Here is a 57,671-nt window from a genome sequence, read left to right as displayed (position 1 = left end):
TGCGGCTATGATGGAACGAATGCACGGCGCTGGAAAGCCCGCTCCTGAGGGTCTTTGCGGCCCCTGCGTCAGGAAACCGGCTCGTCGGGACGATGCGGACATACCCCGCCGTCGATGCTACAAAGGCCGTTGATCGCAACGAAACAACGAATCGGCCAGCATGACGCAGAGCGGAGAAAACGGCGGCCCGGACGAGGTCCCAGGGGTCATTCTGCCCGCGCGCAAGACCGGCATCATGGCCCGGCTCCGCAACTATTTCCTGACCGGCCTCGTCGTCGCAGCGCCCATCGTCCTGACAATCTATGTCACAAGCTGGTTCGTCGAGCTCGTCGACACCTGGTTTGTGCCGCTGGTACCCGAAGCCTACCGGCCTGAGAAATATCTTCCTTTCAACGTCTATGGAACGGGCCTGCTAATCGCGCTGGTCCTGCTGACGTTTCTCGGGGCGCTCACGGCGAACATTTTCGGTAGGGCAATTCTCAACTTCGCAGAGCGTCTGGTTGAGCGCATGCCCATCGTGCGCAGCATTTACGGTGCGTTGAAGCAGATTTTCGAGACGGTTATCTCGTCATCAACGCCGTCATTCCGCGAAGTGGGACTGATCGAATATCCGCGCAAGGGATGTTACGCGGTCGTCTTCGTCGTCTCTCAAGGCGGCAGCATCGTCGGCCAACCTCTCGGGAAGGATCTCGCCGCCGTCTTCCTGCCGACATCGCCGAACACGATCACGGGCCTTCTGCTCTACGTGCCGCGCGATGAACTGACCATTCTCGACATGACAATCGAGGAGGGCGCAAAGCTCGTCGTTTCCGCCGGGCTAGTCGAGCCGCTGCCCAAGAAAATCAAACCCGTCTAGCCGGAGCGCAGATACCGGATCGCTTCGTCTCGTTCGAATAGATAAAGCAGAACGCGAAGCGCCTTGCCGCGCGAGCTTTCAAGCTCCGGATCGCGCTCCAGGATCATGCGCGCATCGTCATAGGCAGCGGCGAGAAGTTCGCCATGAACCGCAACATCGGCGATCCGGAAAGTCGGCAACCCGCTTTGCCGCGTGCCGAGCAATTCGCCAGCGCCGCGCAACCGTAAATCTTCTTCGGCAATCCGAAAACCGTCTTCGGTTTCACGCATGATCTTGATCCGCGCGGCAGCTGTCTCGCCAAGCGGCGCCTGATAGAGCAGCAAACAGCTCGATTTATCGGCGCCGCGCCCGACGCGGCCGCGAAGCTGGTGGAGCTGGGCCAGGCCAAAGCGTTCGGCATGTTCAATAACCATGACCGTCGCCGTCGGCACATTAACGCCAACCTCAATGACCGTTGTCGCAACAAGGATGCGCGTCTCGCCCGCTTCAAACCGGGCCATGGCCGCGTCTTTCTCAGCTGCCTTCATCCGCCCATGCACGAGGCCGACGACATCGCCAAATATCTCATGCAGATGCTTGTAGCGTTCTTCCGCCGCCGCAGCGTCGATTTCGTCGGATTCTTCGACAAGCGGGCAGACCCAATAGATCTGGGCACTGCGCGCCAATGCGCGACGCATCGCCTCGACAACATCGTCAAGTCGCTCGAGCGGCAGAGCGCGCGTGTCGACAGGCTTGCGCCCCGGCGGCTTCTCATTGAGCCGCGAGACATCCATATCGCCATAGGCCGTCAGTGTCAGCGTGCGCGGGATCGGCGTCGCCGTCATCACCAGAATATCTGTGCCCGCGCCACCCTTGGCCTGTAGCTGCAAACGCTGATGCACGCCGAAGCGATGCTGCTCATCGACAACGGCAAGGCCAAGCGCCTTGAACGCAACGTCATTCTGAAAGACGGCATGCGTACCGACCAGAATATCGATTGCGCCGGAAGCAAGGCCTTCCAGAACATCCGTGCGGCGCTTGCCTTTCTCGCGGCCGCTCAACAATTCGAGGCGCACGCCAGCCGCTTCGCAGAGCGGCGCAAGCGAGGCGTAATGCTGGCGTGCCAGTATTTCCGTCGGGGCCATCATCGCCGCCTGAAACCCGGCTTCGACGGCATTCAGCATGGCAAGCAACGCCACCACCGTTTTGCCGCTGCCGACGTCGCCCTGCAGCAAGCGCAACATGCGATGGTCAGACCCCATATCCGCGTCGATCTCGGCGAGAGCATTCGTCTGCGCCATGGTTAAAGCAAAGGGCAGGGCGCTCGTCACCTTCGCGCGTAAATGTCCATCGCCCTTGATGACACGGCCCGGCAAGCGACGCATGCGCAACCGCACAAGACCGAGCGCCAATTGATTGGCCAGCAATTCGTCAAAGGCAAGCCGGGCACGCGCCGCCGCATTCGGATCGAGATCGTCGATGGATTCAGGCGCATGCGCGGCATGAAGCGAGGCGAGCCAGGGCAACCACCCACGCGCCTTCAACCACGGTCCGTCCTGCCATTCCGGCAGTTCCGGCGCGCGTTCCACCGCCGCCTTCGTCGCTTTCTGAAGCGGCTTCAGCGTGACGCCTGCGGTCAGCGGATAGATGGCCTCGAGCAAAGGCAGCGACGCAATTTCTTCCGGGCTCACAATATGATCCGGATGCGTCATTTGCGGCTGGCCCTGATAGAACTCGACCTTGCCGCTCAAGATGCGCGTCGCGCCTTCCGGCATGGTCTTTGTCAGCCAGTCGGCACGTGGGTTGAAAAATACGATCTGCATTTCGCCGGTTTCGTCATGCACATGCACGCGATAGGGCAGCCGCTTCAGACGCGGCGCGATATGCAAGCCGACGACAACCTCGACAGTCACGATCTCGCCATCGCGCAGGTCCGCGATTTTCGGACGCTTGCGTCGGTCGACAAGCCCGCTCGGCAAATGCCAGCAAAGATCGACAACCTTCGGCCCGGCTAGCTTTTCGACGAGCTTTTCAAGGCGCGGCCCGATGCCGGGCAGGCTTCTGATCGGTGCGAAGAGGGGAAAGAGAACTTCAGGCCGCATGCTTGCGCTCAAGCCCGCGATTTGAGGAAGGACGTGATGGCGTCCAGCGAATTGATCACGATTGAAAAATGTCCGTCATTTTCTGTGAAGTGTGCCGCCGCGCTCGGCACATGCGCCGCGTAATATTCGCCGATGGAAATCGGCACGATCGTATCCGCCCGGCCATGCCAGATGCCCGTGGGCGTGGCAATGTCTTTCAGCGCGAAATGCCAGGGCTGGCCATAGATGCGCGCGTCAGCAGCCATGCCGAGCGAGGAACGCTTCAAGCCTTCCCGCCAATTGGCGACCATCAACTGCGCCATCGGCCCGTCACGGAAGGCGGCGTCTGCGCCAGCGCGCGGCATCCGCCGCATGCGCCAGTCGCGCAGAGCAGCCAGCGCCCGGTCGGACAGCATGATCTGGCGTCCGAGCGCCGCCAGAAAGACGCGCGAGCCTGTGAACCGCAGCGCGGTGGCAATTCTGCTATCTCCGCCGAAGGTCATGCCCGGCGCTTCAGGCGGCCCGAGGCCGCAGACAAGGGCGAGCGCATTAACGCGGCTCCCCAGCCCGTGTGCGACCGAAGCCGCATATGGCCCGCCGCCGGAGACGCCGACGACGCCGAAACGCTTCAGCCCGAGGTGATCGGCCAGCGCCGCTATGTCGCCCGGCCAGTCAGCCAGCGTCCTGTAGGGCCGGGCCGTGCTTAGCCCATAACCCGGCCTGTCGACACCGATGAGGCGGACGCCGGAGGCAGGCAGCAGGGTCGCTTCAAGCCGGGAGCCCGGAAAGCCGTGGAAATAGAAAACCGGCGCGCCCTTGGGGTCGCCTCCTTCGGCAAAACCGAGCTTTCGCCCGCCCGGCAGGGGGCAGGTCCGGTTCGCGGTTTCGGCAGCAAAGGGAGACTGGGTCATGCGGCCAGTCTATCGCCATTCGCCTTCTCGCGGGAAATATCAAGCCGGGGCTGACAGAGCGGGCTTGGCGGTCTATATCGGCTGCCAAAGGATCAGAATGCCATGGCCGACGACAATCCCCACCTCGATCACGATGCGCGCTTGCGCCGCCTCAAATTTCGCTCCTGGCACCGGGGCATCAAGGAGATGGACCTTATCCTCGGCCATTTCGCCGATGTTGTGGTGCCGACCCTGACGCCTGCCGAGATCGACAAATACGAGGAGCTGATCGAGGTCGAGGATACGAGCCTTTACAATTGGGTCACGGGGCGCGAAAAAACGCCGCCCGAGTTTGACACGCCCTTGCTCGACCGCATCCGCACTTTCAACCATCTGGAAGGGACGCTTTGGCAACGCAAAAGCTGAGCGGCACCCATTTGCGAGAACTCGATAAAATCACCTCCGCGCGCGGCCGCTTGACGCTGGGCGAGGTGCCGGAAGGCTTCGACGCGCTTGTGCTCGCCGATATGGCACGGGCGTGTGCGGATAAAAACGAGGACGCCGTCCTGCACATCGCCCGCGACGACGCGCGGCTTGCATCCATGGAAGAGGCGCTGGCCTTCTTCGCGCCCGATATCGAGATTGCGAGCTTTCCCGCCTGGGACTGTCTGCCCTATGACCGCGTCTCGCCGAACCCCGACATTGTAAGCCGCCGCATGGCGACGCTTTCGCGCCTTGCAGGGCGCAAGCGCGACGGCAAGCCCTTCGTGCTGCTGGCGACCGTCAATGCTGCGCTCCAGCGCGTGCCTCCGCGCGAGGAGGTGGCGACCTCTGCCTGGGCGGCTCATGTCGGCAATACGATCGACCTCGACCAGTTGACGACCTATCTCGTCGCCAATGGCTATGCCCGCACGGGAACGGTGCGCGAGCGCGGCGAATTCGCCCTGCGCGGCGGCATTGTCGATATTTTTCCCTCAGGCTTCGACGCGCCGATCCGCCTCGACATGTTCGGCGACACGCTTGATGCGATCCGGACATTCGATCCCGAAAGTCAGCGCACCACCGGAACGCTCGGCGCCGTGGCGCTGGTGCCAGCCAGCGAGATCTATCTCGATGCCGAGGTGATCCGCCGCTTCCGCGCCTCCTATGTGGCAAATTTCGGCGCGGCAACCGATAACGATCCGCTTTACGAAGCCGTGAGCCAGGGCCGCAAGCATCAGGGCATGGAGCACTGGCTGCCGCTTTTTCACGAAAAACTCGAAACCATCTTCGACTATTTGCCGGACGCACTCGTCACGCTCGACGGTCTGGCCGAAGAGGCAAAAGCTGCGCGGTTCGAATTGATCCGCGACTATTACGACGCGCGCGTCAGCGCCCGCCAGATGAAAGCCGTCGATGCGAGCCCCTATAAGCCGCTGAAGCCGGAGGCGCTCTATATCGGCGACGACGAATGGCAGGAGACGCTGCATAGCCGCACCGTGCGCGCTTTTTCAGGCTTCAGCGTTCCGGATGGCCTCAATCTCGGCGCGCGGCAGGGTCGCAATTTCTCGCCCGAGCGCACGCAGGAAGGCGTCAATATTTTCGAGGCGCTGGGCGGCCACATCGCAGGCCTGCGCCGCGCCAATAAACGCATCGCCATTGCAAGCTGGAGCGAAGGCGCCCGCGACCGCCTGTCAAATGTGCTTGGCGATCACGGCCTGAAGAATATCGCGCTGGCTGAAAGCTGGGCGCAGGTAAACAGCGTCAATCGCGCCACCGTATCGCTGATCGTCCTCGGCCTCGAGGCAGGTTTCGAAACCGATGACCTTGCCGTCATCGGCGAGCAGGACGTGCTGGGCGACCGACTCGTCCGCCAGCGGCGCACCAAGCGCGCGGCAAACTTCCTCACCGAAGCGTCGAGCCTTTCGCCCGGCGATCTCGTCGTCCATGTCGATCACGGCATTGGCCGTTTCGACGGGTTGCAGACCATCGACGTCATGGGCGCGCCGCATGACTGCCTGCTGCTCATCTATCAGGGTGGCGACAAGCTCTATCTGCCCGTTGAAAATATCGAGCTTCTTTCGCGCTACGGCTCGGACGAGGCAGGCGCGCAGCTCGACCGGCTCGGCGGCTCGGGCTGGCAGGCGCGCAAGGCCCGCCTGAAGAGCCGTATCCGCGAGATGGCTGGCGAGCTGATCAAGATCGCCGCCGCACGCGAGCTGAAAAAAGCGCCTGTCATGGAGCCGCAAGCGGGCCTCTATGATGAATTCTGCGCGCGCTTCCCCTTCACCGAAACGGACGATCAGGAACAGGCGATCGAAGCCGTTCTCGAAGACCTCGGACGCGGACGCCCGATGGATCGCCTCGTTTGCGGCGATGTGGGCTTTGGCAAAACGGAAGTCGCATTGCGTTCGGCTTTCGTGGCGGCAATGGCGGGCTATCAGGTCGCTGTCGTCGTTCCGACGACGCTGCTCGCGCGCCAGCACTACAAGACCTTCTTCACGCGCTTTCAGGGGTTGCCGCTGAAGGTGCGCCAGATGTCGCGCCTCGTCTCTGCCAAGGACATGGCCGAAACGAAGGAAGGCCTCGCCAAAGGCGATATCGACATTGTGATCGGCACGCATGCGCTTCTCGGCAAGGCGATAAAGTTCCACAACCTCGGCCTGATGATCGTCGATGAGGAGCAGCATTTCGGCGTCGGCCACAAGGAACGTCTGAAGCAGATGCGGGCCGAAGTGCATGTGCTGACGCTGACGGCGACGCCGATCCCGCGCACCTTGCAGCTTGCCCTGTCCGGTGTGCGCGAATTGTCGATCATCGCCACACCGCCTGTGGACCGCCTCGCCGTGCGCACCTATGTCTCGCCCTTTGACGCGGTCGTCCTGCGCGAAGCCCTTCTGCGCGAGCATTATCGCGGCGGGCAGAGCTTCTATGTCGTCCCGCGCATCTCCGATCTTGCTGAAGCGCAGGAATTCCTCGCCAATCATGTGCCCGAGGTGAAAACCGTCACCGCGCACGGGCAGATGGCTCCCGGTGAAATCGAAGACAAGATGACGGCCTTTTATGACGGCAAATATGACGTGCTCGTCTCGACGACCATTGTCGAATCCGGCCTCGATATTCCGACCGCCAATACGCTCGTCATTCACCGCGCCGACATGTTCGGCCTGTCGCAGCTTTATCAGTTGCGCGGACGAGTGGGGCGTTCCAAGGCGCGCGCCTATGCCTACTTCACCGTACCGCCAAACCGGATGATGACGCCGACCGCCGAGAAGCGCCTGCATGTGCTGCAATCGCTGGACTCGCTCGGCGCCGGCTTCACGCTGGCAAGCCACGACCTCGACATTCGCGGCGCGGGCAATCTGCTTGGCGACGAGCAATCCGGCCACATCAAGGAAGTCGGCTTCGAGCTTTATCAGGACATGCTGGAAGAGGCAGTCGCGGCCCTGCGCGGCGGCGGCGCGGGCGAAGACGAGGAAGGCCAATGGTCGCCGCAGATCAATGTCGGCACGCCCGTCCTCATTCCTGAAGAATTCGTGCCCGACCTCGACGCACGCATGGCGCTTTATCGCCGCCTGTCGGATGTCGAAACACGCACGGAAATCGACGGCTTTGCCGCAGAACTCATTGACCGCTTCGGCAAGCTGCCAGAGGAAGTCGAATTCCTGCTGCGGATCATCGAGATCAAGGGCCTCTGCCGCACGGCCAATGTCGAGAAGATCGACGCTGGCCCGAAAGGCATCGTCATCACCTTGCGCGGCAACACATTCTCAAACCCCGCAGCACTGGTCGAACTCATCAACGACGAGCGCGGCAACGCAAAGCTCAGGCCTGACCACAAGCTGTTCTTCAAGCGCGATCTGGAAACGCCCGCCGAGCGTCTCGCAGGCACCTATCGCCTGATGAAGACGCTGGCGACAATGGCCGCCCCCGCAAAGGCGGCGTAACCCCTACTGCGCGGCGCTTGCTTCTTCGGCTTCCTTCGCCAGCAACTTGTCGAACATACGGATGAGCGACGCCGTTTCCTGCGCGCCGACCATCACCCATTTCTCGTTGATGACGAAACTCGGAACGCCCTGAATGCCGAGCGAGCGCGCATGCGCATCCTCGCGCGTAATGAGTTCGCTATCGGCACCGCGCACGAGAAGGTCTTCAACGATATCCGTATCCATGCCGGCTTCCGCTGCCGCATCGAGCAGGACGGCACGCTGACCGATATCTTCAGCGTCGGTGAAGTAGCGACGGAAAAGAATATCGACCATCTCGTTCTGGCAGCCCGCCGTTCCCGCCCAGCGGATCAGGCGGTGGCTGTCGAGCGTATTGGGCGAACGTTCGATCTTGTCGAAGTTGAACTGGATGCCGAGCGCATCGCCATATTCGCGGATCGACTGAGAAACGGCTTTGGTGCGATCCGGGTCGGAGCCGAATTTCTTCTTCATATAGGCCTTGCGATCGACACCCTCTGGCGGGATCGACGCATCAAGCTGAAACGGCCGCCAGTGAAGCGTGATGCCATCCGAACCGCGCAAGGCAAGTGCCTCGTCGAGGCGTTTCTTGCCGATGTAACACCAGGGACAAACCGTGTCGGACACCACATCGAGTTGCATGGCAGGGCTCCATCTTCAAATTGCCGTTGCGTCGGATTATGCGCTTGTCGCTACTTGCCGCCAAGCGGGCGCGGCGGCTTGACCGGAGGTTCTTCGTGCCTAGGATGCGGTCCGCGCATCAGTGCTGCATGGAAGCAACAGGATAGAACATGACCGACGCCGCCGATATTTCCCTTCCGTCATTTGATCTTACCGGCAAAGTAGCGCTCGTCACCGGGGCGACCAGCGGTCTTGGCCGTCGTTTTGCGCTCCTGCTCGCAAAGGCAGGCGCGGCCGTCGCGATCACCGGACGGCGCGTCGACCGGCTGGACACTCTGAAGGCTGAAATCGAAGCCATGGGCGGCAAGGCGCTCCCGATCGCGTTGGACGTGACCGATCCTGCCAGCATCAAGGCTTGCGTCAAGGCGGCGGAGCAGGGCCTTGGCCCTGTCGGCATTCTCGTCAACAACGCCGGAATGAACGTGCAGGCGCTCCCGCATGAGGTCACGCCGGAGGGCTACGACACCATGTTCGACACCAATGTGCGCGGCGCATTCTTCATGGCGCAGGCAGTCGGCAACCGGATGATCGCGCGCGGCGAGGGCGGACGGATCATCAATATCGCCTCCATCGGCGCCTTCACGCAGCTTCCCGGCCTCACCATCTACTGCATGACGAAGGCGGCGGTCGCCATGATGACGAAATCGCTGGCCAAGGAATGGGCCCGCAAGCAGATCAACGTCAACGCCATGTGCCCCGGCTTCATCGAAACGGAACTCAATTCCGAGTGGTTTCAATCCGAAGGCGGACAAAAGCAGATCAAGACCTGGCCGCGCCGCCGCCTTGGCGTCGAATCCGATCTCGACGGCACCTTGCTGCTGCTCGCATCCGACCATTCGCGCTTTATCACGGGTTCGCTCTTCACCGCGGATGACGGTCAGTCGCTCTAGTTTCGAGGCGAATGGCCGCTTTTTCGTTCCGTTTCGACACACTGGTTAACACAATAGAAACAAGCACTTGCAACAGGCAACCGCAGAGCCCAGATTAAGCAAAGGGGGTTGGGTGCTTGTTGTGTAGGTGTGAGCTATGACCAACTTCGCTGTCGGCGCGATTTTCGGTTTTCTGGTTTGCGTATGGGCTCTCGGCGCGACACCTGGCGCTGCCTTTTCGGCGTTGTGGACGCGCCTGGAGCAAGTACAGGAAATGCAGGCCACAGCCAGCCAGGCGTATGACGCGATGCGCCCCGTGCGAAATGTCGTGCCGATTCAAGAGCCAGCCGAACCTGCCGCCTATCGCTGAGCAAGCGCGCGCCGCGTGATCTTGCCGTTTGCGGTGCGCGGCAGAGTGTCGACGAAAAAGACCTCGCGCGGCCGCTTGTAAGCAGCAAGCCGACTATCCGCGAAGTCGAGAACGGATTTTTTGTCCGCGTTCTGGCCATCCTTCAAAATGACAAAAGCCGCGATGACGCTCACATCTTCCCGAACGTGAATTTCGGTTACGGCGACCTCCGCAATCGCGGGGTGCTGCGATAGCGCTGCCTCGACCTCCTGCGGTGAGACGCGATAACCCATGGCGTTCATCACATCGTCGGCCCGGCCGTGATACCAGAGATAACCATCGGCATCGAAGGAGGCGAGGTCGCCGCCGATGAACCAGTCGCCGCGATAGACCTCCTGCTCTTCATCCGCCCTGCGCCAATAGCCGAGCATCAAGCCCGGATCGCTGCGATGAACGGCAAGCATCCCCGTCTCGCCAGCGGGCAAGGGGTCCGTCCCGCCGTCGAGCGGCAAAGCGACGACGCAGCGCCCCGGCTGCGGTTTCCCCGGACTACCGACGCGGATTTCCATGCCGGGTCCGGTCGAGATGTATGTCGAGCATTCGCTCATGCCGAGCGCTTCATAAAGCAGCTTGCCCGTCGCCTCGCGCCAATGGTCGAGCAAGGCGGCCGACAAGGCTTCCCCTGCCGTAAGCCCGTGCCGCAGCGCCGACAGGTCATGCCCGCCCAGATCGCAATATTTCAGGATCTGGCGATAGAGCGTCGGCACGGCGGCAAATAGCGTTGCCTGAGTGCGCTCCAGCAGCTTCGGCCAGACCTGCACATCCTTCTCGCCATTGTAGAGCACGGTCGTCGCGCCATTCGCCCACGGGTCGGTCAGGCCGACGCCAAGCGTATAGGTCCAGTTGAAAGCGCCTGCATGCAGCACCGTGTCGGCCGCGCTTATGCCGTACCAGCCTTGATACATGGGACGGCGCCCCCAGGCGCTGCGCTGCGCATGCAACACGCCCTTGGGGCTTCCGCTTGTGCCAGATGTGTAAACGAGAAACGCGGGATCGTTCGCGTCCGTGTCCGCATAGTCGGCGAGCGGGGCATGTGCCTTCAGCCTTGCAAGCATCGCGTCGTTAATGACGCGCGCATTCCCCGCATCAATCGCCATGCCACCGGAAACGGCGACCGCAGACGCGCCTGAATCGCTAAGCAGAAATGCGGCCTCGTTATCGGTGAGCTGAGACGATGACGGCAGCGGCACCATGCCTGCCGCAATCGCGCCAAAGAAGAGCAAGGCATAGTCGCTCGTATTGGGCATGCGGATCATCAGCCGCTCGCCGGGCTTGAAGCCCTCGCCAAGCAACCCCGCAGCGATACGACGAACGGCATCGTCCAGCGCGCCATAGGTCCAACGCTCCGCCTCGTTGAGCGGCGCATCGGCATGGGACACGACGATCAGCGCAACCTTGTCGGGCGTCGACGCGGCATATGCGGCAAGGCAATAGCGCGCCATGTTGAAGCGCGCTGGCGGCAACTCACCGCTATAGCCATGAGTGATTTTTTGGGTTGGGGACGACATTGGGTGTTTCTACGGTCCGAACCATGCGGAGACAAGGGGGCAGGCTGAGGCCGACGCTGCGTCATCGGCGGCACCGTTTACGCCCCGCGCGACAGAGGCTAAAACGAACGTCAACAACGAGCAAATCAAGGGAGTGCGACATGGGAAGCGGGCCGCTGTCAGGCGTTAAAGTTCTGGAATTCGCAGGCATCGGGCCAGGACCATTTTGCGGCATGCTGCTTGCCGATATGGGCGCCGAAGTTATCCGCATCGACCGCAAGGGATCGCGCGGCGGCTCCAAGTTCGACATTTCCAGCCGCGGCAAGAAGTCGATTGCGCTGGACCTGAAGAAGCCCGAAGCGATCGAGGCTTGTCTGAAGCTGATCGAAGGCGCCGACATCCTGCAGGAAGGTTTCCGCCCCGGCGTGATGGAACGCCTCGGCCTCGGGCCGGACGTTGCGCTGAAGCGCAACCCGAAGCTGGTCTACGGCCGCATGACCGGCTGGGGACAAACCGGCATGCTGGCGCAGGCCGCAGGCCATGACATCAACTACATCTCGCTGACCGGTGCGCTTCACGCCATTGGCCGCCCGGGTGAAAAGCCCGTTCCGCCGCTCAACCTCGTCGGCGACTTCGGCGGCGGCGCGCTTTATCTCGCAATGGGCATGCTCGCCGCGCTGGTCGAAGCGAACAAGTCCGGCAAGGGCCAGGTTGTCGACGCGGCTATGACGGATGGCGCGACGTCGCTGATGACCATGTTCTATGGCTTCACGGCGTCGGGCATGTGGAAAGAGCCGCATGGCACCAACCTGCTCGATGGCGGCACGCATTTCTACGACACCTATGAGACGAAAGACGGCAAGTGGATTTCGATCGGTTCGATCGAGCCGCAATTCTATGCGCTCCTGCGCGAGAAGGCCGGTCTGACCGAAGAAATCTGGGATCACCAGATGGACGGCTCAAAGTGGCCGGAAATGAAGAAGAAGATCGAGGGTATCTTCAAGACGAAGACCCGCGACGAATGGTGCGCGATCATGGAAGGCACGGATATCTGCTTCGCGCCGGTCCTCTCCATCACGGAAGCCAAGGATCACCAGCACAATAAGGATCGCCAGACCATCGTCGAGATCGACGGCGTGGCGCAGCCGAACGTCGCTCCGCGCTTCTCGCGCACTGAATCGAAAATTCAGGGCCCGATCCCGCAGGTCGGCGGACAGACGGACGATGTGCTGAAAGGCTTCGGCTTCAGCGGCAGCCAGATCGAGAGCTTGAAGAAGGCGGAAGCAATTTGACCGTTCTTCCAGGCACGACAGGTCGGCGGCGCATCTATTTGATGCGCCACGGCCATGTCGATTATTTCGGCAAGGAAATCCAGGCGGCGGGCGGCGACACCAAAGTGGTGCCGCTGACCCCGCTCGGTCAGGATCAGGCAAGGGCCGCCGGTCTGGCGCTCGCTCATGTGCGCTTCGACCGCGCCGTCTGCTCGGGCGTGCCGCGCACCTTCCAGACGGCGACGCATGTGCTCGATGCGCAACCGGCAGACCAGCGCCCGGTTCTGGAAATTCAGGGCGACCTCGTCGAAATCCACGGCGGTTCTTTTCACAACATCAAGAGCCGAGCTGAAATAGCGGCCCAGATGGCCTTCCATTTCGAAGTGGCAGGCGAGCCGGGCGCAACCATGCTTAAAGGCGGCGAGGTCTTTGCCGATGCGGAGCGCCGCGCCGTCGGCGTCATCACCAGACTTCTGGCCGAGCCCGACTGGCACACGATGCTCATCGCGGCCCATGAAGGCATCAACCGGGTTCTTCTCGGCTGGGCGGCACTCGGCGCCAAGGCGAGCGGGCTCCGTGCCGTGCAGGCTTTCGAACAGGACCCGGCCTGCATCAACCTCATCGACTTCGATATGGTCCCCCGCGAAGACGGCAGCCCCGGCACCGAAATTCAGCGCGCCATCATCAAGGCCGTCAACGTCACCCCGTATAATTACGTCAAACACGGAATGAACATGACGAGCCTCGAAGCGATTTTTGCCAAGACGCCGCGATAGACCGGGGTCTAGTCAAAAGCCGCAGCCGGGCGTAGCATTAAACGATAGCCATTCAGACTCTGGGAGGAGATGGAATGAGCAATCAGTTTCTCGGGACGGTTGACCACATCAACGAGACGAAGACTGCAGCGCCGAAAATTAAAGGCATGCATCACATCGCCTATCGCTGCCGGGACGCGGAAGAGACGCGTAAATTCTACGTCGATCTCCTCGGCCTGAAGCAGTCGGCGGCGCTTGCCTTCGACAAGGATCCCGGTGGCCGCGACCGGCCTTACATGCACCTCTTCTTCGAGATGGGCGACGGCAACTTCATCGCATTTTTCGATGAGCCTACAAGCGCTTCCGATGATGTCTTCAGAATGAAGGACGGAATCGAGGACTATCACTTCGCCTTCGAAGTTGAGACGAAGGATGAGCAAGACGCATTCATAAAGCGACTTGGTGAAGCGAAGGTACCGGTCTTCGGCCCGATCAACCATCACTTCTGCCACTCGATCTACTTCTTTGATCCAAATGGTCTTTCCTGCGAAATCACCCTGAAAGACGCCAGGCATGATGAAATCCTCGCGGACGAAGCGTCGCGCGCGGATGTCATCATGAAGGCCTGGAGCGAGAAAACGCGGGCGATCAAGGAAGCAAAACTGAGCGTGTTCAAGGCAGCCGATTAGGCAACCTAGAACGCCATCGCAAAACCAAGGCTGACGATATCGGCAGAAGCCGATACACGGCCTGTCAAATTCCCGCGTAACTGATTGTTCGGGTCGGCGGTCGTTTGCGCGATCGTCGTATCCGGAGCAAATACATGCGTATACGCAGCGTTGATCGTGGTCGCATCGGTGAGCTTGTAGCCGGCACCGAGAGATGCCCAATAGCGATCAGAGTCCGGAATGCGGGGACCACGCGTTGCGGCACTCGGAATAACGCCCTCGTCATAAGCAACGCCTGCTCGCAGCGTCCATTGATCGGTCGGGCGATAGGTGGCGCCAAGCGACAGGAACCAACTGTTCTTCCAGTCCTCTCGCGTCACATCGGTCTTCTGCGACGGATTGTCGAAGATGATCTGGATCTGATCGAACCGGCTCCAATGCGTCCAGTCGGCTTCCGCCCCCAGCGTCCATTGTGGCGTGAGGTCGTAATCGACACCCAGAGTGATCGTTTCCGGCAATGAGATTGGCGCGCGCGCACCCGTATCGACCAACTGTCCTGAAATGCCAGACAGAATCTGTCCCTGCGGGCTCAGCGTGAAATCGGCCGCGCCCCTGAGGTCCACATCCATCTTCGAGCGATAGCCAATGCCGATACGCGTATCGGGGCGGGGCGTCAGCAGAACGCCTAGCGTATAGCCATATGCCCAGTCATCGCCCTTGACCGAAATCAGGCTATCAGCAGCGGAGGTGCCTGGAGGAGCAAGAGCGCCGCCACTTGCCGTGCCTATATCGATAAAGCTCGAAAGCCGCGCGTCGATATACATGGCGCGAAAACCGGCGCCGAATGAAATCCAGTCCGCAGCCTTCCACGCAATCTGCGGGCTGATCTCCACGGACCTCACGCGCGAGCCGAAGCCGTGATAGCGGCCAATGAAGTCCGCATCCGCCTGCGTCTCAAAACCAAAGGGCGAATTGACGGAGAGGCCGAGGAACCAGTCAGGCGTGAATTCCCACGATCCGGAAAAGGCGGGGACATAGCCGGTCTTGATAAGGTTGCCGCCATCGCCGCCGGTGATGGGCGTGCCGAGTATCGTCGAGGCGCTTTGCGGCGAGAAATCGGCCTGCCCGAGGACGACAGAAAAATCGCCGACGACATGCATGCCGGGAAACAGCGTCAGCGTCGCGGGATTGAAGTAACTGGAGGAAATGTCTTCGCCACCTGCGGCAACTCCCGCATAGGCATTTCCTTGTGATGATGTGGATTGTTCGTGAACGGCAAAGCCGGCAGCAAAAGCCGTTTGCCCAAGCGGTAAGATTGCACTTACGCCTGCGGCAGCCATGATTTTCCAATAACGCATGGGTGAGCTCTCCCCACGCAGCACGTCTTAGGTGTTGCAAATAAATACCAGCCAGTTGGTATCTGGCTGGATAACGATCATTACACAGAAAGGTTCCGAAATTTTTCGCGCAATGTTCGTACACTTGAGGCCGAGGATCATGCTGGCGCAGTCAGCAAGGAGGCGCGAGCAATCTGAGGCGCTCGCGCCCTCATTTTTTCTTTTCTTCCATCCACCATGTGTCGCTCCGATAGCCATAGAGCGAGGTGCGATCGGGATATTTGACCTTGTCCCACAGGGCGACCCACTGATTGGGCGAGTAGAACAGCGGAATGACATAATTGCCGGAGAGCAGAACGCGGTCGAGCGCGCGAACGGCACTGACGAAATCCTCACGGGACCGCGCCGCAAGCAGAGCCGATATCATTGCATCGACCGCAGCATCCTTTATGCCCATGAAATTATACGTACCCGGCACATCCGCCGTATCCGCTCCCCAACGAAAACTCTGCTCATTGCCCGGCGAAAGCGAAGCCTGCCACTCGAAAAAGATCATGTCGTAGTCATAGGCATCGAGCCTGCCTTGATACTGGCTGGGATCGACGTTACGCACGCGCGCATCGATACCCGCTCTGCGCGCCATGTTGGAATAGACGAGAGCGAGCCGTTCATTCGACGGTGTTGCCACCAGAATTTCAAAGCCGAGCGGCACACCGCTTTGCGCGTCCACGACCTTGCCATTGCGAACCACATAGCCCGCTTCGCGCAGCAGCGAGATTGCCTTGACACGATTGGCCCGATTTTGCCCCGATGCGTCACCCTTCGGCGCTTCATAGCCACGCACCATGATCGAGGGCGTGACTGCATTCGGGAACGGCTTCAGCAAGGCACGTTCGCGAAAGTTTGCCGTGCGTCTATGCGATGAAAGCTCCGAATTGTCGAAGTAGCTTTCGGTCCGTTTGTAGAGCCCGTGATAGAGCGTGCGATTGACCCACTCGAAATCGAACAGATAGGTCAGCGCCTCGCGCACCCGGCGATCTGCAAAAACAGGGCGGCGTGTATTGAACACCAGTGCGCGCATGCCGGATGGAAGAGCGGTGTTGAAAACGGCTTTCTTGACGCGCCCGTCCTTCACCGCTGGAAAATCATATTCGGTCGTCCAGCGCCCCGGATCATCCTCCGGCCGAACATCATAGAGCCCGGCCTTGAAGGCCTCGAAGGAGGCATTCGTATCGCGATAATAATCATAGACGAGGCGGTCGAAGTTCCCCATCCCGCGATTGACGGCAAGATCGCGGCCCCAATAATTCGGATCGCGCGCGTAAACGATGCGCGCGCCGGGTTTGATCGACTCGATAATGTATCGCCCGCTGCCGACAGCCATCTCAAACCCCGACTGGTCGAAGCGCCGCGTCTCATAAACATGTTTCGGCAGGATCGGCATGAGGCCGAGGATCAGCGGCAATTCGCGATCCGGGCCGCTGCCGTCAGGCTCCGAAGCGATGATAAATTTGACGCTCCGGGCATCGGGGCGCTCGATCCGCACCACCTTGGAGAAATAGCTTTTGTAATTGGGACGCCCTTTGTCGCGCAGCGTCTCCAGCGAATAGATGACGTCGTCGACGGTAACAGGCTGCCCATCTGAAAAGCGGGCTTCAGCGCGCAAACGAAACGTGACCGAGCTTCGGTCTTCGGGCGTTTCAATCGTTTCAGCAAGCAGGCCGTAAAGGCTGAAAGGCTCGTCATAGCTTCGCGCCATCAGGCTCTCGAAGACATATTCACGCAAACCCACCGCCGCCGTTCCACGAACGATGAAGGGATTGAGGCTGTCGAATGTTCCGACCGCGCCATAGCGCACCGTGCCGCCCTTGGGCGCATCGGGGTTTACATAGGCAAAATGCTGGAAGCCCTCCCGGTAGAGCGGCTCTCCATGCATGGCAATCGCGTGGCGAGGACTTGCCTGCGTGAGCGAAGAAAAGAGAAACAGGGCCCCGAAAATAGCCCCCCAAAAAACGCTGACTTCCAGTCGCAAGACGACAGTCCTTATCCCGTAACGCCGCTATTTTGGACAAATGTGGCCTCGATGCGAGGCCACCTCCTTAATTTGGCGGCAAGCTTACTGGTATCATGTATGGATTCGGGGCTGCTTAAACGTTCGGGGATATATCTATAATCTTCCGGCCCGGTCTGGGCGCCAAGTGGCACTCAGGGCACCGGGATGTCCGCAGAAAGGATCACCACTATGTTTTTTCGTCGCGCAGCGCTAGGCGCAGCCGCGGCCATGTTCATGGCATCCACCTTTGTATTTTCCGCAAGCGCAGAAGAACCGGCCAAGCCCGCCCCGGCAGCCGACGCCGCGCATGCAGCGCCTGAGACAAAGCCCGTCATCAAGACTTTCGGCACCTGGAGCACACGTTGCGAGGAGGACGTGAAGACCAAGAAGCTCGCCGATTGCCATGCCTTCATCGATGTGCGCGCCGGCGACCAGAAGCAGCAAATTCTTTATCTGGGCATCGGCTATCTGCCCAAGAAGCCGGGTGAATTCTTCGCCTTCGCCATGACGCCTCTCGGAACGATCCTGCCGCCGGGCGTCGGCCTCAATATCGACGACAAGGTGAAGTTCGGCGGTCCCTACGCCTTCTGCATCCCGCTGGGCTGCCAGGCGGACATCAAGCTGACCGACGAACAGCTAAAGGGGTTGAAGTCCGGCAAGCAGCTTGAAGTGCTGTTTCGTCTGATGGGGCAGGGCGTTGTGAAAGTCCCGGTCAAGCTCGACGGCCTGTCTGCCGCTCTCGCATCGCTGCCGAAGCCACCCAAAACCTAATCGTTGCGCGTGGGGGAGAATACGCTGCGGAGCCAGCCTCCAATCGTGTTCTCCCTCAGGATATAGCGCATCAGATTGTCCATATCGCGCGCCATGCGTTCGGGCTCACGAAAGAGCTCGGCACGTTTGCGCAAGGGCATTGCCGGATCGAGCGCGCGCACCACACGCGCCGGGTTTCCCGCCGCGATGCAATTGGCCGGAATGTCTTTCGTCACGACCGAGCCCGCGCCGATGATGCTGTTCTCGCCGATCGTAACGCCCTTGCCGACGATGACACGAACGCCAAGCCACGCATTGTCGCCGATCACGATAGGTGCGTGCTTCTCAAGCTCGCGTGTGCGGTCATAGGTGTCGTGCCAGTCGGAATCGGAGATGTAGCAACCGCTCGCGAACATGGTGTTGCTGCCGATGCTGATGCTTTCCGACGCGACGATATGCGTGCCGGGGCTGATCAGCACATAGTCGCCGATGCTGATGCGGCCTTCGCGGCCATCTGTCGTCCAGGTGCATAGCCGGGTCATGTTGCCCCGCGCGGCATGAATATGCGCATGGCAACCGACACGAATATTCCCGCCGAAGATTTCAAGATCGCGCGGGCTGGTCACGCTCAATCCAGCGCCGACCTCATCGAAAGCCGGAACGAGGAACCGCTGCGTATAGAAGCGCACATAGGCGTCCTGAATGCGGCGAATGAAATATGGTCGCCTGTCGCGCCGCACGGATCCGTTCTCCTTCGATGGGAAAGCCGCTTCAGTGAGCGGTCTTCATACGGATTGTATAGACGCCGTCGCGCATCGGTCCAAATAATTCGCGGACCTGCGGATGGCGCAAAGGCTCGCCGCTATCATCCGCCAGCAGGTTCTGCTCGGAGACATAGGCGACATATTCCGTGTCCGCGTTTTCGGCCAGCAGGTGGTAATAGGGCTGGTCCTTGCGCGGGCGCACCTCTTCCGGGATCGACAGCCACCATTTCTCGGTGTTGTTGAACGTCGGATCGACGTCGAAAATGACGCCGCGAAAAGGGTAATACCTGTGGCGAACGATCTGTCCGATCTGAAACTTCGCCTGCCGGTTGATCTCCATAGGTCGTCCACGCTCCACAAATCTGATGCCACAGAGTAACAGGCGCGGGTGTAAAGCGGAAATCCCGACCGGCAGCGCAACGGCATTACGGGCGAGCAGGCGTCAGTGCCTGCAATTCGCGGCAGCCAATGACCTTCACGCCCTGATCCTCAAGGTGGCGGCGAAGCTCGCCCGACGCCAGAAGCTCATAATCGGAAACGCGCGAACGCCAGTCCGGGCAGATGGCGCGAAGCTCCGCCGTGTCGAGGGCAGGGTGAAACAGCGCATATCCGATCTGACCGGGACCGACCTTGTCGACCATTTCCCGCGTCCGCGCCGCACGGTCATCTTCGATCGAAAGAGAGAGCTGCAAGACGCGATCGAGCATCGGAACATTGCGCTGCTCGAGATCGCGGCCCGCCGCCACAAAGAAATCACTCGCCGCCTTGTCGTTGAGCATCCGGCTCCATTGGCCTTCATCGAGCCGCAATGCGAAAGGCAGCAAGCCCGCATCAAGAGCCGCCGTGACAAAGGCGATATAAAGACGCGGATGCATGACCGAGCCCATATGCGTATCGAGATGCGTCGCCGCGATACCCGCTTCCAGCGCCATCGCGATCTGCATGCGCAACTCGACGGACGCTGCGACCGGGTCCGCCAATGCGCCGGCATCCTCGGACGTCCGGTGAAAGGCGCGCTCGCTATCCATGAGGCCGGAAGCCGGATCGCGCGTTGAAACTGGGCCCCAGCGATAGCCGGGCCACTCGCTGGTCAATGTTGCATGCACGCCAAGATCGGCATCAGGGTTCGCGCGTGCCCAGGCAGCGGTGGCGCGGAACCAGGGGCAGGGCACCATGACCGAGCCGCAGGTGACAGCCTTGCGCGCCCACAAATCGACAAAGGCATCCAGTGAGGCGCCGCACATGCCGACATCGTCGACATGGAGAATGACAACCCTGTCGTTCGCCTCGAAACCAAGTCGCTCAATCGCCGGATTGGCCGCAATTTTCGTGTCTATATCCATTTTTATCGCACTCCCCCCATCGCCGCGATTGCGTTGCGGCCTTGCAGGCCCAATATGCCATCATTGCCATTGGCCGGGAATCTGAAGGTTCCACGGAAAAAATCTGGAGATATACATGAGTCGATCCGTAGCCCCGCTGTTCAGCCCGTTTGCGTTCAACGGGCTCGAACTGCCAAACCGCGTTGTCATGGCCCCCATGACCCGTTCGAAATCGCCGGAAGGAATTCCCGGACCCGAAGTCGCCGCTTACTATCGCCGCCGCGCGGAAAACGAAACCGGCCTCATCATCACCGAGGGAACGACCGTCAACGATCCGGTCTCGACGATGGACGCGGCTGTACCCAACTTTTACGGCGAGTCGCTGAAAGGCTGGAAGCGCGTCGTGGAAGAGGTGCATGGCGTTGGCGGCAAGATCATGCCGCAGCTCTGGCATGTGGGCATGGCGCGCAATCCCTCGCGCGCACCTTTCCCCGAGCTGCCGAGTGCCGGGCCGTCCGGCCTTGCAAAGCCCGGCAAGCGCGTATCCGAGCCGATGACGAAAGAGCATGTGCAGAAGGTCATCGACGCCTTTGGCAGCGCCGCCGCTGACGCGCGCGAAATCGGTTTCGATGGCGTCGAAGTACACGGCGCCCACGGCTATCTGATCGATCAGTTCTTCTGGGAAGGCCTCAACGAACGCGAGGACGAGTTCGGCGGCAGCATGCGCGCGCGCACCGAATTCGGCGTCAAGATCATCGAGGCGATCCGCCGCGAGACGGGCAAGGACTATCCGCTGATCTTGCGTTTCTCGCAGTGGAAGCAGCAGGACTACACGGCGAAGCTCGCGCCGACGCCGGAACTGCTCGGTGAATTCCTGAAGCCGCTTTCGGATGCAGGCGTCGATTGCTTCCACGCCTCGACGCGCCGCTTCTGGGAGCCGGAGTTTGAAGGCTCGACGCTCAACCTGGCGGGCTGGACGAAGAAGCTGACGGGCAAGCCGGTGATCACGGTCGGCAGCGTCAGCCTGTCCGGCGATTTCATCGGCGGCTTTGGCGGGGAGTCGTCGCAGGCGACTGGCATCGACGATTTGCTGGAACGGCTGGAGAAGGGCGAGTTCGATCTCGTCGCCGTCGGTCGCGCGCTGCTCGTCGATCCCGAATGGGCGCGCAAGGTGCACGAAGGCCGCTTCGATGCGCTGATGCCGTTCAAGCCGGAAGCGCTCGCGACGCTGTCGTAATGCAATCGATCGTGGCCCGGCTTCAACCGGGCCACGATCACTTCATCTGAAACTAGAACTCGTAAGCCTTGGCAAGATCGGCATCGCGCGACGAAACCTTCTTCGCCAGATCGACCATGACCTTGGCCTGCTTCCAGGTCGCATCATCCTGCATCTTGCCATCGATCATGGCGACGCCTGTGCCGTCCGGCATGGCGGCCAAAATCTTCTTTGCAAAAAGCACTTCCGCCGGATCGGGGCTGAAGACTTTCTTGGCAATCGCGATCTGCCCAGGATGCAGCGTCCATGCGCCGACGCAGCCCATCAGGAATGCGTTTCGGAACTGCTGCTCGCAGGCTTCCAGATCCTGAATATCGCCGAAGGGACCATAGAAGGGGCTGATGCCGTTGGACACGCAGGCATCGACCATCTTCGCGAAGGTGTAGTGCCAGAGGTCCTGCTGTGCATAAGCACGCTTGCCGCCATCCGCGCGCGGATCTTCGAGAACGCCATAGCCGGGATGCCCGCCACCGACGCGCGTCGTCTTCATGCGGCGCGACGCGGCAAGGTCCGCAGGCCCGAGGCTCATGCCGTGCATGCGCGATGATGCCGACGCGATGTCCTCGACATTCTTCACGCCCTGCGCCGTTTCGAGGATCGCGTGAATGAGGATCGGCTTGCGGATCGAATGCTTTGCCTCGAGTTGCGCAAGAAGCTGATCGAGATAGTGAATATCCCACGCGCCTTCGACCTTCGGCAGCATGACGACATCGACCTTGTTGCCGACAGCCGCAACGATTTCTGTAATGTCGTCGAGCATCCACGGGCTGTTCAGCGGATTGATGCGCGTCCAGAGCCGCGTCTGGCCGAACTCATGCGCCTGCGCCGTCTCGATGAAGCCCTTGCGCGCCGCATCCTTCGCATCGGCCGGGATCGCGTCCTCAAGATTGCCGAGGAGAACGTCCACTTGCGGGATCATCTCGCCGACCTTGGCGCGGACCCTTTCATTGTGCCCCGGAAAGAAATGGATCATGCGCTCAAGCGCCACGGGCAACTCGCGATAGGGTTCCGGCGCGCCAATGGCGAGGGGTTTGTAGAAATCCGAAGGCAATTTCATGGGAAATCCGCTGGTCTAAAGAGGGATGCGGCAGTCTAGAACGCGTACCGCGAAAGTGTAAGTGGTTTTGCAAGCATGACCGCGCAAGCCATTGAACCTGCGCCCAAATTTAATCTGACGGACGCCATTTGCGAGCACATTCTGGCCGGACGATCCTTTCCGTCCTGAAATTTGGATCGCGCGCCCGATGAGCTAGCATTTCCGTGCGGCGGCAAAGCCGCGTTCAAATTGGAGGCGATCATGACAGATGTCTCAAAATCCCGGCTCATCATTCCAACGTCGATTGCGTTCACCGCAGCGCTTTTCTCCATCGGCATCGCCGCGAGCGATGCCTCGGCAGCCACCCCGAAGCAACTCGTCGTCGTGGAGCGCGCAACGACAGACAGCACTCTGGACCTCGGCGCGAAGGGTGACAGCGCGGGCGACGTCCTCACTTTTGCAAACGAGATATTCGACAAGGCGAACAAGGAAAAGATCGGGGCGGATAACGGCTATTGCGTGCGCGTCGTTGCCGGCAAGGCGTGGGAATGCATCTGGACCCTGACGCTCGCCAAGGGTCAGATCACCGTCGAGGGGCCGTTCCTCGATTCAGGCGACTCCACGCTCGCAATCACCGGCGGCACCGGCGAATACGCGCATGTTCGCGGCGACATGCTGCTCCATGCGCGCAACTCTCAGGGAAGCGAATACGACTTCACCTACAATCTGCGCGAATAGCTCGCTCTCAGCGGCTGGCGGTAATCTGCGCGCGGACCGGGCCTGCTGCGCTGAAAGTGAGAATGCCGATAACGGATGCGACAGCAATCAGCAGATAGGCCGATTGGTAGCCGCCCGCGCGCTCATAAAGCAGGCCGATAAGTGCCGGGCCTGCGGCATTGGCGCAAGTCGTGATCATCTGTGCGAGCGACAGGATGCGCGCATAAGCTTTGAGCCCGAAGGCTTCCGCCATGATGAGCGGCTGCATCATCTGCATATTGCCGACCGTCGCACCGAACATGGCCGACACGATCAGCAGCGCCGTCACGCCTTCCGCAAAGGCAAACAGCGTGAACGAAACAGCCTGCAGAACGAAGACCGCTTGCAGATAGCGCTTGGACGAAACGCGCGACAAAACCGATCCGCCGACCAAACGCCCCGTGACACTCGCCGCCGCCATCACCGAAACGGCAAGCGCGGCAATGTGGTCGTCGCCCGTTCGCGTCGAGACGAGGCGGAACTGGTGCGCGAGGCAGCCGACCTGCGCCATCATCGAGAACACATAGGAGGTCGTGAACATGATGAAAAAGCGGCTGCGAACTGCATCCGCAAACGAGACGCCATCGGGCGCGAGCATCTGGCCGTCGGCGCCGAGCACCGGCGCATCGCCGTCGGGTGTCAGTCCCATGGACGCAGGGGAGGGGCGCAGGAAAATCCACGAGATCGGCACCGTGCCAAGGATAAGAACGAGAGCGAGCCAGTAGCTCGCGTCACCAAGGCCGATGCGCTGGATCAGTGTCGCCGAAATGGGCGTGAAGATGATGCCGCCCAGCGACAGGCCGGTCGATGCATAGGCGATGGCGCGCGCGCGTTGGCGATTGAACCAGCGGGCGACAAGCGTGATGCCGGGAATGACGGCGACGGCAGCATTACCGATACCGAAAAGAATGTAGAAGGCATAGAGCTGCCAAAGCTCGCGCACATGGCCTGCCGATGCGAGCGCGGTGGCCGCGCAAATGGCGCCGAATGTGATGATGATGCGCGGATCGTAGCGATCCATCAGCCAGCCGACGCCAAGCCCCGCCAGACCGCCCGCCACAAAGAATGAAGCCGTTGCGTTCGACACTGCGGAAACCGAAAAGCCGTTATGCGTAACGAAGGCTTTGAGGAAGATCGACAGGTTGTAAAAAATCAGACCGCAAGACACGGTCTGCGAAAGGAAGACCGCACCGACGATATACCAGCCATAGAAAAGACCGCCTTTGGGGCGGCCCTCATTATGGTCAGGGGAGGCGCTTCCGGCGCTCATCTCTCCGTACAACTCCAGCAAACAGCGGATAAGCGGCTTACTTACGCCTTTTACGCCACGCTACAAGTGCAAAAACCGCGCACCCTAAAAGCTAGTCGGCGGCTTCCGTCAACTTCTTGAGTTCTGCCGCCATGGCGACCTTGAAATGGTCGCGGTCAGTGATGCGGTGATCGCCTTGCGCATAGGCCTTGGCGTTCTCGAAATAGAACGCGGCATTCATGGCATTGGCGGTTCCGTTGTCGCGCGTGCGAATGACCTTGGCGGGCGAGCCTGCGACGATGGAATTTTCAGGAATGACCGTGCCTTCAGTCACGATGGAATGCCCGGCGACAATTGAGTTCGCGCCGATCTTCACGCCGTCCATCAGTGTCGCATTGATCCCGATCAGGCAATTGTCGCCAATGTCGGCGCCGTGGATCGTGCAGTGATGCGTGATCGAGCAATTTTCGCCGATGATCGTCGGCGTCGCATTGCCGACATGGATCATCACGAAATCCTGAATGTTCGTCCGCTTGCCGATGCGAACTTCATGCATCTCGCTTCGAATGACGACATAGGGCCAGAGCGACGCGCCTTCGCCGATATGGACCTTGCCATAGACAAGCGCCGTCTCGTGAATGAAGGCGGGATTGTCGAGAACCACATCCGGCCCGAAATTTCTTTTGTTCATTCTATCTACCATCAATAAGGGCGCGAACCGGACCGGCGGCCCATATGAGCGCGAAGGCAAGCGCCGAAGCGGCCGCCATCGTCAGAAATGCGGCGTGATATCCCCCGGCTTGCGCATAGAGAAGCCCCATCGCCATCGGCCCGCTGGCAACACCCGTCACCGTGCAAAGCTGATTGATCGAGAATATCCGCCCATAGGCCTTCAGACCAAATGCCTCGGCGCTCATCAGCGGTGCCATCATCAGCAGATTGCCGACCGTGCATCCGAACAATATCGAGATCGCAATGAGGGCCGTCGCCGTTTCGGCAAATGCAAAAAGTACAAGCACAATGCCTTGCGCGATCACAAGCGCGACAACAAAACCGCGTGACGAAATATAGGCAAGCGCCCAGCCGCCAATGAGCCGGCCCACAATGCTCGCGCCCGCCATGGCGGCAAGCGAAAGCGCGGCAGTGTCGTCGCTGCCCGTGCGGCTTGCAACGAGGCTGAAGAGATGAGCGATGGTGCCGACCTGCGCCATCATCGCGAAGATGAAGGTGAGCGTCATCAAAATGAAAAAGCGACTGCGGATCGCGGTTTCAAAATCGATGCCGTCAGCCATGAGGGGAACGCCATGGGCGTCGCGCGCAATGGGATCGCCATCGGGGCCCATTCCAAAGTCGAGCGGGCTCGGCCGGATCATCAACCAGGTGATCGGAATGATGCCGACGATGAAAATCAGCGCGAGCCACGGCGCAGCGCCGGAAAGGCCGAGCTGCGCAATAAGCTTCGCCGAAATCGGCGTGAACAGAATGCCGCCAAGCGACAAGCCGGTCGATGCAATGGAAAGCGCCTGCGAACGCCGCCGCGCAAACCATCGCGCCACCAGCGTCGTGCCGGGGATAAGCGCACATGCCGAGTAGCCGACGCCGAACACGGCATAAAACAAATATAGCTGCCAGAGCGCGTGAACATGCGCGGCGGCAAACATCGTCGCGCCGCTCAGAATTGCGCCGCCCGTGATAATCCAGCGAACGTCATAGCGTTCGATAAGCGCGCCGACACCAAGCCCCGCAACGCCGCTCGCCACGAAAAAGCAGGCCGTCGCCGTCGATGCGGCGGAAACCGAAAAGCCGCCCTGATCGACAAAGGCTTTCAGATAGACGGAGAGATTGTAGAAACCGAGGCCAGACCCGACGCTGAGCACAACCAGGACCGCCGCAACGACATACCAGCCATAAAAAATGCCCGTACTCGGGCTGTGTTCATTCATCTGCTTTTTCACTCTTCGCCTTTTGCGGGGGGCATAGTCGTGTCCCCGCTCATTCCGCACAAGGGCCAATGGCAGGGCGATGCCGGTCCACGTCGCTTTTCCGCCGGACTGGCGCCGCGCGGAACATTCGGATAAGGATTCTCGACCGGCCACAAGACCGGAATACAGGGAGTATCGTCCATGAAATTCTACAATTCGATCGGGCCCAATCCGCGCGTCGTGAAAATGTTCATGAAGGAAAAGGGCATCGAGATTCCTTTCGAGGAAGTCGACCTGATGAAGGGCGACAATCGCAAGGAACCCTATCTGTCCAAGAACCCAAGCGGGCAAACGCCGGCGCTGGAGCTGGACAATGGTTCAGTGCTCGCCGAAATCACGGCCATTTGCGAATATCTGGACGAAAAATATCCCGGAAAATCGCTGATCGGAACCTCGGCGGAAGAGCGCGCGGAAACGCGCATGTGGACGCGGCGTGTCGATCTGAACATCTGCGAGCCGCTGACCACCGGTTTCCGTTTTGCCGAAGGCCTGCCGCTTTTCAAGGATCGTATGGTCTGCCGTCCTGAAGCTGCCGAAGGCCTCAAGGCGATAGCGCAGGACAAGATCACCTGGATCGACAAGCTGCTGGCTGGCAAGGAATTCCTTGCAGGCAACAGAATGACGCTTGCCGACATCCTGCTCTTCGTCTTCCTCGATTTCGGCGCGAGCGTTGGGCAGCCGCTCAATTCAGCGAACGCCAATGTCGTCGCCTGGTTCGAGCGCATGAAAGCGCGCCCAAGCGCGGCGGCCAGCGCCTGAGCCGAAGCTCGGTTGATTATTGGAAAGGCCGGCTCCCCGGGATGCCGGCCTTTCTTACATCAATTTCATAATTCTCGACGTCGACGGCCTTTCCCTGAACCCGCTGACACGCTAGCCTAGTAAAGGCAGCTTACTATCTCGGGAGGATGGGTATGAGGGCCTTTGCACGGAGCCTGCTCGCAGCAGCTATCAGCCTCGCCTTCATTGGCGGGCTGGCACCGCAGCGCGTTGTCGCGGCGGATAACGTCGAAGACTACCTCAAATGCCCCATGTCATCGGAGATCAAGAACAAGGACGGCGCGATGGGTTGGTGGTATCGGCGTTCGGCCGAACAGCAACGCATCATTCTCGCACTTCCGTGTGAGGAGCGTTTTGTTCCCATCGTTTGCGTATTCCTCTACGACCCCGATCTGATCGGATGTTCCAACAAGGGAATCGCTGAATACCGCGCCAACAAAGCCTGCGAAGCCAAGGGGCTCGATCTGCTGTCGCAGGAAATGGCGGACTGCAAAGAGAAGTTCAAGAAGACGTTCAAGCAACCGTTCTCCGCAACCACGAGCTGAACGGTTATCCTGCCGTTTGGCAGGTCAGGGGTACCTAAAGGGAGGAAGTAACTAATGAAGAGTTTCGTACAGGCGTTTTTTGCATTGGCTTTCGGGTTGATCGCATGGACCGCCTTGCCGTCGTCGGCTCTTGCCGACAAAGCGCCGGATTGCATGCAGAGCGATACGCGAAAACTATCCGACGAGCGCCTTCAGGAATGGTGGGACAAGCGCACGCCCGAGCAGCAGACCTATATTCGCGACCTGCCTTGCAAGGAGCGCTATATCCCCATGGTCTGCATTTTCCTGTTCGACCGGGATCTGAAGGGCTGCACCAATAACGGCGTCGCGGAATTCCGGGCGAATGCGGCATGTCAGGCAAAAGGCTACGACCTGATGTCTGAAGAGATGGCGGACTGCAAGGAAACGTTTAAAAAGACCTTCAAGAAGCCTTTCGCCTGAGAGTAGTAACTTGAAATCATCCGACACACACACTGCAGGCGATTTCGATCTGGAATCGGAATCGCCTGCAGCGATAACACTTGGCAAAAAAGTGCTGGCTGTTGATGCGGAGCGGGGATACGTCCGCGCGTCATATGTGGCTGGCGACAATTTCGTCAATCGGGGAGGGCGCATCTATGGCGGCTTCCTCGCGGCGATGCTTGACGGCCTGTGCGGGCACGCGGTGCGGCTCACGCATCGCGTGCCCGGCACGCCGCAAGTGACGCTCGAACTCAAGACGAGCTTCATCGGTCGGGCGGATAAAGGCATTCTGATCGGCGAGGGCTTCGTGCGCCATCGCGGCAAGTCCATCGCTTTTGCTGAAGCCGAACTCCGCAACGAGCAGGGCGAACTCGTCGCCCGCGCCAGCGCGACCTTCAAGATCGGCACCTGACGCGGCACTTTTATCCGGCGGTCTTGGCCGGCCGGAGCTTTTTCGCTTTATCACATTGAACGTCGTAATCAGCTGAGCGATCCTGCTTACGCCAGAAGGAGGATCCATGCCGACCGACAAGCCGACAAATGTTGAGTTCACGCCTTTCGCCGAGAGCGGCGGCTTCATCGCCCACAATGGGCCCTACTGCTGGGCCGAAGAACCTTCTGGGGAATACGTCTACGGCTTCCAAAGCGATGCCCGCCACGGCAATCCGAACGGTGTCCTGCACGGCGCTGCCATCACGACTTTCGTTGACACGTTCCTGGGCCATGCTGTGGTCGCCCAGACGGAGCGTCTGTGTGCGACCGTGACCTTGAATGTTCAGTTCGTCGCCGGCGCGCCGGCTGGTGGCTGGGTTTCAGGCCGGGCCCGACTGCGCAAACTTACGCGCACCATGGCCTTCCTCGATGCCGAGGTCAGCGTCGGGGATAAGCTGTTGCTGATCGCGACGGCCGTATTTCGGGTATTCGAGGCACCATCGGCAGGTGCCGCCGCGCAATGACAGACCTCACGGCGCGCGCCCATTTGCACAGGACATGATCATGAAGACCAATGAAGAGATCGTGCGAGACTTTATCGCCGCGTGGTCACGCCTCAACGTCGAAGAAATCGTCACCTGCTTCACGCCTGACGGCACCTATCACAACATGATGAATGCGCCGGTCAGTGGCCACGACAATCTGCGGCGGTTCATCGGCGGGTTCATCAAGGACTGGACGCGGACGTCGTGGGATGTCCTGAACATCGTCGTCCAGGGCAACATCGTCATGGCCGAACGTCTCGACAGGATCTGGATCGGCGGCAAGAGCGTCGACCTGCCATGCTGCGGCGTATTTGTGCTCGACGATGGCAAGATTCGCATGTGGCGCGACTATTTCGATCTCGCGACTTACGCGCGCGCCATCGCTGCCAACCACTGAAAGCCCAACTGCCGATCAGCCGCTCTCGCAACGACAGGTTGGCGGAGGGGGTGGGATTCGAACCCACGGTACCCGCGAGGGCACGCCGGTTTTCAAGACCGGTGCCTTAAACCACTCGGCCACCCCTCCGTCGGGCTAATGGCTACATGCTTCCGGCGATCGACTCAAGTCACCAACTGCACAGGAAGCCTAACTCGTCGCGGCATGTTATCGTTTTTCCAGTGCCATCGGATGAAGAGCCTGGTCCATGCCGATTGACTTCAGCACCGTCTTTAATGCGCTGCCGGATGCCTATCTCTTGTTGAGCGCGGACAGCGACTTCACTGTCCTGGCCGCAAGCGATATTCAGCTTCAGGTAACCCATGGCCGTCGCGAAGACGTCATCGGAAAACGCCTTTTCGACCTGCTGCCGACAGACGAACAACACCCCCTTGCGGAAAACATTCGCAATCTGCGCGCCTCGCTCGAAAAGGTGCTGGCGACGGGCAGCCTGGATGTGTTGCCGGTCCAGCCTTATCTCGTGTCCGACCCCAATCACCCCGATATCGCAGAAGAGCGCCATGGGCGCCTTGTCAATACACCTGCGCTCGGTTCCGACGGCCAGATCCGCTACATCATCCACAGGGTCCAGGACGCCACCGAATCGATAAGACGGCAGCGCGAGAACGACACCCGCCTGCGCCTTGCGACGCGCACCGCCGATATCGGCTCATGGGAATATGAGCCGGAAAGCGATCTTTTCGAGCGCAGCGCTTTCATCGACGAACTGTTCGGATTTGCCCCCGGTGAAGCAGGCCCCTATGCGGCAGCCCTCCTCAACCGTATCCACCCGGACGATCTCGAGGCCGCGCGCACGCATTTACGCAGCATTTTCAGCCATCCCGAGCTCAACGGCGCGCGTTTCGACTTTCGCGTCATCCTGCCAGACGGCTCCATTCGCTGGATCATTTCTCGCGGTGAAATCATGCAGGACCGCCCGGGTCGCACCGCGCGCCTCATCGGCGTCGCACTGGACGCAACGATCGAGCGCGAACGCGAACAGGCGCTTGAGGCCGCGCTGGCCGAACGCGAAGTATGGTTGCGGCAGAAGGATCTTCTGTTTCGAGAGGTCAATCATCGCGTCAAGAACAGCCTTCAGCTCGTCATCAGCATTTTGAACCTGCAGGCCAACGACGCGCGAAACGAAACGGTGCGCGAGCATCTTTTATCCGCGGGGCTGCGGATCGCCGCGATCATGGGCGTGCATGAGCGGCTCTATCAAAGCGAGAACGTCACAACGGTCGAGATAGACAAATATCTGCGCCGCCTATGTTCCGACATCACCACATCGACCAATGGCGGTGCTGGAGATTGCTGGATCGATATCGAAGCCGACCCGCTCGAACTGCCGATCGAGCTTGCCGTGCCCATCGCGCTCATCGTCAATGAACTTGTCACCAATGCTGTGAAGCACGCCTATCCCGATGGCGGGGGACCTGTGCGTCTGGAACTGCGCGGCGAAAGCGACGGCTATATCCGCCTGCTCGTCGCGGACAAGGGCGTCGGCTTTGATACGGCCTCGAGCGGAAAAGGTCTGGGCTCAAGGTTGATCCCCGGCCTCGCGAGACAATTGCGCGGCCAGCTCGAAGTTGAGAATCTCAACCCCGGCTATCAGGTCACGCTCCGAATTCCCCCAGCGTCTGCGAGTTACTGAATCTCAGTCCGCAACTTGCGGCACGTCGGCAGTTTTCTTGAGCGCATCTGCCGGGCGGATGCGCCCGCTCACCGCGTCGCCCGCATCCGACGCCAGCGGAATGAAGAAAAACAGCGACAGAAAACTGATGCAGGCAATAAAGAAATAGGCCGGGCTGAAATCGCTCGCGATCAGTGTCTCTCTGCCGCTCAGGCTGAGCGTGACATGCAAGACCAGCGCGCCAATGCCGACGCCGAAACTCAACGACAATTGCTGCGCAACGCTTGAGAGCGTCGTGGCGCGGCTCATGCGCGGATTATCTATGTCCGCATAGGCGATTGTATTGAGGCTCGTGAATTGCAGCGACCGGAAGAAGCCGCCGACAAGAAGCGTCAGGATGATGAAGAGGTGCGACGTCGAGGGCGTGAAGAAGCCGTAAGACGCCATGAACGCCGCGCAAATGAACGTGTTTGCAATCAATATGTTGCGATAGCCAAAGCGCCGGATAATTGGCGCGGCTGCAATTTTCATTGTGATTGCCCCTGCGGCGCCGGCAAACGTAATCATGCCTGAAGCAAATGGCGTCAGCCCGAATCCGAGCTGCAGCATGAGAGGCGTGAGGAACGGCAATGCGCCAAGACCCATGCGGAAGATAAATCCACCGACGATGCTGGAACGAAATGTCGGAATCCGAAACAATGTCAGGTCGATGATCGGCGCCGGATTTATGCGCGTATGCCGATAATAAAGGCCGAGAAGCGCGACGCCGATCACGAGCAATGCGATCACGACCGAATTGGGCAAAATTCCGCGCCCGGCATTTTCAAAGCCGAACATGGTTGCCGCAACGCCGAGACTGACAATCACAAACCCGAACGAGTCAAAGTGCTCCCTGCGTTCCTCTTTTATGTTGTCGATATATTTATACGCCAGCGCCAATCCCAGAATGCCGATTGGAATATTGATGAGAAATATCCAGCGCCAGCTTCCATAAGTTGAAATGAAACCGCCGAGCGGCGGCCCGAGCATGGGGCCGATGAGCGCTGGCACGGTGAGCCATGCCATGGCGTTCACAAGGTCGTGCTTGGGGATCGTCCGTAAGATGACCAATCGGCCGACGGGCACCATCATGGCGCCGCCCACCCCTTGAAGGATGCGGGCGAGGACGAACTCCGGCAGGTTCGACACTGCCGAGCACGCGATGGAGCCGAGCGTGAAGACCACAATCGCCGAGCAGAAAACCTTGCGCGCGCCGAAACGGTCCGCCATCCAGCCGGACAGCGGAATGAATATGCCCAGCGCCAGCAAATAGGAGGTGATGGCCAGATTGAGGCGCAGCGGATTTTCGCCGAACGACTGTGCAATCGCAGGCAGCGAGGTCGACACGACGGTCGAATCCAGGTTCTCCATGAAAAGCGCGCAGGCGACAATCAGGGGAATGAGAAAGCGCTGGGAAACCGCCGCACCTGCCATACCTGGCCATCCTGACAAATCGGCATGCCCGGATCGGAGGGCAGCGGATATCGCAAAATCGGCCTAATCGCTTGAAATCCAAGGCCGATGTCTTGCGCGGGTGCGCTTTCTAGACCCCCGATGCCCACCCCCGCAAGCAGGACCGTGAATTTCCCGAGCCAATTAACGACAAAACTGTTTTGCCAGCGAGGCCGATGCTTGCCAGAATGGCACAAAAGAGGGTGGGGAAGCCCTAGACGACAGTAACAGGGGGGATAGTCGTGTTGCCGGATCTCACGTCAACTTGGATTCCGCTGAGCCTGCTTGCGGTGCTCTGCGCGTATATGGCCGTTTTGTTCCAGCGGGAACGTCGCATGTCGCATGAACTCGATGCGGCAGAGACGACAATTTCGGTGGCGGCTCCGGCGGTTCATGGCGGGGGCCATGCGCCTGCGCCCGCCCATCACGCCGCACCGGCAATGCATTCACCTGCTGAACCCGCGCCGGTCAGGAAAAAGCCTCGGCTGCTGTGGCGGACCGCCAGCATCTGGTTGCCCTTTACCGCCGGTTTTGCGGGGCAGGCCTACCTGAACATAATCCGTCCGCTCATCGAAAAAATGGCGGGCTGAGCGGCCTTACAGCAACGAAAGCTCGGGCAGGGCGCCATTGGCCGCGAGCCTAAGAACGCCGTCAATGATGCGCTCAGGCTCGCGGACACCGCCATGCACCAGCAGCATGCGGGCCTTGGCGACCATGTCGTCCGATGAAAGGGGAGCCTCAGGGTCGCCCTTCGCATTTGTGCGCGCTGCGGCCAGCTCCGTTCCGTCGGCGAGCATGACCCGAACCTGAGAGCCCCAGGCGCGGGGATAGGTGGACCGGTAAGGCTCTTCGGCTGCAATGCGAACGCGAAGCGCGAGGGCGGCGCAGCGCGTCCGTGCCTCGGCACCGAAGGCTGCAAAATCGACCTTCGGATAGAGAAGGGCAGCCGCCACCGCATGCTGAAGCGAAAACTTCGCCTCATAATCGCTGGTCGCGACCGGGCGGTCGCAAACATCGAGCGCGGCCTGATAGGTGCCGACTTCAATGGTCCGGATCGCATCCTCCCCGCACGCGCCGAGCCTTACCCGCAACTCTTCAGCCGCATCAATGGCCGGATGGGTATGGCGGCAGGACGGCCAGGGCTTGATGGAAGTGCGCAGAAGCTGCCAGGGCGCGTCGGGATCGGCCAGAACCGCAGACGGCACGGCATCGGGGCAGGCGGCGCGGAAGAAGCCCTTTTCCCCTTCAAGGATGCGCGGAGGGCCGCTGAAGCCGAAGGCGGCAAGCTCGGCCGCCTTGAGCCCGGCCTCGGCCGCATGGCCCGCATGGAGATGCTTCGTCATCGCGCCCGTCTCCAGAAACTGCCAGAGACCGGCGGACTGGCTGCCCGCATTGCCAAGCGCATCGACCGTCTGCTCGTCGGTGAGGCCGAGCAGGGCAGCGGCGGCCATTGCAGAGCCATAGGGGCCGCAGGTCGCCGTATTGTGCCAGATGCGGTAATGGGCGGCGCCAACCGCCATGCCCACGCGGGTTGTCGCCTCAAAGCCGTGCAAGACGGACTGAAGCAGGGCGCGGCCCGAAACATATCGCTCCTCACCAAGCGCCCAGGCCGCCGGAACGACCACGCAGCCGGGATGAACCACGGATTCCCGGTGCAGATCGTCGGTTTCGAGGATGTGACAAAGGCCGCCCATCAGGAAGGCCATGCGGTCGGCATCGGGGGCGACATTGGAAGCGCCCTTCGACCGCGCCCAGTTGAGCATCACCTTGCCCGGCTCGGAATTGCGCCCGGCGAGAATATTGGCAATGGCGTCCAGCGTGAACATGGCCGCCGCATCGAGGTCGGCCTGAGCGATGGGCTTGCCCCGGATCAGCTTTACCAGCCCCTCTGTCAGCGACGCATCGGCGACAGTTTTCGACGTGTTCCGGACCTGCTCTGCACTCTGGACGCTCATGATCTTCTCCCCGCGGCTGAGGCCAATCGTTAGCGCGGCACGAGGCTAAAGGGAAGCTTTCGGGCAGATAGTCTCGGGAGCGCGGCTTGCCGCCCAACTATCTGCTGACTATAAGGTTTTCCACGCGTTCGCGCCTATTGAGTCGCTCACCGATAATCGGGAAACTCCGATTGTGTCACCTGTGATCTGCATCGACGAGCGATCGCGCGAAACTAGGGGTATCTGAATGAGCGTTGCGAAAAGCCTGTCTGGATGGTCGTTTAGGCCGCTGCACGGCGCGCTCGCCTTGATTATGGTGCCCCTGTTTCTTGCGGGCTGCAGCACCACCAAAGAGAAGCCCTCTGTGCCGACAGGCGAGGGCGGCTATTACAAGGTCGGCAAGCCCTATCAGATCGCCGGCGTCTGGTATTACCCCAAAGAAGATGAGCGCTATGACGCCACGGGCATCGGCTCGTGGTACGGGCCGCAGTTTCACGGCAAGCGCACCGCCAATGGCGAATTCTTCGATCAGGAACAACTGACAGCCGCCCATCCGACGCTGCCCATGCCGGTTCTGGTGCGCGTGACCAATCTCGAAAACGGTCGCTCGGTCGTCGTGCGCGTCAATGATCGCGGCCCCTTCGTCAACGGACGCGAAATCGACCTGTCGCGCAAGGCAGCAGAACTTCTCGGCTATGATCGTCAGGGTACGGCACGTGTGCGCGTCCAGTTCGTCGGCCGCGCGCCGCTACCCGGCATCCCCGGCACCTCGACAACGCAGATCGCCGGTCAGGATAGTTTCACGGCTCCCAAGCCTGTCATGGACGAGAGCGAGAAGCGCTCGATCAACGTCGCCAAGACGACGTCTGTCGTGGCAACGACGCTGGCCCCGCCGCCCGGTGTGAAGACCGCGCCCGCAAATGCGGTCGCCTCGCTTCCCGCGCCCACCACTCCCTCGACGATGCGCCCCGTCGAAGATGCAGGCCTGCAGCCGCCGGAGCCCGATGGCACCGTCGAGCAGGTTCCCGTGCCGCCGCGCACCAGCATCTTTGTGCAGGCTGGATCATTCCGCAATTTCACGAATGCGGAGAGCGTGCGTCAGAAAATGCTGTCGCAAGGCGTGCAGAATGTTCAGGTATCGCCGACCATGGTCGATGGTGTGAAATATTATCGCGTGCGCGTCGGGCCGCTGTCCGATGTATCGACCGCAGACGCCTCGATGAAGACGCTGACGCAAAACGGTCATGCAGGCGCTCGTATTGTTGTCGAGTAAGACAAGCGCCGGGTAGACTACCAGACGCCCGCAAACGAATTTTCTCAATTCCCCCGACGATAAAGAAAGTGCCCGAAATGACGAGATTGAAGCCGATCGTGACCTCCATCAGGACCTTCGCGGCCGCCGCTTTCTTGTTCGTCGGATTGACGGCGCAGCCTGCCAGCGCCTTCGACACCACCGCGCAATATGCCGTGCTGATGGATGCGGCAACGGGCGCCGTGCTGTGGGAAAAGGACGGCGACGTCCAGATGCATCCCGCCAGCATGAGCAAGCTCATGACGCTCTCGATGCTCTTTGACGCGCTGAAGGCCGGCACGGTGAAGCTCACCGACGAATTTCCGATCAGCGAATATGCATGGCGCGCAGGCGGCACGACCTCCGGCTCATCGACCATGTTTGCGCAGGTCGGCACGCGCATTCCCGTCGAGGTCCTGATCCAGGGCATCATCGTGCAGTCCGGCAACGATGCTTGCATCGCGGTCGCCGAAGCGCTGAAAGGCTCCGAGGCTGAATTTGCATCGGCAATGACCGAGCGCGGCAAGGAGCTTGGCCTCACCAATTCGGTTTTCGCCAATTCGACCGGCTGGCCCGATCCGAACCAGATGATGACGGCCCACGATCTCGCGCGCCTCGCACAGCACATCATCCACGACTTCCCGGAATATTATCATTACTTCAGCGAGAAGCAGTTCACCTGGAACGGCATCACGCAACACAACCGCAACCCGGCGCTGTTTCTCGATCCGACTGTTGACGGCCTGAAGACCGGCCACACGCAGGCATCGGGCTATGGCCTCGTGGTCTCGGCAAAGCGCGGCGACCAGCGCCTGATCCTCGTCCTTAACGGCATGACGAGCGAAAAGGCGCGTGCGGAAGAAAGCGTGCGCGTTCTCGACTGGGGCTTCCGTTCGTTCAAGCAGTACAAGCTCTTTGCGGCAGGCGCCGTCATCGACAATGCGCCTGTCTGGCAGGGCGACTATTCGCAAGTGCCGCTTGTCGCTGCAAACGACGTCTCGCTCATCATGACCCCCGACCAGCGCAAGGCCATGCAGGTGTCGGTCAATTATTCCGCACCGATCTCGGCGCCCATCGCCGTAGGACAGCGCATCGGCACCCTGCGCGTCACGGCGCCGGACAAGCCCGTGCAAGAAATTCCGCTCGTAGCGAGCGCGAATGTCGAGCGGCTCGGCATCTTCGGTCGCGGCATGAGCGCGCTTCGTCACATGGCCTTCGGCAGCTGAGTTGAGCAGGCCGCGATTCATCACGCTTGAAGGCGGCGAGGGCGCGGGCAAGTCGACGCAGGCCCGCGCCCTGGCGTCCCGCCTGATCGAACTGGGCCATCGTGTGACATTGACGCGCGAACCCGGCGGCTCGCCGGGCGCGGAATCGATCCGCACGCTTCTCGTCAACGGCGAAACCTCGCGCTGGACGCCGCTGGCCGAGACTCTGCTGCATTTCGCTGCACGCGAAGATCATCTGACACACACAATCCGCCCCGCACTGGCGCGCGGAGAGTGGGTCATTTGCGACCGCTTCATTGATTCGACCTTTGCCTATCAAGGCGCGGCGCAGGGGCTGGATACCGAAATCATTACCGCATTGAGCAAAATGGTGATCAGAGGCGATATGCCCTCGCTCACACTCGTGCTCGATCTGCCTGTCGCGACAGGCCTTGCGCGCGCCGATCAGCGAGGCGGTGAAAATCGCTATGAGCGAATGGGAACCAAGTTCCACGAGACATTACGGAAATCGTTTCTGGCCATAGCGAATTCGGCCCCCGAACGCTGCGTCATCATTGACGCCACACAGACTGCGGACGAAGTTGCACGACAAATATGGCACAGTGTGACATCGCGTTTACCTACCTAGTCATTGATCTGACTGGTAAATTCCTGTTTGACCACGAACCGGCCCTTCGACTATAGAAGCTGACCAGAAGCGACCCGATCTTCGGGGGGGACGCTCCAAGATCGGAATCGGTGGGCATGAAACAGCAGCAAAAGAATAAACTCGACCTGTTGCCGCTTATCGGCGCCACGTTCTGTTTTTCCGCTGCGCTTCTGATCAATCCGTCATCCGGCCATGCAAATACGCTTGGCACACTGAGTATTCCGTCGGCCAATCTCCCGTCAGGCGGGCAGGACGATGTCAGCGCCGCGATGCTCAATTCCTCGTCCGTGCATTCCGATGTTGTCGCGAGCCGGACAGTCAAACTTCAAACGAACGATACGCTTGATCGCCTCCTGACCCGTGAAGGCGTGGCCGCCAATCAGCGCGCTGCCGCACTGAAAGCGATCGCCGATCTTTTCGACGTATCGAAACTGAAAGCCGGCGACGAAGTCGAATTTTCGATGCGCGCGAGCACGGACACCGCAAGACCGGCAATGCTCGTCGCGCTGCATCTGCGCACGGCCCGCAATCAGGATCTCACGATTGTTGCGGGCGCGGATGGCGCCTTCCATCGCCTCGGCAAGAACATCGTGCGTAACGAGAACGTCTCGATCGGCGTGACGACGCGCAACGGCAAGGTGAAGCACGGCCTGATGGCCGACCTCGTTGCAGCAAACGTGCCGACAAGCGTCGCCGAAGACGTCGTCGCGGCCTTCACCTATGATCCCGACGTTCCGTCCAAACTGTCCAACGGCACCAATTTCACGGTCGTCTACGAAACCGCGAAGTCGAAGTCGGACACATCCCACGTCATGCGCTATGCCGAGCTGTCGATCTTTGGCGAACAGCATCGCGTTTATCGCTACGAGACGAATGACGGCACGGTTGCCTTCATGGAAGAAAGCGGACGTGGCGTTGCGCCGCTCAAGCTCGGCGCACCCGTCGTTGACGCGCGCATGACGTCGCCCTGGGGCTGGCGCGTGCACCCGGTCCTCAAGGTTCGCAAATTTCACAAGGGCGTCGATTTTGCCGCGCCCAAAGGCACGCCGATCTATGCCGCCGAAGATGGCGTCATCGAGACGATCGGCTGGCGCGGAAACTACGGTCGTTTCCTGAAAATCGTTCATAATGAGCGCGTGGCCACGACCTATGGCCACATGTCCGGCTTCGCCAAGGGTCTGCATGCAGGCTCGAAAGTGAAGAAGGGCCAGGTCATCGCCTATGTGGGCCGCTCCGGCCTCTCGACCGGCAACCACCTCTATTACGAAGTGCTCGTGGACAATCAGCAGGTCGATCCGCTGCGTCCCGACATCATGCTGCAGGTGAACCTCGACGGCAGCTCGCTCGTCAAGTTCCGCACCTTTGTGGCCCAGATGAGCCAGGCCACCACCCAGCCCTGAGCCGACTTTGCGACCATGACGGCCAGGCGCCCGTCATGTAAAAGAAGTCATGAGCGAGATTCCCGAAAGCGACCGGCTTGGCGACTTCCCGCATCCGCGTGAGGCATCGACCCTTATCGGCCAGGACGAGGCCGAGCGCGCCATATTCGACGCCTTCATGGCCGGGCGCATGCATCACGCATGGTTGCTCACGGGCCCCAGAGGCATAGGCAAGGCAACGCTCGCCTATCGCGTCGCGCGCTTTGTCCTGCGCCACGGCATGCCGGACATTGCGCAGGCCGCCAGAGCGAGCGACCTGTCGGTCGATGAGCGCGACCCCGTCTTTCGCCAGGTTGCCGCGCAGAGCCATCCAAACGTACTCGTCATCAATCGCCCCTATGACGACAAGGCCAAGCGGCTGAAGACCGTCATCCCGGTCGAAGAAGTGCGGCGTACGGCAAATTTCTTCGGCATGAGCGCGGGGGCAGGAGGCTGGCGCATCGCCATCATCGATGCAGCCGACGAAATGAACGCCAATGCAGAAAACGCGCTCCTCAAAATTTTGGAGGAGCCGCCGGCGCGCGGCCTGTTTCTGCTCGTTAGCCACCAGCCGGGACGGCTGCTGCCGACGATTCGCTCGCGCTGCCGGACGCTCAAGTTGCGGCCGCTTGCGCCTGCGGGCATCGCGCAGGTGCTCGCCGCAAACGATGTCAGGGCAAGCGAGGAAGATCGCATCGCCATCGCGCGTCTCGCGGAAGGAAGCCCCGGCCGCGCGCTGTCGATTGCAGCCGGCGGCGGCCTCGATCTCTACAGGGAACTCGTCGCGCTGCTGATGGCTCTGCCCAGGCCCAATGTCAAAGGCGTGCATGCCTTTGCCGACAAGGTTGCCCGGCGCGGCGCCGACGAAGCCTATGGAACAGCCATCGAGCTTCTGAACGACTGGCTCCAGCGTCTGGTGCGGGCAGGCGCGGGTGCCGCGTCGCAGCCAGACCTCGTATCCGGCGAAAGCGCCACCATGGCAAGGCTTGCCGCTGCCGGCGGCCTTGATCGCTGGGTCGAGGTATGGGAAAAGATCAATCAATCGGTCGCCCGTGCGGAAGCGCTCAACACGGATCGCAAGCTTGTGATCCTCAACATTTTTTCAATGTTGGAAAGCGCCGCCGGCTCCCGCGTCGGTGCCTGACCGGCGCCCTTCTCGACAGGTTCAATAAAACATGACGCCCCCCAAGGCTTTTTACATCACCACAGCCATCTCGTATCCGAACGGGGCGCCTCATATCGGCCATGCCTATGAGCTGATCTCGACGGACGTCATCGCGCGTTTCAAGCGCCTCGACGGCTACGACGTTCATTTCCTCACAGGCGTTGACGATCACGGCCAGAAGATGGTGCAAACCGCGAAGGCGAGGGGCATCACCGCGCAGGAACTCGCCGACGAAATGGCGCCGAAGTTTCACGCCATGGCAGAGCGGCTCAACGCCTCAAACGACGATTTCATCCGCACCATCGAGCCGCGCCATGAACGCGCTTGCCAGCATCTTTGGGAATCGATTGCGAAGAACGAAGGCGAGAAGGGCCCCGATATTTATCTCGGCGCTTATTCGGGCTGGTACTCGGTGCGCGACGAAGCCTTCTACGGCGAAGACGAACTGACCGTTAGCGAGAATGGCGAAAAGCTTGCGCCTACCGGCACGCCCGTCGAATGGATGGAAGACGAGACATATTTTTTCCGTCTCTCCGCCTATCAGGACAAGATCCTGAAGCTCTATGAAGATCATCCCGATTTCATTCAGCCCGCATCGCGCCGCAACGAGGTCATGGCTTTCGTCAAACGCGGCCTGACCGATCTCTCGATCTCGCGCTCGCGCACGAAGCTGGACTGGGGCGTCGGCGTTCCCGGAGATCCGCGCCACGTCATGTATGTCTGGTTCGACGCGCTGACGAACTATCTCACCGCAGTCGGCTATCCAGATACCGACAGCGAGATGTTCAAGCGCTACTGGCCCGCCGATGCGCATATCATCGGCAAGGACATTGTTCGCTTTCACGCGATCATCTGGCCGGCCATGCTCATGGCCGCCAATATCCCGCTGCCCAAGCGCGTTTTCGGCCACGGCTTTCTCTATAACCGCGGCGAGAAGATGTCGAAGTCGGTCGGCAACGTCATCGATCCGTTCACCATCACGGACACCTATGGCGTCGATCCGATCCGCTATTTCTTTTGCCGCGAAGTGCCTTACGGCGCCGATGGCACCTATAGCCACGAAACTGTCGTGAACCGCGTCAACGCAGATCTCGCAAATGATCTTGGAAACCTCGCGCAGCGCTCGCTGTCGATGATTGCCAAGAATTGCGACGCTCAGGTGCCCTTGCATGGCGCGCTCACCAAGGAAGACGAGGCGCTTCTCCACTCGGCTTCATCGCTTCTTTCAACCGTCCGTGAACAGATGACGCGGTTCGAGATTCATAATTATCTCGCCTCCGTCTTCGAAGTCGTAAGCGACGCGAACCGCTATTTCGCATCGCAGGAACCTTGGGCGCTCAAGAAAACAGACCCCGCGCGTATGGCCACGGTTCTTTATGTAACGATTGAAGTCGTGCGCTACGCGGCCATCCTGCTGCAGCCGGTTGTGCCCACGTCGGCGGCAAAGCTGCTCGACATGCTCAGCGTACCGGCCGATGAACGCCGCTTTGAACATCTCGACGGCACGCCGCTGAAACCTGGAACGCCGCTCCCGGCTCCTCAGGGCGTTTTCCCACGCCTCGTCGATGCGGAGGCTACAAACCCGTGAGCTTGCCCGTTCTCGTTGACAGCCATTGCCATCTCGACTTTCCAGACTTTGCCGCCGAAGTTGATGATGTCGTTGCGCGTGCGCAAGCAGCGGGCGTCGGCTTGATGGTGACGATCTCGACGAAAGTCAGCGAGTTCGACAAAATTCTCGCCATCGCAGAGCGCTTCCCGAATGTCTATTGCTCTGTCGGCATTCACCCGCATGAAGCCGCAAGCGAACCGGAAACAGACACAGCAACGCTGGTCAAGCTTGCAGCGCATCCGAAAGTCGTCGGCATCGGCGAAACCGGGCTCGATTACTATTACGAGCACAGCCCGAGAGAGCCACAAATGCGCTGCTTTCTCGCGCATATCGCCGCCGCTCGTGAAACTGGTTTGCCGCTTATCGTGCATACGCGCGATGCGGACGAAGACACGGCCGCGGTGCTGACGCAGGAAATGGGGAAGGGCGCCTTCCCCGGTCTTCTGCATTGCTTCACATCGAGCCCGGCGCTTGCAGCCAAGGCACTCGATCTCGGTTTCTATATTTCGATGTCGGGCATTCTGACCTTCAAGAGCGCCGCAGAGTTGCAGGAAACCGCGCGCGGCATTCCGCTTGATCGCTTGCTGGTCGAAACGGATTCGCCTTACCTCGCGCCCATTCCAAAACGCGGCAAGCGCAATGAGCCATCCTTCGTCGTCCACACGGCGGCAAAGCTTGCTGAACTCAAAGGCGTCAGCGCGGATACGCTTGCACGCACAACGAGTGAAAACTTCCTCCGGCTCTTCAGCCGCGTGCCGCGCGAGGCCGTGTTCGGCTCATGAAGTTACGCGCAACAATATTGGGATCTGGATCATCCGGCGGCGTTCCGCGCATTGGCGGACATTGGGGTGCATGCGATCCAAACGAACCGCGCAATCGCCGTCGCCGCTGCTCCTTGCTCGTCGAGCAATGGGATCAGGACCCGTTGAAGAAAACCACCATCCTCGTCGATACATCGCCCGACATGCGCGATCAATTGATCGATGCAAACGTGCAATGGATCGACGGTGTTCTCTACACGCATGATCATGCCGACCAGAGCCACGGCATCGACGATTTGCGCATGGTCGCGCTTAATGGCCGGCGGCGCGTCGACGTCTGGATGGACGCCCCGACTGCGGAAACCCTGACGTCGCGCTTTGGTTATTGCTTCGAGCAATTGCCGGGCTCTGGCTACCCGGCGATCCTCAACGAGCATCGCATCGAGAAAATGGGTGAGCCGATCCGGGTTGAAGGAGCAGGGGGCACAATAGAGGCAATTCCCTTCGACCAGGACCATGGCGGCATCCGCTCGCTCGGCTTCCGCTTCGGGCCTCTCGCTTACTCAAGCGATCTGGTTGCGCTGCCCGAGGAAAGCTTCTCTATCATCGACGGCATTGAAATCTGGATCCTCGATGCGCTGCGCTACGCGCCGCATCCGACACATGCACATGTTGATCTCGCACTGGAATGGATTGCGCGCGTAAAGCCCAGAAAAGGCGTGCTCACCAATCTGCACGTCGATCTTGATTATCGCCGGCTTTCATCCGAACTGCCGGTAAATGTCGAGCCTGCCTATGACGGCATGACGATCGAATTCGAGCGCTGAACGCATCGCAACAGAGACGCTATTCGAGCGGCTTTTCGTCAATTACGTCGCCGGTATTTGCGTTCACGGTGACCTCGACTTTCTTGCCATCGGGATTGTTTGCACGAAAACGCGTCGTGCCCGGACCGCCGATGGCCTTGATCTCCGTATAGCCTTTTTCGCTGAGCTGATGCTGCAGATCAAACGTGGACACGGCAGCGCCACCACGGCCGCCGCCACCGCCGCCCATGCCGGTACTCATCGCTCCATCATCCATAGCGCCTGACATCGCGTCAGACATCGAGCCGCCTTCAGCCGCAAGCGCAGGCATTGCGAGCGCAGCCACGGCAGCACCAACGACAAGAATATGCTTCGGCTTCATTTGAGCATCCTCCAATCTCTGCCGCGTCAATTATGAACTGCGCATAACCGAAAGTTCGCTCTCAATCGGATTACGACTAATGGCGCAGTGGAACCGTGCGGAGCCTCGACAAAGGCCGAATGGCCATATAATAATTTCCAAATTGTTGCGTTATCAATGTTGTTGTTATTTTTTAAGGTGATCAAACCCCTGTTAAGTGTAAGCCGAAGGCTCACTTAACAGGGGTTTGAGCGCAATAAAACGACTTCACGTTGTTGCTCATAGATTTAATCTCCTGTTGCATCAAGCAAGCGGCTAAAAGCAACAATTTTTTTCAGCTGTTTTAGATGTGCCTGCTATGCCTGTTGCGATTTTCGAGGCGCAAATAAGCAGCCACCGCGAAGAGGAGCCCGAGTTATATATCCCGCCGTCGCCACGATAGCCCTTCAAAGGTGGCGTGGAGCCTGGAGGAGGGACGAAACTCATGGTCGGCCTCAACGGCCGCTTTACGCCGATACCGTTGAAAAACTCGACCAATTAATTATACATCAGGCTATTTCTGCGGTTCTCGGCGAAGAGGATCCATTATCTGCCCCGCACTTTTGTGCAGGGTGTCCTTTCTAGCCGCTTTATGCGGCAATGACGCCGTGTGTTGGCGTTGGCGGTCTGAGTTTCGCCAGCCTCCTCAGGTTCTGGGCGGTTGCTGCAAGTAGGAACTCATCTCGTGCACATGGACCTCGCAGCCTCAAACGCGCCATCTGGAGAATGCGTTTGAGGTGCGCAAGAGCATCTCGACCTTCTTGCGGCGATGCCGGGAACGCTCGTAGGCGGGTGTGGCGGCAACCCGCGAACCCGGCGGCACGCAATGATTGGCGATGGCAACATCACATGGTATCGTTTGGAACGGTTGCCATCACCTGCCGCACGCGCCCTTCGGGGTACGACGAAGATGGAGCATTTCAGAGCCTAACCCAATCCATGTTTGATCCTTTGGGCGGCCCGCAAAGCGTGCACCGGTTCGACGCCCGATGGAGATCAAGATGGACACCCAGAAGCTCAAGGTGTTCGCGGAGCGCTTGCGCGCATACCTCGAACGCTACAACCTCACTCTCAAGCACGGCCAGACGCTCGATTTGATCGCAGCCATTCCCGGCCTGCGCAACTGGCCTGAAGTCAACGCCTTCCCTGCGCAAGTATCTACTGCGCAGTGGGACAGCCACTCTGCTGATCGGCTTACAAAACGCATCGGGAAACTGCATTCGCTGATCCTGCCGATTGATGAACTGCATCAGGCGTTGGAGCCCATCGTCGCCAACGCCTTGAATGTCTGGCCTGATGGTCCGGTCCCTGGCGTATACGTGACGACTTCGCAGGAGGCGATCGACGCGGCTATCGCCAAGTACGAAGCTGCTACTAATGGCGCGCTGCTTTACGCAGAGGATGCCGGTCGTTCTTCGGATGCTGCTATCGACTTGGGTGAGCACGGCTTGTTCTCGCACGGCATGGATCGACTGCCCAGCGGTACCCTAGTGGTGGTCGGTCCACTACCGTTGACGCAGGAATCTTGGGGCGACAACAAGGACCGTCTGAACGTGGCTGCCAATTTGGCCTATTCTTCCTCGCTTCGCTTCGCCGTCTTGGTGAAGACGCCGCTGCCCGAGAATATGCACAGCGACATCGACCTACTGTTGCGGCCTGACGATGAAGGTCTCGACAGCGAGCCCGTTGACGTGCTTGGCGTGGTCACTGAATCAGGCGACCTCCAAGTGGTGCAGCCGTTCGTCCAACGGCGGTTGACACCGCCGGTCGCACAGCACTTCACGACGAACCAGCGCTTGCCGCAGGTGCTTGACAACGCGCTCCGGCAGGCGGTGGCAAAGCGTTCTTATGGAATCATCGTGCTCGGTATCACGCCGAGCGATAAGCCGCGCAATGCGTTGCTGGAAGCCGTGTTGCCTCTGACCGAGCACGCGGGACCAGCCGTTCGCATCCAGCCAACTTTCCGCAGCGGCTATGGGAAGGACGACACATCTCCGTCGCCGCATTTCGAGGGCTTGCCTATCCTCCCTTCTATCGAAAGTGCCTATGCTCATGGTTTTCGGCGCATGATCATCGAGTCGGTGCACCACGGTGCGTCGAAGGCGATGGCTGCACACGTCCAAGATACGTGCTTCCTGCTGACCTCTTATTCGACCGAGGTAGTAGGCGCATGGATAGATGCCATGCCTCAGCATCAAGATTCGCCAGATGGCTTGGAGGCACTTATTGCCGTGTTGTGTATAGCCAACGTTGAAGCGGAAAAGGAGACGTTCATCGTGTGCGACGCCTTTGTCGCGGGTGCCCCACCTTTGCCAAAAGGCGAACGCTTCGACGAGTTGATCGCACATATGGAATCGCATCGTGTTATCCGTTGGCAGGACCAGTTAGATGCTCTGCTGTTCTCCGACAAAGTAACGCTCGCGCAAGCCAAGAAGGCTCTGCGTCGCCACGACGTAGACGCGCACTTGGCTTCACGCAAAGCGGCGCAAGTGTAAAGAGTAGCTGCATAACAAGGGGCCGATCGTGGCGATGGATCGAAGACGCCGCGTCGTGCATCGCGGCTGAACTGGCAAAGTGGAAGAAATGGGCGAAGTCCTTACAGGCCGTCGCTGATAACGTCAGGCAGCGCAGGGAAATATTTGTCAGGACGGGACCGGCAATGATGACCCCGGAGGAGACAGCGGAGTATGTCGCGCAGATCATCCGGCTTGTGGAAAAGTATGATGCGCTTGCCGATGCCGCGTTGGTCGGAGAGGCGACCTATGCGCAGTTCGAGGCGATAAAGCTCGAACTTCAGGGTTTGGAACTGCTCGCCGACGAAGAATTGGTGAGCGAGGTGGCGCGAGCGTTTCACCGGGTCGGTGGATAATGCTGCGCGGGCCGAACCAGAAGTGCCGGAAGGCATCTTTGCTCACTCGTAAATTGTGTTCGCGTATTTTCCGTTACACGCTAAAATCCAATCATGCGTAGCGGGACCATTCCATTCCAGATTGATGTATCGAGCCTATTGGCCAAGGCCCGGCGGAGCCTGAGCGGTCGGCTGGGTGATGTAACCATTACGCTTCCGTTCGTGAGCTTTGCGGTCAAGCCGCGCAGGACGGGCCGCTCTATCTCCTGACCGACGTGATGCGCGAAGGCATCCGACAGTTCCTGACCTATGAGCAGTTGTTGAAGCATGGCGACGAGTTGCCTCAGCACAGCACGCTCAGCAGTTTCCGCAGGCCGGAGGATGTGCGGCAATCCTATTTTGATGCCTTGGAGCTGCTGCGGGGACATCTAAACCGCTGCCTCGATCAGATCGCCGCCATAGCGGGCATGGAAAGCCCGCTCGGCGGGATGCTGGTCCAGTATCAGGCGCCATGGCTCCTCCAAGCCTATATTGCTCCACCACTGACGGATCGCCTAGAAAGTGAATCCGGTCGGCCTGTAAGTTATTGAAACTGCTGGAGCTGCTGTCGCCTAGAAAATGCGTCTATTCGCATGGAAGTTGAATCCATTGGTTTTCCGTTGAGTGGAAAATGAATCAATTATCGACCCGACGGCGAGTCCCCAAATAAATCAACAACGATAGCTAACTCATTGGATTGCAATGGTTTTAGCTTCTCGTTCTTTTATTGGATATGGAGGATCGGCATCATCCTCAATCGGTCAAATTTATGCGACCGACGAAAAGTCCGCGCCGTAATGATCGGAGAACTAGAGTTGCGCGGGCGCCAAACTGCCTAAAAGGCTTGGTCGTGCAGCTCCTGAAACGAGCCACGTTCTTTCAACTGAGAATTGCGAGCTGATCGACCAGTGTTCGATGGGCGGTGCAGGGGACGCCCGCTTCCGACATCGGGTCTTCGCATTCGGCGATTTGAGCGCGTCCGCGCCCGATGACCGGATACGCCGCGCTATAACGCAATTCGTTTTGGCGAACCACAAGGCGGTCGCCCGGGTATGCAATTTGCCCCGTATAGGGAAGAAGTTCCGTGTGGAGACTTTACCCACCAGTCGATCACAGCGCCTCGATAGCGGTTTAGTATGCATCACGTCATTCAGATCGAGCGCGTTTAAGCCTGGGTTTGCCCGTGCTGTCCGAAGTGGCGGATTGGGGAATTTCGGTTGCACAGTTCCGAGGCAAGGCATAGAAGGCTTAAGGTTCATAGCCCTATTTGCCCTGGGAATGGCGTTTAGCCAGTTGGTATAGACTTGATGCTCCGGCGCAGTTTCATAGTTATGGCTACTTTAATCGCGGTGCTGGTCAACGGCGTCGCGGCTGCGTCTAGCCTTCCGACCAAAGCCGCCGATAGCACTGTTGCCGTTGTCGCGTTATTGGACGGCCACGCGAGTGAAGACAAAAACAGAAGCGAAGGGCCGGGGGCGATAGATAGCGAGCGTGTTGAGCATGCTTGCTGTCATGCTCACCAGTGGTTGGGTGCTGCCATGGCTTCCCGGCTCGCGCCTGACTCATGCTTGTTGGGGCGTCGCCTCGCCCCTAGCGCCGCGTGGCTCGGTTCTGAACCTGCGCCAATTCTCAAACCGCCTTCCGCCTGAAATTAGCGATTTCGCCGAACTGACGTCTGCGTCAGTTCCAACGAATGCCTAATTTCAGGGTAAAATCATGCTCCGTATTCTCTGGGTAGTGGCTCTCGCCACGCCCCTCTTCGTGCCGCTTGCTGCTCAAGCGGCCAGCCTCATCACGCTTGATCAGGCAATTGACCTTGCACTTGCTTCTGATCCGACCGTCAAAGCGTCAGAAGCAGGCACGTCTGCGTCACTGGCTAGCCTCAAGCAGGCAGGCCAACTTCCTAATCCAACTATTGGAATAACGGCTGAGAATTTTGGCGGAACAGGATCCGTCTCAGGCCTGCGCAGCGCAGAATATACGCTGAGCTATGGCCAGATGATTGAGGTCGGCGGCGACCGCAGCGCGCGTGAAGCCGTTGCTAGCGGCGATCTAAAATTGGCGAATGCCCGGCTCGCCACACAGCGGCTGGAAACCGTCCAGACCGTGCGCCACGCCTATATCCTGGCATTAGCAAGTGAAACGAAACTGAAGGTGGTTCAGGAGCGTGCGAGTTTCATATCGGAGATGAACCGAACGGTCCGACAGCGTTCACGACAAGGCCGAGACTCTTCCATGGTCGAGAGCCAAGCACGAGCGAGTGCAGCAGAAGTTGCGGTCGATCTGATGCAGGCGGAACGTGCAGTCAAACTTTCTCGGATTCAACTTTCCACGCTTTGGAACGGAGTGGACGATGGTTTCGTCCTAGACCAAGCATTTTTCGAAAAGCCATCATTTGATGCAGATGCACTGCCGGTTGATCAGGGCTATCCAGACCTGGCTCAGTACAACGCATTGAAATCCCGCGCGACTGCAAACATCGCACTTGAAAAAGCTCGAGCTATTCCCGATCCCGAGATCAGCGCCGGCATAAGGCGCTTTGCGAGCGGTAGTGAAACGGCATTCATCGTTGGGCTTTCAATTCCCTTTCCGGTTTACGATTCCAACAGAAACAATATTGAGCGGGCTCAATCAGAGCGACTTCAGGCTGACCTCGAAGAAGTCGCAGCACGACGCGACATCAATCTCAAATTAGCCTCCGCCGTTGCTGGCCACGACAGTGCTCGCGCAGAAATAGAGGCACTACGCGCGGACGCCATACCGCAAGCCACGCAAGCTCTGGAACTTGCAAGATCAGGCTATGAGCGAGGCGCTTTTTCATATCTGGAGATAGCCGATGCTTCTCGCGGTTTGAACGCCTTGCGAGAGCGATTGGTCGGTGCCTTGCAAACACTTCATGAAAACCAAATCACGATCGACCGGCTGACCGGACGATCTGCCATAACGGATAAAGGCGAGGGGTATCGTCCATGACGCATCGCAATTCATTTAGCCGAACTGTCGAACTCAAATCCCATGCAAAGAACGCTAGGCGTTTGGCCGTCTTGGGCTTGTCGGGTGTCGCCCTACTGTTTGTTGCAGCGTGCTCGGACGAAAAAACATCTGAGGAGGCGGGCGGCGCGCCGCAGGCCGAGACCGGCCCGGCAATCGCCGCTATCAGTCCGGAATCGGCCAAGGCGGCGGATATCAAAACATCCACGGTTGGGCCCGCCAACGTCCGCAAAGTACTGACACTTTATGGTTCGATCAAACCGAACGGTGAACGTGAGCAAGCAATCCGCGCTCGCTATCCTGGCACTGTTAAATCTGTTGAAAAACGTCCCGGAGATGCGGTGAAGCGCGGTGAGACCTTGCTGACGATCGAGTCCAGTGAAAGCCTTCGTGTTTATACCATCGTCGCTGCGCTAGACGGCACAGTTCTCGAACGCGCAGTCAATCCGGGAGCGACAGTCAGCGTCGATACTGTCCTGATGCAGATTGCCGACCTCACTACGGTCTGGATAGAAGTGGCGGTTTTTGCCAATGACCTCGGCGAGGTGAGGTCAGGTATGCCAGTGGTGTTGACCGACGCCAACGGAGACGCACTTGCCGAAACTGAGATCGCTTACGTCGCTCCGGTGGGGCATGCCGACAGTCAGAGCGTCGTGGCTCGCGCTGTCTTAAACAATACGGATCATAAATGGATTCCGGGCCAATTTGTGACGGCAGATATCGTTGTCGATGATACGCGTGCATCAAAATCCGTCGTTCCCGCTGCAATCCAGAGTCTCGACGGGAAGATCGTCGTGTTTCTCGAAAGTGAAGGCGGATTCCAAGCGCGTGAGGTCGAGATAGGGAAACGATCTGCCGATGCCGTGGAGATTTTGGGAGGACTAGAAGTCGGCGACACGTATGTCTCCACCAATAGTTACCTGATCAAAGCTGATCTGCTCAAAGGCGAAGGGGAGGAGGAATGATCATGGTGCGCATCGAAGCATTTATCCAACCTCACAAGGTCAGCAAGGTAGTCGCCGCGTTGCACGGGTTGCCGAAATTCCCCGGGTTCACACTACTGGACGCGCACGGCCAAGGCCACGGACGCGGCGTAGGAGGAGAATATGTCTACGAGCCAAGTGATGGTCTTCTCTACCACAAACGCGTCGCATTGATTGTCCTCTGCGACAAAAGCGACGCAACGCTCATCGCGACGACGATTGCGCAATCTGCGCATACCGGAAACAAGGGTGACGGATTACTTTCGATGTCCGAGGTCTCGCATGTCACTCGCATCAGACAGTCGGGCGGTGAAGCATGATCGACAAAATCATTAATTCCGCCATCCAAAATCGATGGCTTGTGATGGTTGCGACCCTTGGGTTTTTCATATTCGGAATCTATCAGTATCAGCAATTGCCGATCGATGCGGTTCCCGACATCACCAACGTTCAAGTTCAAATCAATACGCAAGCGCCCGGATATTCACCGCTTGAGGTCGAGCAGCGCGTGACGTTTCTGGTGGAAACCGCCATGGCCGGCCTTCCGGACATGGACTATACGCGCTCAACGTCAGCCTATGGCCTTTCTCAGGTTACGATCGTTTTCCACGACGGTGCGGACGTTTATTTTACGCGCCAACTCGTCAATGAGCGTTTGCAGGGGGTCAAAGGTCAACTGCCGAGCGGCGTTGAACCTGAGATGGGCCCAGTATCGACTGGGCTGGGTGAGATTTATCTCTACGCCATCAACGCAAAGCCAGATGCCCGCAAACCCGATGGCACGGCCTACACCTCCACCGATCTCCGCGCTATCCAGGATTGGATTGTTCGGCCTCAACTTCGTCAGGTGCCGGGCGTTTCCGAGGTCAATTCCATCGGCGGTTATGCCAAGCAGTACCAGGTTGCTCTGGACCCGAAGCGGCTCCTTGCTTTCAATGTGACTTTGGCGGAGTTGATTGCCGCATTGGAGGCGAACAATCTCAACGTCGGTGCGGGTTATATCGAACGCAACGGTGAGCAGTATCTTGTTCGCGTCCCCGGTCAGCTTGCCGATGAAGAAGCTATCCGCCAGACCGTGGTCGCGACCCGAGACAGCATTCCCATCACTGTCGCAGACGTTGCATCAGTTGGGATTGGTAAAGAACTCCGTACCGGCGCGGCGACCAAAGACGGTGAGGAAACCGTACTAGGTACCGCAATGATGCTGATCGGCGAGAACAGCCGCATCGTTAGCGAAAGCGTTGCCGAGCGTCTATTGGAAATCAATAAGCGATTGCCAGCCGGAGTTGAGGCAACACCGGTCTATGACCGAACCGTACTCGTCAACAAGACGATTGCCACCGTGCAGAAGAATCTCGTCGAAGGCGCGATTCTTGTTATCGTCGTGCTCTTCATCTTCCTTGGTAATCTGAGGGCGGCATTGCTGACCGCCATGGTCATCCCGTTGTCATTGCTGGCGACTTTCACGGGCATGGTTCAAGGCGGTGTCAGCGGCAATCTTATGAGTCTGGGAGCCCTGGACTTCGGCTTGATCGTGGATGGCGCCCTGATCATCGTCGAAAACTGTATATTCCGTTTAGCTCAAAACCAGAAAAAACACGGACGGCTCTTGGAACGTAGCGAGCGTTTCGAAGTGGTGTTCAACGCAACACGCGAGGTGTTTCGCCCAAGCCTCGTTAGCGTAGTCGTCATCATTTTGGTGAACCTGCCGATATTCGCGCTCAGCGGCGTCGAGGGAAAAATGTTTCACCCGATGGCATTCGCCGTGGTGGCTGCTCTTATCGGTGCGTTGATTTTCTCTGTTACCTTTGTTCCCGCCGCCTGTGCTTTGCTTCTGACGGGACACATTCAAGAAAAGGACAATTTTATCGTTTCGGCAGCAAAGCGCCTCTACGCACCGCTTTTGCTTCGCGTAATTGATCATCGCATTGCCGTCGTGGCTTCTGCCGTTGTCCTGGTTTTTGTCTGCGGGTTCATGGCAACGAGAATGGGGGCGGAGTTCATCCCCAATCTTGATGAGGGTGACGTGGCAATCGAAACCATTCGCCCCGTCAGCACCGGAATTGAGCAGGCGGTTAAGATGCAGCTTCATCTCAATCGCACGCTGCTAGCGCTGCCAGAAATTGAAACTGTTTTTGCGCGCAATGGCACCGCGGAGGTGGCAACCGATCTCATGCCTCCCGGCCGGTCTGATACCTACGTGATGCTCAAGCCGCATGATCAGTGGCCCGATCCTAGAAAAACGAAAGCCCAGCTTGTGAGTGAAATCGAAGCCGCGGCGCAAACGGTGCCAGGAACTGTGTATGGCTTTAGTCAGCCAATTCAGTTGCGCTTCAACGAATTGATTTCCGGCGTCCGTAGCGACGTGGCTGTAAAAATTTTCGGTGATGATCTGGATGAGCTGATGCGATTGGCTGCCTCAGCTCAGGATGCAATTTCTGGAATTGCCGGGGCCGCGGACGTAAAGACAGAGCAGGTGTCCGGTTTACCACTCCTGACAATTGAACCCCGTCGCATTCAACTTGCTCGTTATGGCTTCACCGTTGCGGACGTTCAGGACACTGTCTCGGCCGCATTAGGCGGCAGAGAGACCGGGTTTATCTATGAAGGCGACGCACGATATCCGCTTGAGGTTCGGCTGCCTGAACATCTGCGCACGGATCCGGAAACGCTCAAGCGGCTACCTTTAGCCCGTTCGGGTGGAGGGTATGTTCCATTGGGTGAATTGGTAGACATTCGTTCTACCGAAGGGCCCAATCAAATATCTCGTGAGAACGGAAAGCGCTTCATCGTCGTAATGGCCAACGTTCGAGGACGAGACCTGGCGGGATTTGTGGCGGATACCCGCTTGCAGATCGAGCAGCAAGTGACGTTGCCGCCCGGTTACTATGTGGAATATGGAGGCACCTTCGAACAGCTTGCTTCCGCTACGAAAAGACTTGGAGTGCTTGTTCCGTTGTCTTTGCTGCTAATTCTCGGACTTCTGGTCGTGACCTTTGGGTCTCTGAAAGACGCCTTGATTGTTTTCTCGGGTGTCCCGCTTGCGCTGACCGGAGGGATTTTAGCCTTGTGGATACGTGATATCCCTCTCTCGATCACGGCGGGTGTCGGTTTCATTACCCTGTGCGGCGTCTCGGTTCTCACTGGCGTAGTAATGGTGTCTTATATTCGTGACCTGCTGCGCGATGGGCTCGCAATTGAGGATGCGATTGTGCAGGGAGCGATGACGCGATTACGACCAATCCTGATGATCGGCCTTGTTGCTTCATTGGGCTTCTTGCCAATGGCGCTCAATGTCGGTACCGGAGCAGAAGTGCAGCGACCACTCGCGACGGTCGTAATCGGCGGTATCATATCGGCGACGCTGCTTTCGCTCTTTGTGTTGCCCGCGCTTTACCGCTTGGCTCATCGTAATAAAAGGGCAGAAGCAACCGCGAGATAAAACAAACCCGATCTGCGGGTTCGGATATGGAGTTGAGAGATTGATTCCATACCTGCCGCAGATCGGGCTTTCTCTTTCTGCATCGCGGGTGATTTTCAAATCTAGCGATGCCCTACCGCGAGTACATCGCCACTCTCGGGTCCTGCCGGCGTAGTTTATATTTTTGTTCCAAACCGAAGAAGCCTCAGTGCATTTGCGGTGACCAGCACAGTTGCGCCCGTATCAGCTAGGATTGCCATCCAAAGGGGAGTTGTGCCCATCAAGGTCGTGATGAGAAAGACACCCTTGAGCCCTAACGCGAGCGCAATGTTCTGCCAGATATTGGTGAGAGTAGCGCGCGCCAGAACAACCAATTCGGCGACCCCGGTTACCCGGTTGTTCAGGAGTGCTGCGTCGGCGGTTTCCAGAGCTACATCCGTGCCACCACCCATAGCGATACCGACCGAGGACGCTGCAAGAGCGGGCGCATCGTTTATGCCATCGCCAACCATGGCGATTGGGCCCTCGGCTTTGTAAACAGATATGGCTTGGAGCTTGGAATCGGGCATGAGTTCGGCCCTGGTTTCCAATTCAAGGACATTGCCAATGGCGGAGGCTGTGCGTGCATTGTCACCTGACAGCATGACGGTGCGCACTCCCAAGGCATGAAGTCTGGCAAGCCCCTCCTTGGCATCTGGGCGTGGTTCGTCACGTAATGCGATCAAACCGAGCAGTCTCTTGTCTTCGCTGAGAACGACGACTGTCTTTCCTGCGCTTTCCAATGCGGATATCCGGTCTCGGAGTTCCTTGGACATGCCGCTCTGCTCGGTCGCATGATTTGGCGATCCCACCGAGACGAAGCCGGATTTCAGACGGCCCGTGACGGCCTTGCCGGGGATGGCGACGCTGCCACCAAAGATTTTTGGAATATCCAGACCACGCCTCTCGGCCTCCATGACGATAGCTGCACCAAGCGGGTGACTGGAACTACGTTCAACAGCCGCTGCCTTCGCAAGCACATCGTCCTCGCTGCCTTCGATCTCGATGACATCAGTGATTTGGGGGTGCCCCACGGTGAGCGTGCCGGTCTTGTCAAAGGCGATCATCTTCACCTTGCCGAGTGTCTCCAGCGCAGCACCACCCTTGATGAGGAGACCGCGACGGGCACCACTCGCTAGCCCCGAAGCGATAGCGGCAGGAGTGGAAATAATGAGCGCACAGGGACAGGCGATCAGCAGCACCGCCAGCCCTCGATAAATCCAGGTGAACCAATCGGCACCAAATATCAACGGAGGAATAAGGATCACGAGTCCGGACACAACCATTGCAGCCGGCGTGTACCAGCGGCTGAAGTTGTCAATGAAACGTGCCGTTGGCGCCTTCGAGCCTTGAGCTTCCTCGACCATGTTGATGATGCGAGAGATCGTGTTGTCGGCAATCGTGCGGGTGATCTCCACGCGCAACTCCGCGTTGGCATTGATGCTGCCCGCGTAGACGGTCGAACCGATTTCCTTGATGACGGGGACGGACTCGCCTGTTACGGGCGCCTCGTTGACCTCCGATACCCCTTCCACGACCTCACCGTCGGAGGGAACACGGTCGCCGGGCCGGACTATTACAACGTCGCCTATGGCAAGCGCTTCGACAGATACCGTCTCGATCTCGGAGCCGTTTTTGCGGAGCGCTGTGCGTGGTATGAGATCAATCAATGCCTTGATGCCGGCGCGTGCTCGACCGGCGGCAATGCCTTCCAGTAGTTCACCCACGGTGAAGAGAAACAGGACCACGGCGGCCTCTCCGGCGTCACCGATGAGTACCGCTCCGATTGCGGCGATGGACATCAGCATCTCGATGCTGAACGGCGTGCCCGAAATCGCTCCGGTCAGTGCTCGTCGGCTGATCGGGATAAAAGCAATCATCGCCGCAGCGATATAGGCCCAATGGGACCAGGTCGGCTCGACATGGGAAACGCCGTAAGCGAGCGCCAACAGGGCGCCAGCGCCGATGGTCAGCCGTGCTTTGCGTGAAGACCACCAGGCACCTTCCGCCGCATCCTGCTCACGAAGATTCGACCCGGCTTTCCTCGAAGCGACGGGGGTGTAGCCAAGCGCCTTGATCTTGGCCTCTATCATGTCTCTGGAGATGCGGTCTTCGTCGAAGGTAAGGGAAAGCGATCCTTGGCCGTAGCTCGCTTCGATGTGAGCGACGCCCGGTAGGCGTCGCATGGCATTTTCGATCTTCACGGCACATGCGCCGCAATCCATGCCTTCAATCCGGAGCCTTAAAGGGCTAGCGACCGCCATAGTGTCACCTCGACAAATTTGATGTGACTACCCATATGCACCCTGTAGTAACTAGAGGGTCAAGCCGTGATTGAGGATTATCTAGCTATCGGCGAACTCGCACGAAGGACGGCCACCAAGGTCGAGACGATCCGCTACTATGAGCGGATTGGGCTCCTCACAGCACCGGCGCGAACGAAGGGCAATTACCGTGCCTACGGGCCGGCGGATCTGAATCGGCTCAGCTTCGTCCGGAGATCGCGCGACCTTGGTTTTTCTCTTGATCAGGTGCGCGCGTTGCTGAACCTTGCCGATGAACGTGATCGGTCATGCAAAGCCGTTGACGCCATCGCCAAAGAGCATCTGGTGGAGGTGAATCGAAAAATCGCAGACCTTCACGCCTTACGACGTGAGCTCGACAGTATGATCACGCAATGCCAATGCGGCACGATTGCTCAATGCAGAATTATTGAATCGCTGTCGCCCTGAGCCCGCCGGGTTTAGCTACGGGAACCCGACACCTATCGCGTGGTATCTCTCTGTGCATGATCATGCCGATGGTGAAGGTCGGGATAGTGCGGATGCCGATGAACCAGCGGCGCGTGCCGGTGCCGATGAGTGTGTGGTTCGCCGGGTGTCATATCAGGCCTGTGCTGATGCTGATGATGTGCGTCATGGCTGTGCCGATGCTCATGCTCTATCTCTCTATGCACATGCTCGTGATCATGTCGCTCAGACAGGTGCAGCCATATCCCCAGCCCCATCAAGCAACCTGCGATCAGCAACGTTGCCGATAGCGGTTCACCCAACATGAGCACGGCCAATACGGCTCCGACAAATGGTGCGAGGGAGAAGTAGGCTCCCGTTCGCGCCGTACCGAGATGACGCAGGCCGAGGACGAACAAGGCAAGACTAACCCCGTATCCAAAGAATCCCACGACCCCAACGGCGAGTAAAATGCCAACGGACGGAAGATGCGCGCCGTTGATGGTAGCAATCAGCAAATTGATTGTGCCAGCAACTAAACCTTTGATCATCGCAATCTGCACCGGATCCGCCGAAGAGAGTTTGCGCGTCAGATTATTGTCGATCCCCCAGCATAAGCAGGCTCC

The 57,671-nt window shown here is 59.3% G+C and carries 53 protein-coding genes, 1 tRNA gene and 1 pseudogene; 35 read left to right on the top strand and 20 right to left on the bottom strand.

Annotated features, from left to right (window positions below; all coding sequences use genetic code 11):
• Positions 1-160: 160 nt before the first annotated feature.
• On the top strand, positions 161-856 hold the full coding sequence (locus tag WA943_RS13160) for a DUF502 domain-containing protein (protein WP_424470339.1): 696 nt from the start codon (positions 161-163) through the stop codon (positions 854-856).
• Here the strand turns inward: WA943_RS13160 and recG are convergent.
• The gene (recG, locus tag WA943_RS13155; RefSeq protein ID WP_424470338.1) at positions 853-2,937 is read right to left on the bottom strand and encodes an ATP-dependent DNA helicase RecG; all 2,085 of its coding nucleotides are present in this window, start codon (positions 2,935-2,937) and stop codon (positions 853-855) included. The genes WA943_RS13160 and recG overlap by 4 nt on opposite strands.
• A gap of 8 nt (positions 2,938-2,945) precedes the next feature.
• Entirely contained in the window at positions 2,946-3,827 is an 882-nt protein-coding gene (locus tag WA943_RS13150) for an alpha/beta fold hydrolase (protein ID WP_424470337.1), read from the bottom strand.
• Positions 3,828-3,929: 102 nt separating this feature from the next.
• On the opposite strand from WA943_RS13150, the gene WA943_RS13145 reads away from it, so the two are divergent.
• Both WA943_RS13145 and mfd read left to right on the top strand, forming a co-directional pair.
• Positions 3,930-4,232, top strand: a complete 303-nt coding sequence (locus WA943_RS13145) for a succinate dehydrogenase assembly factor 2 (protein WP_424470336.1) — start codon at positions 3,930-3,932, stop codon at positions 4,230-4,232.
• A complete protein-coding gene (gene mfd / locus WA943_RS13140) occupies positions 4,214-7,732 on the top strand; it encodes a transcription-repair coupling factor (RefSeq protein ID WP_424470335.1) in 3,519 nt (1,172 codons plus the stop codon). The genes WA943_RS13145 and mfd overlap by 19 nt, the downstream gene beginning before the upstream one ends.
• 3 nt (positions 7,733-7,735) lie before the next feature.
• Here the strand turns inward: mfd and WA943_RS13135 are convergent, their stop codons facing one another.
• Complete coding sequence (locus tag WA943_RS13135) at positions 7,736-8,392, bottom strand: DsbA family oxidoreductase (protein WP_424470334.1); 657 nt, start codon at positions 8,390-8,392, stop codon at positions 7,736-7,738.
• A 149-nt stretch (positions 8,393-8,541) separates the two neighbouring features.
• On the opposite strand from WA943_RS13135, the gene WA943_RS13130 reads away from it, so the two are divergent.
• Both WA943_RS13130 and WA943_RS13125 read left to right on the top strand, forming a co-directional pair.
• Positions 8,542-9,321 carry an SDR family NAD(P)-dependent oxidoreductase gene (locus tag WA943_RS13130; RefSeq protein WP_424470333.1) on the top strand — a complete coding sequence of 260 codons (780 nt, stop codon included), beginning with the start codon at positions 8,542-8,544 and terminating at the stop codon, positions 9,319-9,321.
• Positions 9,322-9,457: 136 nt separating this feature from the next.
• On the top strand, positions 9,458-9,670 hold the full coding sequence (locus WA943_RS13125) for a hypothetical protein (RefSeq protein WP_424470332.1): 213 nt from the start codon (positions 9,458-9,460) through the stop codon (positions 9,668-9,670).
• On the opposite strand, the gene WA943_RS13120 is transcribed toward WA943_RS13125, so the two are convergent.
• The gene (locus WA943_RS13120; RefSeq protein WP_424470331.1) at positions 9,661-11,217 is read right to left on the bottom strand and encodes an acyl-CoA synthetase; all 1,557 of its coding nucleotides are present in this window, start codon (positions 11,215-11,217) and stop codon (positions 9,661-9,663) included. The two genes, WA943_RS13125 and WA943_RS13120, sit on opposite strands and share 10 nt — an antisense overlap.
• A gap of 140 nt (positions 11,218-11,357) precedes the next feature.
• Here WA943_RS13120 and WA943_RS13115 point away from each other — a divergent pair, with 140 nt between their 5' ends.
• The 3 genes from WA943_RS13115 (at position 11,358) to WA943_RS13105 (ending at position 13,911) form a co-directional block, all read left to right on the top strand.
• Positions 11,358-12,488, top strand: coding sequence for a CaiB/BaiF CoA transferase family protein (locus WA943_RS13115; RefSeq protein ID WP_424470330.1), 1,131 nt, complete (start codon positions 11,358-11,360; stop codon positions 12,486-12,488).
• A complete protein-coding gene (locus WA943_RS13110; protein WP_424470329.1) occupies positions 12,485-13,243 on the top strand; it encodes a histidine phosphatase family protein in 759 nt (252 codons plus the stop codon). Before WA943_RS13115 ends, WA943_RS13110 begins: the two co-directional genes overlap by 4 nt.
• A 74-nt stretch (positions 13,244-13,317) precedes the next feature.
• Positions 13,318-13,911: a VOC family protein gene (locus WA943_RS13105; RefSeq protein ID WP_424470328.1), complete on the top strand. Its 594-nt coding sequence runs from the start codon at positions 13,318-13,320 to the stop codon at positions 13,909-13,911.
• A gap of 5 nt (positions 13,912-13,916) precedes the next feature.
• Here the strand turns inward: WA943_RS13105 and WA943_RS13100 are convergent, their stop codons facing one another.
• Entirely contained in the window at positions 13,917-15,248 is a 1,332-nt protein-coding gene (locus WA943_RS13100; protein ID WP_424470327.1) for an OmpP1/FadL family transporter, read from the bottom strand.
• Between the two features lie 190 nt (positions 15,249-15,438).
• On the bottom strand, positions 15,439-17,163 hold the full coding sequence (locus tag WA943_RS13095; protein ID WP_424470326.1) for an extracellular solute-binding protein: 1,725 nt from the start codon (positions 17,161-17,163) through the stop codon (positions 15,439-15,441).
• A gap of 351 nt (positions 17,164-17,514) precedes the next feature.
• Here WA943_RS13095 and WA943_RS13090 point away from each other — a divergent pair, with 351 nt between their 5' ends.
• Positions 17,515-18,051 (top strand): invasion associated locus B family protein, encoded by a 537-nt coding sequence (locus WA943_RS13090; RefSeq protein WP_424470325.1) that lies wholly within the window; start codon positions 17,515-17,517, stop codon positions 18,049-18,051.
• Here the strand turns inward: WA943_RS13090 and WA943_RS13085 are convergent.
• The 3 genes from WA943_RS13085 to WA943_RS13075 form a co-directional block, all read right to left on the bottom strand.
• The gene (locus tag WA943_RS13085; protein WP_424470324.1) at positions 18,048-18,770 is read right to left on the bottom strand and encodes an acyltransferase; all 723 of its coding nucleotides are present in this window, start codon (positions 18,768-18,770) and stop codon (positions 18,048-18,050) included. The genes WA943_RS13090 and WA943_RS13085 overlap by 4 nt on opposite strands.
• 31 nt (positions 18,771-18,801) lie before the next feature.
• Positions 18,802-19,134 (bottom strand): heat shock protein HspQ, encoded by a 333-nt coding sequence (gene hspQ, locus WA943_RS13080; RefSeq protein WP_424470323.1) that lies wholly within the window; start codon positions 19,132-19,134, stop codon positions 18,802-18,804.
• A gap of 85 nt (positions 19,135-19,219) precedes the next feature.
• Positions 19,220-20,137 carry a ChbG/HpnK family deacetylase gene (locus WA943_RS13075; protein WP_424470322.1) on the bottom strand — a complete coding sequence of 306 codons (918 nt, stop codon included), beginning with the start codon at positions 20,135-20,137 and terminating at the stop codon, positions 19,220-19,222.
• A 115-nt stretch (positions 20,138-20,252) separates the two neighbouring features.
• Here WA943_RS13075 and WA943_RS13070 point away from each other — a divergent pair, with 115 nt between their 5' ends.
• Entirely contained in the window at positions 20,253-21,353 is a 1,101-nt protein-coding gene (locus WA943_RS13070; protein ID WP_424470321.1) for an NADH:flavin oxidoreductase, read from the top strand.
• A 52-nt stretch (positions 21,354-21,405) separates the two neighbouring features.
• Here the strand turns inward: WA943_RS13070 and WA943_RS13065 are convergent, their stop codons facing one another.
• Positions 21,406-22,449 carry an HpcH/HpaI aldolase/citrate lyase family protein gene (locus tag WA943_RS13065; RefSeq protein ID WP_424470320.1) on the bottom strand — a complete coding sequence of 348 codons (1,044 nt, stop codon included), beginning with the start codon at positions 22,447-22,449 and terminating at the stop codon, positions 21,406-21,408.
• Between the two features lie 240 nt (positions 22,450-22,689).
• Here WA943_RS13065 and WA943_RS13060 point away from each other — a divergent pair, with 240 nt between their 5' ends.
• On the top strand, positions 22,690-23,166 hold the full coding sequence (locus tag WA943_RS13060) for an allene oxide cyclase family protein (protein ID WP_424470319.1): 477 nt from the start codon (positions 22,690-22,692) through the stop codon (positions 23,164-23,166).
• A 7-nt stretch (positions 23,167-23,173) separates the two neighbouring features.
• Here the strand turns inward: WA943_RS13060 and WA943_RS13055 are convergent, their stop codons facing one another.
• The 3 genes from WA943_RS13055 to WA943_RS13045 form a co-directional block, all read right to left on the bottom strand.
• Positions 23,174-24,454, bottom strand: a complete 1,281-nt coding sequence (locus WA943_RS13055; protein WP_424470318.1) for an MFS transporter — start codon at positions 24,452-24,454, stop codon at positions 23,174-23,176.
• Between the two features lie 91 nt (positions 24,455-24,545).
• Positions 24,546-25,124, bottom strand: a complete 579-nt coding sequence (locus tag WA943_RS13050; RefSeq protein WP_424470317.1) for a gamma carbonic anhydrase family protein — start codon at positions 25,122-25,124, stop codon at positions 24,546-24,548.
• A 1-nt stretch (position 25,125) separates the two neighbouring features.
• Positions 25,126-26,388 (bottom strand): MFS transporter, encoded by a 1,263-nt coding sequence (locus WA943_RS13045; protein WP_424470316.1) that lies wholly within the window; start codon positions 26,386-26,388, stop codon positions 25,126-25,128.
• Between the two features lie 168 nt (positions 26,389-26,556).
• Between WA943_RS13045 and WA943_RS13040 the strand changes: the two genes are divergently transcribed.
• The 6 genes from WA943_RS13040 to WA943_RS13015 all read left to right on the top strand — a co-directional run bounded on the left by WA943_RS13040 (position 26,557) and on the right by WA943_RS13015 (position 29,573).
• Entirely contained in the window at positions 26,557-27,174 is a 618-nt protein-coding gene (locus WA943_RS13040) for a glutathione S-transferase family protein (RefSeq protein WP_424470315.1), read from the top strand.
• Positions 27,175-27,326: 152 nt separating this feature from the next.
• Positions 27,327-27,737: a hypothetical protein gene (locus tag WA943_RS13035; RefSeq protein ID WP_424470314.1), complete on the top strand. Its 411-nt coding sequence runs from the start codon at positions 27,327-27,329 to the stop codon at positions 27,735-27,737.
• Positions 27,738-27,791: 54 nt separating this feature from the next.
• Positions 27,792-28,178 (top strand): hypothetical protein, encoded by a 387-nt coding sequence (locus WA943_RS13030; protein WP_424470313.1) that lies wholly within the window; start codon positions 27,792-27,794, stop codon positions 28,176-28,178.
• A gap of 10 nt (positions 28,179-28,188) precedes the next feature.
• A complete protein-coding gene (locus tag WA943_RS13025; protein ID WP_424470312.1) occupies positions 28,189-28,611 on the top strand; it encodes a PaaI family thioesterase in 423 nt (140 codons plus the stop codon).
• A gap of 106 nt (positions 28,612-28,717) precedes the next feature.
• Positions 28,718-29,155: a PaaI family thioesterase gene (locus WA943_RS13020; RefSeq protein WP_424470311.1), complete on the top strand. Its 438-nt coding sequence runs from the start codon at positions 28,718-28,720 to the stop codon at positions 29,153-29,155.
• A gap of 40 nt (positions 29,156-29,195) precedes the next feature.
• Positions 29,196-29,573 carry a nuclear transport factor 2 family protein gene (locus WA943_RS13015; protein WP_424470310.1) on the top strand — a complete coding sequence of 126 codons (378 nt, stop codon included), beginning with the start codon at positions 29,196-29,198 and terminating at the stop codon, positions 29,571-29,573.
• A 39-nt stretch (positions 29,574-29,612) separates the two neighbouring features.
• Here WA943_RS13015 and WA943_RS13010 read toward each other — a convergent pair.
• A tRNA-Ser gene (locus WA943_RS13010) sits at positions 29,613-29,702 on the bottom strand.
• A 118-nt stretch (positions 29,703-29,820) separates the two neighbouring features.
• On the opposite strand from WA943_RS13010, the gene WA943_RS13005 reads away from it, so the two are divergent.
• Positions 29,821-31,266 carry a sensor histidine kinase gene (locus WA943_RS13005; RefSeq protein WP_424470309.1) on the top strand — a complete coding sequence of 482 codons (1,446 nt, stop codon included), beginning with the start codon at positions 29,821-29,823 and terminating at the stop codon, positions 31,264-31,266.
• 3 nt (positions 31,267-31,269) lie between these two features.
• On the opposite strand, the gene WA943_RS13000 is transcribed toward WA943_RS13005, so the two are convergent.
• A complete protein-coding gene (locus tag WA943_RS13000) occupies positions 31,270-32,718 on the bottom strand; it encodes a DHA2 family efflux MFS transporter permease subunit (protein WP_424470308.1) in 1,449 nt (482 codons plus the stop codon).
• A gap of 353 nt (positions 32,719-33,071) precedes the next feature.
• Between WA943_RS13000 and WA943_RS12995 the strand changes: the two genes are divergently transcribed.
• Positions 33,072-33,326 (top strand): hypothetical protein, encoded by a 255-nt coding sequence (locus WA943_RS12995; RefSeq protein ID WP_424470307.1) that lies wholly within the window; start codon positions 33,072-33,074, stop codon positions 33,324-33,326.
• Between the two features lie 6 nt (positions 33,327-33,332).
• Here the strand turns inward: WA943_RS12995 and WA943_RS12990 are convergent, their stop codons facing one another.
• The gene (locus WA943_RS12990) at positions 33,333-34,691 is read right to left on the bottom strand and encodes an MmgE/PrpD family protein (protein ID WP_424470306.1); all 1,359 of its coding nucleotides are present in this window, start codon (positions 34,689-34,691) and stop codon (positions 33,333-33,335) included.
• 226 nt (positions 34,692-34,917) lie between these two features.
• Between WA943_RS12990 and WA943_RS12985 the strand changes: the two genes are divergently transcribed.
• The 8 genes from WA943_RS12985 to WA943_RS12950 all read left to right on the top strand — a co-directional run bounded on the left by WA943_RS12985 (position 34,918) and on the right by WA943_RS12950 (position 43,616).
• Positions 34,918-35,943, top strand: coding sequence for a septal ring lytic transglycosylase RlpA family protein (locus tag WA943_RS12985; RefSeq protein WP_424470305.1), 1,026 nt, complete (start codon positions 34,918-34,920; stop codon positions 35,941-35,943).
• A 77-nt stretch (positions 35,944-36,020) separates the two neighbouring features.
• Positions 36,021-37,187, top strand: a complete 1,167-nt coding sequence (locus tag WA943_RS12980; RefSeq protein ID WP_424470304.1) for a D-alanyl-D-alanine carboxypeptidase family protein — start codon at positions 36,021-36,023, stop codon at positions 37,185-37,187.
• Between the two features lies 1 nt (position 37,188).
• A complete protein-coding gene (tmk, locus tag WA943_RS12975; RefSeq protein ID WP_424470303.1) occupies positions 37,189-37,815 on the top strand; it encodes a dTMP kinase in 627 nt (208 codons plus the stop codon).
• Positions 37,816-37,931: 116 nt separating this feature from the next.
• On the top strand, positions 37,932-39,236 hold the full coding sequence (locus WA943_RS12970) for a M23 family metallopeptidase (RefSeq protein WP_424470302.1): 1,305 nt from the start codon (positions 37,932-37,934) through the stop codon (positions 39,234-39,236).
• A gap of 49 nt (positions 39,237-39,285) precedes the next feature.
• A complete protein-coding gene (locus tag WA943_RS12965; protein ID WP_424470301.1) occupies positions 39,286-40,398 on the top strand; it encodes a DNA polymerase III subunit delta' in 1,113 nt (370 codons plus the stop codon).
• A 31-nt stretch (positions 40,399-40,429) separates the two neighbouring features.
• Complete coding sequence (gene metG, locus WA943_RS12960; RefSeq protein ID WP_424470300.1) at positions 40,430-42,007, top strand: methionine--tRNA ligase; 1,578 nt, start codon at positions 40,430-40,432, stop codon at positions 42,005-42,007.
• Positions 42,004-42,810 (top strand): TatD family hydrolase, encoded by an 807-nt coding sequence (locus WA943_RS12955; RefSeq protein WP_424470299.1) that lies wholly within the window; start codon positions 42,004-42,006, stop codon positions 42,808-42,810. The genes metG and WA943_RS12955 overlap by 4 nt, the downstream gene beginning before the upstream one ends.
• Entirely contained in the window at positions 42,807-43,616 is an 810-nt protein-coding gene (locus WA943_RS12950; protein WP_424470298.1) for an MBL fold metallo-hydrolase, read from the top strand. Before WA943_RS12955 ends, WA943_RS12950 begins: the two co-directional genes overlap by 4 nt.
• Before the next feature lie 19 nt (positions 43,617-43,635).
• On the opposite strand, the gene WA943_RS12945 is transcribed toward WA943_RS12950, so the two are convergent.
• Together WA943_RS12945 and WA943_RS12940 are read right to left on the bottom strand one after the other, a co-directional pair.
• Entirely contained in the window at positions 43,636-43,977 is a 342-nt protein-coding gene (locus WA943_RS12945; RefSeq protein ID WP_424470297.1) for a hypothetical protein, read from the bottom strand.
• A 608-nt stretch (positions 43,978-44,585) separates the two neighbouring features.
• Positions 44,586-44,773 (bottom strand): annotated as a pseudogene (locus tag WA943_RS12940) (IS5/IS1182 family transposase); the annotation flags it as partial.
• A 223-nt stretch (positions 44,774-44,996) separates the two neighbouring features.
• On the opposite strand from WA943_RS12940, the gene WA943_RS12935 reads away from it, so the two are divergent.
• The 7 genes from WA943_RS12935 (at position 44,997) to WA943_RS12905 (ending at position 54,298) form a co-directional block, all read left to right on the top strand.
• Positions 44,997-46,490: a hypothetical protein gene (locus WA943_RS12935; RefSeq protein WP_424470296.1), complete on the top strand. Its 1,494-nt coding sequence runs from the start codon at positions 44,997-44,999 to the stop codon at positions 46,488-46,490.
• 164 nt (positions 46,491-46,654) lie between these two features.
• Positions 46,655-46,864, top strand: coding sequence for a hypothetical protein (locus WA943_RS12930; RefSeq protein WP_424470295.1), 210 nt, complete (start codon positions 46,655-46,657; stop codon positions 46,862-46,864).
• 257 nt (positions 46,865-47,121) lie between these two features.
• A complete protein-coding gene (locus WA943_RS12925) occupies positions 47,122-47,433 on the top strand; it encodes a hypothetical protein (protein ID WP_424470294.1) in 312 nt (103 codons plus the stop codon).
• 1,165 nt (positions 47,434-48,598) lie between these two features.
• Positions 48,599-49,855, top strand: a complete 1,257-nt coding sequence (locus tag WA943_RS12920) for a TolC family protein (RefSeq protein ID WP_424470293.1) — start codon at positions 48,599-48,601, stop codon at positions 49,853-49,855.
• Positions 49,852-50,838: an efflux RND transporter periplasmic adaptor subunit gene (locus WA943_RS12915; protein WP_424470292.1), complete on the top strand. Its 987-nt coding sequence runs from the start codon at positions 49,852-49,854 to the stop codon at positions 50,836-50,838. Before WA943_RS12920 ends, WA943_RS12915 begins: the two co-directional genes overlap by 4 nt.
• A gap of 2 nt (positions 50,839-50,840) precedes the next feature.
• Positions 50,841-51,176: a P-II family nitrogen regulator gene (locus WA943_RS12910; RefSeq protein WP_424470291.1), complete on the top strand. Its 336-nt coding sequence runs from the start codon at positions 50,841-50,843 to the stop codon at positions 51,174-51,176.
• Positions 51,173-54,298, top strand: coding sequence for an efflux RND transporter permease subunit (locus WA943_RS12905; RefSeq protein ID WP_424470290.1), 3,126 nt, complete (start codon positions 51,173-51,175; stop codon positions 54,296-54,298). The genes WA943_RS12910 and WA943_RS12905 overlap by 4 nt, the downstream gene beginning before the upstream one ends.
• 155 nt (positions 54,299-54,453) lie before the next feature.
• On the opposite strand, the gene WA943_RS12900 is transcribed toward WA943_RS12905, so the two are convergent.
• On the bottom strand, positions 54,454-56,580 hold the full coding sequence (locus tag WA943_RS12900; RefSeq protein WP_424470289.1) for a heavy metal translocating P-type ATPase: 2,127 nt from the start codon (positions 56,578-56,580) through the stop codon (positions 54,454-54,456).
• A gap of 66 nt (positions 56,581-56,646) precedes the next feature.
• On the opposite strand from WA943_RS12900, the gene WA943_RS12895 reads away from it, so the two are divergent.
• Positions 56,647-57,048 carry a MerR family transcriptional regulator gene (locus WA943_RS12895; protein ID WP_424470288.1) on the top strand — a complete coding sequence of 134 codons (402 nt, stop codon included), beginning with the start codon at positions 56,647-56,649 and terminating at the stop codon, positions 57,046-57,048.
• Positions 57,049-57,080: 32 nt separating this feature from the next.
• Here the strand turns inward: WA943_RS12895 and WA943_RS12890 are convergent.
• Positions 57,081-57,671: EamA family transporter (locus WA943_RS12890; protein WP_424470287.1), on the bottom strand; the 591-nt coding region annotated here is incomplete at its 5' end.

The sequence above is a fragment of the Parvibaculum sp. genome (genome assembly GCF_049651025.1).
Lineage (GTDB): Bacteria > Pseudomonadota > Alphaproteobacteria > Parvibaculales > Parvibaculaceae > Parvibaculum.
Note: the sequence above shows the minus strand (reverse complement) of the source record. Positions and strands in the feature narration are given on the sequence as shown.

Bases quoted from the DNA above. Each gene is read 5' to 3' on its own strand.
- WA943_RS13160 (WP_424470339.1), top strand. From the start codon at position 161: ATGACGCAGAGCGGAGAAAACGGCGGCCCGGACGAGGTCCCAGGGGTC.
- recG (WP_424470338.1), bottom strand. From the start codon at position 2,937: ATGCGGCCTGAAGTTCTCTTTCCCCTCTTCGCACCGATCAGAAGCCTG.
- WA943_RS13150 (WP_424470337.1), bottom strand. From the start codon at position 3,827: ATGACCCAGTCTCCCTTTGCTGCCGAAACCGCGAACCGGACCTGCCCC.
- WA943_RS13145 (WP_424470336.1), top strand. From the start codon at position 3,930: ATGGCCGACGACAATCCCCACCTCGATCACGATGCGCGCTTGCGCCGC.
- WA943_RS13135 (WP_424470334.1), bottom strand. From the start codon at position 8,392: ATGCAACTCGATGTGGTGTCCGACACGGTTTGTCCCTGGTGTTACATC.
- WA943_RS13130 (WP_424470333.1), top strand. From the start codon at position 8,542: ATGACCGACGCCGCCGATATTTCCCTTCCGTCATTTGATCTTACCGGC.
- WA943_RS13125 (WP_424470332.1), top strand. From the start codon at position 9,458: ATGACCAACTTCGCTGTCGGCGCGATTTTCGGTTTTCTGGTTTGCGTA.
- WA943_RS13120 (WP_424470331.1), bottom strand. From the start codon at position 11,217: ATGTCGTCCCCAACCCAAAAAATCACTCATGGCTATAGCGGTGAGTTG.
- WA943_RS13115 (WP_424470330.1), top strand. From the start codon at position 11,358: ATGGGAAGCGGGCCGCTGTCAGGCGTTAAAGTTCTGGAATTCGCAGGC.
- WA943_RS13105 (WP_424470328.1), top strand. From the start codon at position 13,318: ATGAGCAATCAGTTTCTCGGGACGGTTGACCACATCAACGAGACGAAG.
- WA943_RS13100 (WP_424470327.1), bottom strand. From the start codon at position 15,248: ATGCGTTATTGGAAAATCATGGCTGCCGCAGGCGTAAGTGCAATCTTA.
- WA943_RS13095 (WP_424470326.1), bottom strand. From the start codon at position 17,163: ATGCATGGAGAGCCGCTCTACCGGGAGGGCTTCCAGCATTTTGCCTAT.
- WA943_RS13090 (WP_424470325.1), top strand. From the start codon at position 17,515: ATGGCATCCACCTTTGTATTTTCCGCAAGCGCAGAAGAACCGGCCAAG.
- hspQ (WP_424470323.1), bottom strand. From the start codon at position 19,134: ATGGAGATCAACCGGCAGGCGAAGTTTCAGATCGGACAGATCGTTCGC.
- WA943_RS13075 (WP_424470322.1), bottom strand. From the start codon at position 20,137: ATGGATATAGACACGAAAATTGCGGCCAATCCGGCGATTGAGCGACTT.
- WA943_RS13070 (WP_424470321.1), top strand. From the start codon at position 20,253: ATGAGTCGATCCGTAGCCCCGCTGTTCAGCCCGTTTGCGTTCAACGGG.
- WA943_RS13065 (WP_424470320.1), bottom strand. From the start codon at position 22,449: ATGAAATTGCCTTCGGATTTCTACAAACCCCTCGCCATTGGCGCGCCG.
- WA943_RS13060 (WP_424470319.1), top strand. From the start codon at position 22,690: ATGACAGATGTCTCAAAATCCCGGCTCATCATTCCAACGTCGATTGCG.
- WA943_RS13055 (WP_424470318.1), bottom strand. From the start codon at position 24,454: ATGAGCGCCGGAAGCGCCTCCCCTGACCATAATGAGGGCCGCCCCAAA.
- WA943_RS13050 (WP_424470317.1), bottom strand. From the start codon at position 25,124: ATGAACAAAAGAAATTTCGGGCCGGATGTGGTTCTCGACAATCCCGCC.
- WA943_RS13040 (WP_424470315.1), top strand. From the start codon at position 26,557: ATGAAATTCTACAATTCGATCGGGCCCAATCCGCGCGTCGTGAAAATG.
- WA943_RS13035 (WP_424470314.1), top strand. From the start codon at position 27,327: ATGAGGGCCTTTGCACGGAGCCTGCTCGCAGCAGCTATCAGCCTCGCC.
- WA943_RS13030 (WP_424470313.1), top strand. From the start codon at position 27,792: ATGAAGAGTTTCGTACAGGCGTTTTTTGCATTGGCTTTCGGGTTGATC.
- WA943_RS13020 (WP_424470311.1), top strand. From the start codon at position 28,718: ATGCCGACCGACAAGCCGACAAATGTTGAGTTCACGCCTTTCGCCGAG.
- WA943_RS13015 (WP_424470310.1), top strand. From the start codon at position 29,196: ATGAAGACCAATGAAGAGATCGTGCGAGACTTTATCGCCGCGTGGTCA.
- WA943_RS13005 (WP_424470309.1), top strand. From the start codon at position 29,821: ATGCCGATTGACTTCAGCACCGTCTTTAATGCGCTGCCGGATGCCTAT.
- WA943_RS13000 (WP_424470308.1), bottom strand. From the start codon at position 32,718: ATGGCAGGTGCGGCGGTTTCCCAGCGCTTTCTCATTCCCCTGATTGTC.
- WA943_RS12995 (WP_424470307.1), top strand. From the start codon at position 33,072: ATGTCGCATGAACTCGATGCGGCAGAGACGACAATTTCGGTGGCGGCT.
- WA943_RS12990 (WP_424470306.1), bottom strand. From the start codon at position 34,691: ATGAGCGTCCAGAGTGCAGAGCAGGTCCGGAACACGTCGAAAACTGTC.
- WA943_RS12985 (WP_424470305.1), top strand. From the start codon at position 34,918: ATGAGCGTTGCGAAAAGCCTGTCTGGATGGTCGTTTAGGCCGCTGCAC.
- WA943_RS12980 (WP_424470304.1), top strand. From the start codon at position 36,021: ATGACGAGATTGAAGCCGATCGTGACCTCCATCAGGACCTTCGCGGCC.
- WA943_RS12970 (WP_424470302.1), top strand. From the start codon at position 37,932: ATGAAACAGCAGCAAAAGAATAAACTCGACCTGTTGCCGCTTATCGGC.
- WA943_RS12965 (WP_424470301.1), top strand. From the start codon at position 39,286: ATGAGCGAGATTCCCGAAAGCGACCGGCTTGGCGACTTCCCGCATCCG.
- metG (WP_424470300.1), top strand. From the start codon at position 40,430: ATGACGCCCCCCAAGGCTTTTTACATCACCACAGCCATCTCGTATCCG.
- WA943_RS12950 (WP_424470298.1), top strand. From the start codon at position 42,807: ATGAAGTTACGCGCAACAATATTGGGATCTGGATCATCCGGCGGCGTT.
- WA943_RS12945 (WP_424470297.1), bottom strand. From the start codon at position 43,977: ATGAAGCCGAAGCATATTCTTGTCGTTGGTGCTGCCGTGGCTGCGCTC.
- WA943_RS12935 (WP_424470296.1), top strand. From the start codon at position 44,997: ATGGACACCCAGAAGCTCAAGGTGTTCGCGGAGCGCTTGCGCGCATAC.
- WA943_RS12930 (WP_424470295.1), top strand. From the start codon at position 46,655: ATGATGACCCCGGAGGAGACAGCGGAGTATGTCGCGCAGATCATCCGG.
- WA943_RS12925 (WP_424470294.1), top strand. From the start codon at position 47,122: ATGCGCGAAGGCATCCGACAGTTCCTGACCTATGAGCAGTTGTTGAAG.
- WA943_RS12920 (WP_424470293.1), top strand. From the start codon at position 48,599: ATGCTCCGTATTCTCTGGGTAGTGGCTCTCGCCACGCCCCTCTTCGTG.
- WA943_RS12915 (WP_424470292.1), top strand. From the start codon at position 49,852: ATGACGCATCGCAATTCATTTAGCCGAACTGTCGAACTCAAATCCCAT.
- WA943_RS12910 (WP_424470291.1), top strand. From the start codon at position 50,841: ATGGTGCGCATCGAAGCATTTATCCAACCTCACAAGGTCAGCAAGGTA.
- WA943_RS12905 (WP_424470290.1), top strand. From the start codon at position 51,173: ATGATCGACAAAATCATTAATTCCGCCATCCAAAATCGATGGCTTGTG.
- WA943_RS12900 (WP_424470289.1), bottom strand. From the start codon at position 56,580: ATGGCGGTCGCTAGCCCTTTAAGGCTCCGGATTGAAGGCATGGATTGC.